This is a genomic window from Pseudodesulfovibrio sp. 5S69 (assembly GCF_037094465.1).
Taxonomy (GTDB): Bacteria; Desulfobacterota; Desulfovibrionia; order Desulfovibrionales; family Desulfovibrionaceae; genus Pseudodesulfovibrio; species Pseudodesulfovibrio methanolicus.
In genome coordinates, this window is record NZ_CP146609.1 from 4,101,100 (window position 1) to 4,158,366 (window position 57,267).

The window sequence follows — 57,267 nt, forward strand, 5'->3', positions numbered from 1 at the left end:
AAGGCCTCCCTGGGCGGCGGCCCGAGCACCGAGATCCAGGAGGCGGCACAGTCCGATCTCATCGTCATCTGGGGCAACAACACCCTGGTCACCAACGTCCACGCCTGGCCGCACTTCACCACGGCCCGCAAAAACGGCGCACGGATCATCGTCATCGACCCCTACCGCAACCCCACGGCCCGCGAGGCGGACGTCCACCTCATGCTCCGGCCCGGCACGGACGCGGCCCTGGCCCTGGCGGTCATGCACGTGCTCATCAATGAGGATATGCTCGACCACGATTTCATCCAGGCGCAGAGCATCGGCTTCGACCAACTCAAGGAACGCGTTCAGGAATGGCCGCCCGCCCGCGCCGCTGAAATCTGCGGCCTGTCCGAGTCCGAAATCGTCGAATTCGCCCACGCCTACGGCTCGGCCCGCGCCCCGTACATCCGCACGGGTTGGGGTCCGGCCCGGCAACTGGCGGGCGGCATGGCCATGCGGACCATCTCCCTGCTCCCGGCCCTGGTCAACGCCTTTGCCAAGCCCGGCGGGGGCATCACCCGCTCGCTCGGCGGCGCGCCCGGCAAGGCCCCGTCCCTCATCCGCGACGACCTGCGCCCGGCGGGCACGCGGACCGTGAACATGGTCCACTTGGGCCATGCCCTGACCCAACTTTCCGACCCGCCGGTCAAGCTGCTCTACAACTACCTGTCCAACCCGGCGGCCGTGGCGCCCCAATCGGCCCAGGTCATGGCCGGGCTGGCCCGCGAGGACCTGTTCACCGTGGTCCAGGAGATGTACATGACCGACACCGCCCGGTTCGCGGACGTCATCCTGCCCGGCGCGAGCTTCCTGGAGGTCGGCGACCTGTACCGCTGCTACGGCCACAACTACATCCAGGTCGCCCGGCCCGTCATCGAGCCCGTGGGCGACAGCCGCTCCACCCTGGCCATCTTCCAGGGGCTGGCCAAGCGGTTGGGCTACACCGAGGAGGTCTTCTCCCTGACCGAGGAACAGTGCATCGAGCGCCTCCTGGCCGAGTCCGCCGACTCCCCGTACATGGCGGGCGTGGACCTCGACGCCCTGCGCCGGGGCGAGCCGGTCCGGCTGAACATCCCGGCCAACCCCTTTGCCGGCGGCTTCAAGACCCCGTCCGGCAAGGTGGAGTTTTTCTCGCAGGCCATGGCCGACCAGGGGCTCGATCCGCTGCCCGACGGCACCCCGGTGCGCGACCCCGAGGGCGGCGACAAGTACCCGCTCGAATATCTCACTCCGCCCCACCCGCTGCTGCTCAACTCCGCCTTCAACGAGGTCGAGTCCATCCGCGAACGGAGCGGCGGGGCCAAGGTCCTCATCCACCCCGAGACCGCCGCCGCCCGGGGCATTACCCAGGGCATGGCCGTCCGCGTGTTCAACGGGCGCGGCTCCTGCGAAGCGAGGGCCGAGGTCACCGAGGACACCCGCCCGGACCTGCTCGTGGCCGAAGGGCTGCACCGGCGCGCCGTGCCCGGCACCGGCTCCAACCAATTGACCAGCCAGCGCCTGACCGACATGGGCAACACCTGCGCCTTCCACTGCAACCGGGTTGAAGTGGAGCCTGTCGGCTAGGGGGGCGGCTTCCGATAGCGGCGCATCTGCACATTTTTTCCGGGGGGCTTTCATCCTCACGTAGGAGGACTACGCTGCGGTGAAAGCCCCCCGGAAGAAAATGCACAGCTGCACCACTCTCGAAAGCCTATTCCGAGCGCGGGGGAAGAGCCGCTGTCGGGTGCTGGCGCACCCGAATCGCTCCAGAAAGAAGGGAAAGAGGTTCCCGGTTCATTGTTGAGCCGGGAATCTTTTTGTGCGCCCGCCCGCGAAGCGATAGAAAAAGTTCAGGAGGGAGAGGGATGGGGGTCCGGGGAAGGGGAGAGGGAAGCCCTTTTCAAAGGGTTCCCTTCTCCCTTCCCCGCGCCGGAGGCGATCAGAAAGCCGCCCTATGGGCGGCTTTTTTGATTATCCGATGCTCGGGGCCTAGGCCTTTTTCAACTTGGCGGTGTCCAGGGGGAGGTCGCGGAGGCGGACGCCGACGGCGTCAAAGATGGCGTTGGCCACGGCCGGAGCCACGGTGGGGACGCTGGGTTCCCCGATGCCGCCCGCCTTGGCGCCGCTGTCGACCATGTGGACCTCCACCTTTTCCGGCACCTGGGTCATGCTCAGGAGCGGGTAGCCGCTGTAGTTGGTCGAGGACACCCCGCCGTCGGCGAAGTGCATGGCCTCGTTGAGGGTCATGGACAGGCCGATGATCGCCCCGCCCTCCATCTGGGCCGTGAGCGCGTCGGGGTAGACCGAGACGCCGGAGTCGACCACGCAGACGAGCCGATGCACGGTGACCTGGCCGCTGGCGCGGTCAACCGAGACCTCGGCCATGTGCCCGGCCACGGACTCGAAGCAGTCGGTCAGGGCCACGCCGCGCCCCCTGCCGGGCGGAACCGGGCCGCCCCAGCCGGACTTCTCCGCCAGGGCGGTGAGCAGCTTATGGGGCCGGGAGCCCGGTTCGAGCAGGGCCAGGCGGAAGGCCACCGGGTCCTTGCCCGCCTTGCGGGCCAACTCGTCCATGAAGGATTCCACGGTGAAGACGTTGTAGGAATAGGCCACGGAGCGCAGCCAGCCCACGCGCATGGGCAGGTCGACGAGCACGTACTCGATCAACCGGTTGGGCAGCTTGTAGGGCATGTCGTTGAGCCCCTGGATGGACGAGGAGTCCATGCCGTCCTTGACCGCGTCGGGCCGCACCCGCGAGAAGATCGACGGGGAGGCGATCTTGTGCCGCCAGGCAGTGATGTTGCCCTGCGCGTCCAGGCCGCCCCGGATGGTGCAGACGCTGGCCGGGCGGTAGACGTCGTCCGAGAAGTCGTCCTCCCGGGTCCACATGACCTTGACCGGACGGCCGACCGCCTTGGACAGGGCCACGGCCTCGGTGACCACGTCCGATTCGATGCGCCGTCCGAACCCGCCGCCGCAGTAGGTGGTCATGACCTCGATCTTGTCCACGGGCAGCCCGGTGACCTCGGCGGCGGCCTGAAGCGAGGCGGTCTGGCCCTGGGTCGGGGCCCAGACGCGGCAGCGGTCCGCCTCGACAAAGGCCGTGCAGTTGGTCGGCTCCAACTGGGCATGGGACACGAAGGGCACCGAATACGAAGCCTCGACGGTCGTCGCGGCCCGACCCAGGGCCTTGTCCGCGTCGCCCTGGCTGAGGATGGCGCCGGGCCCGGCCATTTTCTTGTCGAAGAGGTCGGCAATGTACTTGTCGCTCAGGCCGGGCACGTCCCCCTTGGTCCACTTGGTGGCCAGGGCCTCGCGCCCCTTGAGCGCGGCGTGGGTGGTCTCGGCGAACACGGCGACCTTGCCGTCATAGGGCAGGATCTTGTGCACGCCCTTGACCGCCAGGGCCGCCTTTTCGTCGTAGGACTCGGGCTTGGCCCCGTAGCGCGGGGGGCGGTCCAACACGGCGATGAGCATGTCCGGGACGCGGGTGTCCAGGCCGAATCGGGTGCGGCCCTGGACCTTGTCGACCATGTCGAACCGCTGCCGGTAGGTGCCCATGATGGTGTAGTCGCCCGCGCTCTTGAACGGCGGATCCTTGGGGACCTCCTGTCTGGAGGCCGCGTCGGTCAGCCGCCCGTAGCTCAGGCTGCGCCCGTCCGGACCGTAGACCTTGCCGAATTCGGTGGAGCACTTGGCCGGGTCGACGTTCCACTGCGCGGCGGCCGCGCGCAGGAGCATCAGCCGGGCCGCGCTGCCCACCGAGCGCAGGAGGTCCCAGCGGTGGCGGATGCTGGTGCTCCCGGCGGTCAGCTGGACGCCCCATTTGGGGTCCTTGAACACGTCGGCGGCCAGGGCCATTTTGACCCCCACGCGGTTCCAGTCCGCGTCCAGCTCGTCGGCGATGATCATGGCGATGCCGGTCTGGGTGCCCTGGCCCAGGTTGGTCTGGCCTACCCAGACGGTGATGGCGTCGTCCGGGGCGATCTCCAGGAAGGCGTGGGGCTTGAAGTTCGCGGCGGCCGAGGCCGGGGAAAGGCTCACCAGGGTCGCGCCGCCGGGCACGGCGGCCACGGCCAGGACCAGGCAGCCGTTCTTCAGAAATTGTCGTCGGGTCAGCGATGCGGTCATGACTTGCTCCCCTTCTTCATGGTTTCAGCGGCCTGCTTCATGGCCGGGAGGACCCTCGGATGGGTGCCGCAACGGCAGGTGAAGTCGTCCATGGCCGAGGCCAGGCCCGCCTCGGACAGGTCCTTGGAGTGGGTCAGCACATCCACGGCCTGCAACATCATGCCGGGCTGGCAGTAGCCGCACTGGGGCACCTGGTTCTCGATCCAGGCCTGTTTCACGGGATGGTCGTCGGGCAGTCCCTCGATGGTCACCACCTTGCCTTTGCCCACGCTGGAGACCGGGGTTACGCAGGACCGCTCGGCCGCGCCGTCGATGAGCACGGTGCAGACGCCGCACATGCCCTCGCCGCAGCCGTACTTGACGCTGGTGACCCCGAGATCGTCGCGCAGGACCCACAGCAGCGGGGTATCCGGGTCGACGTCGACCTGCCGGTCCTTGCCGTTCACGTTGATGACAATCATGTTCCCTCCAAAGGTTTGGCTGATTGAAGAAGAGCGCCGGGACGCCCTGGACTTCCGATTACCGCCTTCATAGCATATTGTGTCCGTTCCGGCAGCATGTATCCGGCAAATAATCATCCTCACCCCTGGCACGGCGAAATCCGATGAGAACCGTGAGTATTCTCCGATATCATTGCTTTTCCCCCGGCCTCGGGCTAGTAAGGTCGGGCAATCCCGGCCCGGCCGGTCATTTTTTACCCGCGAGATTATGCGAACGGTCCTAGCCCTCATCCTTGCCCTCCTGCTCCTGCCCGCCGCCGTCCTGGCGGCCGAGGAGGAACAGCCGTACCCCTTCACGGACCCGTACCGGGCCACGGTGCTGGGCACGCCCGCCAAGCTGCGCTACCAGTTCAAGGCCCCGGTCCGGCCGGACGTCCGGGCCATCCGCATCGAGGGGCGGCGGGTGCCCGAGGTCTTCTCCTACAGCCGGGACATGTTCTTCACCACCGCGTTGCAGGACCACCCGGCCCCGCTCATGTTCGTCATCGCGGGCACGGGCGCGGAGCACAATTCGGGCAAGATGGCCTTCCTGACCCAGGTGTTCCACGAGGCCGGGTATCACGTGGTCGCCCTGTCCTCGCCCACGCACATGAACTTCGTCATCAGCGCCTCGGAACACGGGGTGCCGGGCTACGCGCCCTATGACGTGGCCGACCTGGACCGGGTCATGGGCTGGGTCCGCGAGGAGCTGGCCAAGGAGTGCACGATCACCGGGTACAGCGTGGCCGGGTACAGCCTGGGCGGCCTGCACGCGGCCTTCCTGGCCGAGATGGACGCCGCAACCCACGAGTTCGGCTTCGAGCACGTGCTGATGATCAACCCGCCCGTGTCCCTGTACCGCTCGGTGACCCGGCTGGACTCCTGGCTGACCGAGGAGAACCTGGGGCGGACCACGGTGCACCACGAGATCGAGGGGTTCATCGACCGCTTTTCCGACTATTACCTGCACGCCGACGTGACCGACCTGGACGACGATTTCATGTACGACATGATCACGGACATCGGGCTCAAGGAGCGGGACTTCAAGACCCTGATCGGGGCCGCCTTCCGGGTCTCGTCCGCGTCCATGATCTTTTCCTCGGACGTCTGCCTGCGGGCCGAGTACCTGGTTCCGCCGGAGAACTATCCGCTCAAGACGTCCAGTACGCTGCTGCCCTATGCGCGGCAGGCCTTCGACATCCCCTTCGAGAGCTACCTGGACGAATACCTGCTGCCCTTTCTGCGCTACAACGACCCGACCATGACCCGGGCCGAGGCGATCCGGCGCTCCAGCCTGGAATCCATCCGGGACTGGCTGGCGAAGACGGACAAGGTCGTGGTGGTGGGAACCCGAGACGACGTCATCCTGGACGAACAGGACGTGCGCTTCCTGGAAACGGTCTTCGGCGACAGGGCGCACCTCTTCAAGCACGGCGGCCACTGCGGCAACATGATGACCCCGGCGTTCGTCCGGGTGATGCAGGAACTGGTGCAGCCGTGAGCGCGCGTACGGGGTTCAAACTTCTCCCGGCCTTGCTGGTCCTGATGCTCCTGGGCAGCTGCGGGCCCAAGGTGGTGGACGTGACCGACCCGCAGGCCGGGCTCGCGCCCTCCGGGTTCCGGACCACGGTGCACCACTGGCCCAAGGAGAACTCGCAGGCCCTGCGCTTCCTGGACATCTACGACCCGTGGGAGCCCATGAACCGCAACCTGTACGAGGTCAACGCCACCCTGGACAAGTACGTCATGCTCCCGGCGGCCAACGTGTACAAGCTCGTCCTGCCCGCGCCCGTCCGCTCCGGGATCAAGAACTTCTTCGCCAACCTCAACGAGCTGCCCACCGCGTTCAACAGCCTATTGCAAGGGCGCTTCCGGAAAGTGGGCATCTCGTTCTCGCGCTTTCTGATCAACTCCAGCTTCGGCCTGCTCGGCGTGCGCGACCTGGCCTCGCGCAACAAGAAGCTGCCCCGCCAGAACGAGGACGTGGGCCAGACCCTGGGCTACTGGGGCATCGGCCCGGGCCCGTACTTCATTATGCCGCTCATGGGCCCGTCCAACGTGCGCGACACCGTGGGCTTCGGCGGCGACATCCTGGTTCTGTACGTGGAGGTGGAGATGCTCTACCAGGCCGCGGGCATCGAGGACGGCACCCCCCTGGACATGACCGACCTGGTCCTGCGCGGCCTGAACATCCGCGCCAACACCGCTTTCAGCTACCACTCCACCGGCTCGCCCTTCGAGTACGAGATGGTCCGGTTCATCTACACCAAGAAGCGCGAGCTGGACATCCAGCGGTAGCGCCCTTCGCATCCGACGCGAAAGGGCCCGCTCCTTCCGGAGCGGGCCCTTTCTTATTGCAATGCCTGTCGAGCCCGTTGCGGCCGGCTAGGCGGAGGTCTCCACGACGGTCTTTCCGGAGAAGACGTACTTGAAGAGGAAGATGGCGAACACGACCGCCGCACCGATGAGGCCGATGATCACGGAGGTGTCGTAATCCAGGCCGAACCCGATCTTGGCGTTGGCGATGAAGGTCACGCACACCGCGGTCATGAAGGTGGCCGGCAGGGTGGCGATCCAGTGCAGCTTGCCGCGCTGGGCCAGGTAGGCAGCGGACGCCCACAGGACCAGGGCGCTCAGGCACTGGTTGGAGAAGCCGAAGTACCGCCAGATGGTCGAGAAGTTCTGGGTGGAGATGACGTAGCCGATGACGAACAGCGGCACGGAGATCAAGAGGCGCTTGGAGACGGCCTCCTGCTTCATCTTGAAGGTCTCGGCCACGATCAGGCGGGTGGACCGGAAGGCGGTGTCGCCGCTGGTGATGGGCAGGACGATGACGGCCAGGATGGCCAGCCCGCCGCCGATGGTGCCGAGCAGGGAGTGGGAGATCTCGGCCACGACCGCGGACGGGGAACCGGCGGCGATGACCGCGGACAGGGCCTGCGGGTTGTCGTAGAAGGACACGCCCAGCGCACACCAGATCAGACCGATGATGCCCTCGATGATCATGGAGCCGTAGAACACGGCGCGGCCCTGGCGCTCATTCTCGACGCAGCGGGCCATGAGCGGGGACTGGGTGGAGTGGAAGCCGGAGATCGCGCTGCACGAGATGGTGATGAAGAGCAGCGGCCAGATGGGCTTGTCGGCCGGGTGCATGTTGCTGAAGTTGAGGTTGGGCAGGACCTGGTGGCCGGAGAACATCAGGGCCACGAACAGGGCGGTGGTCATGGCCAGGAGCAGGAAGCCGAGCAACGGGTAGATGCGGCCGATGATCTTGTCGATGGGCAGGATGGTGGCCAGGAAGTAGTAGCCGAAGATGCAGGCGACCAACAAGCCGGTGTTGATGCCGGTCAGGCCGTTCAGGAGCTTGGCCGGGGAGAGCACGAAGACCACGCCGACGAGCATGAGCAGGATGAACGAGAACAGACGCATGACCTGGCGCGCGGGCATGCCGAGGTACTCGCCGACGACCTCGGGGATGGACGCGCCGTTGTTGCGCACGGAGAGCATGCCGGAAAAGTAGTCGTGCACCGCGCCGCCGAAGATGCAGCCGATGACGATCCAGATCATGGCCACGGGGCCGTAGAGTGCGCCCAGGATGGGGCCGAAGATGGGGCCGATGCCCGCGATGTCGAGCACCTGGATGAAGATGAGCTTCCACTTGGGCATGACCATGTAGTCGATGCCGTCGGCCATGGCGATGGCCGGGGTGACGCGGTTCTCATCCGAACCGAATACGCGGTCCACGAACGTGCCGTAGATGAAATATCCAGCGATGAGAAGGGCTATGCAGCCGAAGAAAAATAGCATGTTTCACAACCTCCGATGAAAATGTTACGCCGCCGAGCGGCGATTTTTCTATAGGAGGTTTCGCAAAGGCGATGCGACGGTTTCCGTCTGAACCGACCTTTTCCCTGTCTGAAAAACCGTATCGCTTGATTGAGCGGTCAGGCACGATTCGGCACATGGAGCACGATGGTCGTGCCCCGGCCGGGGGTGCTGTCCACCATGGGGGCGAACTGGCGGCCGTAGATATGCTCCATGCGGCTTAAACAGTTGCGCATGCCGATGCCGCCGGTCACGGAGTCGGCGCACTCGGTGTTCAGGACGCGGTCCAGGGTCTCCCGGTCCATGCCCACGCCGTCGTCGGCCACGCTGACTTCGAGACAGCCGTTCTCGTAGCGGGCGGTGAGCCGGACCGTGCCGCCCTGCTCGCGGCCGAGCACGCCGTGGCGGATGGCGTTCTCCACCAGGGGCTGGATGGTCAGCGGCGGGATGGGCCAGTCCTCGCACCCGGCCTCCACGTCCGAGACCACCTGGATGCGGTCGCCGAAGCGGGCCTGTTCGATGGCCAGGTAGGAGCGCACCTGCTCCAGTTCCTCGCTCAGGGGGATGAACCCCCGGCTGAGGTCCAGGTTGCGGCGCATGTACAGGGACAGGTCCATGAGCAGCTCGCGGGCGCGCTCGGAGTTGGTCCGGCAGAACGAAGTGATGGTGTTCAGGGAGTTGAACAGGAAATGCGGGTTGATCTGGGCGTGCAGGCGGCGGATCTCGGCGTGGGCCAGCATCTGCTCCTTGATCTGGATGTCTTCCAGCTCCACCTGGGTGGAGAAGAGGTTGGCCAGCCCGTTGGCCACCTCGAACAGGGTGGCGTTGAGGGGCCGCTCGCGGCTGCCGTAAAACTTGAGCGTGCCCACGATCTCGTCGTTCTTCTTGAGCGGCACGATGATGGCCGAGGTCATGGGGCAGTCGGCGTGGTTGCAGCCGATGTCGTCGGCGCTGTGCAGGAAGGTGGACTGGCCCGTGCGGACCACTTCGCGCGTGGCGTTGGTGCGGATCTCGCACCCGGCCAGGTGGTGGTCGTCGCCCGCCCCGATGTGCGCGAGCACGTCGCGGGTGTCGGTGATGGCCACGGCGGCCACGCCCACCCGGTTGTAGATGATCTCGGCCGTGGCCGCGGCGGTCTCCAGCGACAGCCCCAGGCGCAGGTAGCTGACCGCCATGTTGGCGATGTCCAGGATGATCTGGGCGTGCAGGGACTCGCGCCGCTCGCGGTCGCGGGAAAACAGGTTGATGACCTCCACGAACAGGGCCGCGCCGAAGGCGTTGACCAGGATCATGGGCGGGGCGATGAGCTTGACCAGCTCCCACGCCTCGGGCAGCGGCCGGGACATGAGCAGGAGCAGGCCCATGTGCATGACCTCGCCCACCAGGGCCAGGGCCGAGGCCATCCGCCAGTTCATGGCCCTGTCCCCGTATTTCCAGGCGATCATGCCCGCCGCGAAGCCCTCGATGGCCGTGGAGATGCCGCAGGGATAGGCGCTGAACCCGTGCAGGTCGAAGAGAATGCGGTGCACCCCGGCGATGAGCCCGGCGCCGATGCCGACCACCGGCCCGCCGAACAGGCCGCCGGAGATGACCACCATGGCGCGCAGGTTGGCCACGGAATCGAAGACCGCGTTGCCGGTGTAGGTGCCGAGGATGCCGAGCAGGCCGAACAGGATGGTCACCAGGACCGTGCGCAGCTTCGAGCTCTCGCTGGTGAAGTGCATGCGCCGCACGGGCATGATGGTCATGAACAGGAAGACCACGCCCACCATGAGGCCGAACCGCTCGGCCAGGGTCAGGATGATTTCAAAGGTGTTCACCGCGTTCTCCTACAGCGCCATGGCGTCCTTGAACGGCCGCACGCGCGCCTTGCTGACCGTGATCTCGGTCTCGGCCTCGTCGCGCATGGTCAGCACGTATTTGCCGTTGAACCACGGGGCATAGGTTCGGACCAGGGCCAAGTTGACCAGTTGGGAACGGTTGGCCCGGAAAAAGGGAAACCCCTCCAGCCGCTCTTCGAGGCGGTCCAGGGTCAGGTCGCAGGCACAGGGGTAGACGGCGCTGCGCGTTCCGGCGTGGACCCTGCGGTTCTCGTAGTTGAAGTAGACGATTTCCTGGGGGCTCAGGAGGATGTTGCGCCCTGAGTGTTCCACGCTGATGCGCGTCACGCCCGGCTTGATGCCCGCGCCCGCCAACAGCCTGCGCAGGACCTCGCTCGACTCGCGGGTCTCGCTGGCCGCCAGCCGCTTGCGCACCCGGTCCAGGCTGTCGGCCAGCCGCTTGGGGTCCACGGGCTTGAGCAGGTAGTCCACCGCGTTCTCGTCAAAGGCGCGGATGGCGTACTCGTCGAACGCGGTGACGAATACGACCAGGGGCTGGCGCTCCATGGCCATGACCTCCTGGAGCACGGAAAACCCGTCTCGGCCCGGCATCTGGATGTCCAGGAAGACCAGGTCCGGCCGCTTGGCCGCGATGGCCTTGGCCGCGTCCGCCGCGTTGCCCGCCGTGCCGACCACGTCGATGTCGGCGTGGGACGAGAGCAGATAGTTCAGTTCGTCCTGGGCGGGCGGCTCGTCGTCCACCAATATGGTCCGTATGATGTTGTTCATAATCATTCCTGCGTACGGGGCACGCAAGGACGAAGTAAGGCATGCGCGGCCGGTTGGCAAGTCCGCTTCTCCGTGGAAGGCCACACCGGGATAAATCGCCCCGCCCCCGCGCCAACTATCTCTTGACAACCCACCCCCTCTGACCCGAAGGAGGTAATGGAGGGAAGCCCCTCCTCAGTCCACCACAACTTCAGAGGTGACCCATGGCCGCCCGCTCCCGTTCCAAGACCGGTAAGGCAAAGCGTTCGTTACGGCGTCCGGCCCGACCCGGACCGGGACTTCCCCCGGCGTCCCCCGAGGCGCAGCGGGAGACTTTGGCCGACCGTCTCTCGCGGGAGCGCATGGAAGCCTTCATGACTGCCCTGCGCCCGCAGGGAGAAGCCCCCGACCATCCGGTCAAGGCGCTGCACGACGCCGTGCGCGAGGCGTATGCCGTGTGCGAGTCCATGCTCGACGAGCTCCAGCTGGACCCGCCCCTGGCCTGCAAGCGCGGCTGCATCCACTGTTGCTACAACCAGGTGGCCCTGACCGAACCCGAGGCCCTGTTCCTGGGGCTGCACCTGCTGGGGACGCGCTCCCCGGAGCGGCTGCGGGACCTGGCGAACCGGGCGCGGGCCCTGGCGGACGGGCTCAAGGGCAAGAGCTGGCGGGAGATCGGCATGATGCGCCACCGGCTGCCCTGCCTGTTCCTGGAGGACGGCGGCTGCTCGGTCTACCCGGCCCGCCCCCTGGCCTGCCGGGGCTGGAACTCGGTGGACGAGAAGATGTGCCTGCGCAGCAACCTGTCCGGGGACGCCCTGACCCCCATCGAAAACCACCCCATCGTGCGGGAAATCGCGGACGGTATCCAAAGCGGCCTGCTGCGCGGTGCAAGCGCCTTTGGACTTGAAGCTGGCTACCTGCTCATGGCCCGCGCCACGGCCCTGCTCCTGTCGGGTGACCCGGAACAAGGAATCATGGACACCACCGCCGACTGGCTGGACGGCAAGCCGTTCTTCGGACGCAAGGCCAAGTGGTGACTTCGCAGCCGGGGGCGAAGGAAAGCGAAAATCGCGCACAAAAAAGCCGCTCCGAAGAGCGGCTTTTTTCATTCCGACCGGTAACCGGCACCTAGTTCAACAACGTGCCGATTCGGTTGAATCTGATATCTGTCAGGGAGCCCCAGGACCAGTAGATGACCAGGGCCTTGCCCACGATCTTGGAACGTTTCACCGGGCCCCACCAGCGGGAGTCGTAGGAGCCCTCGCGGTTGTCGCCCATGACGAAGTACTGGCCTTCGGGGATGACCACCGGGCCGAAGTTGTCGCGCACGGGCATGGTATCGGCCTTGGTGTGCAGCACGTACGGCTCGTCCAGGGGCTGGCCGTTGATGTAGACCACCTTGTTGCGCACCTCCAGGGTCTCGCCCGGCAGGCCGATGACGCGCTTGATGAAGTCCTTGGACTCGTCCTCCGGGAACAGGAAGACGATGATGTCCCCGCGCTTGGGGTCGCCGGTCTTCATCAACACCTTGCCGTCCGTGGTGTCGAGCCAGATGTCGGACGGCAGGCGCACGTCGTAGGCGAACTTGGAGACCAGCAGATGGTCGCCGATCTGGAGCGTCTCAAGCATGGACCCGGACGGTATCTTGAAGGCCTGGACGATGAAGGCGCGGATGACGAAGGCCAGGAGCAGAGCCACCACGATGGCTTCCAGCGTATCACGAAACGATTTGAGAGAGCTTTGTGTCATGGGATTCCTTGTTGGGAGGGCCGACTAATCTTCGTCGGCTTTCAGTACGGACAGGAACGCTTCCTGAGGGATTTCCACGTTGCCCATGCGGCGCATGCGCTTCTTTCCCTCCTTCTGCTTTTCCAACAACTTGCGCTTCCGGGTGATGTCGCCGCCGTAGCACTTGGCGGTGACGTCCTTGCGGAAGGGAGCATTGCGTTCCTTGGCAACGATCTTGTTGCCGATGGCGGCCTGGATGACCACCTCGAACATCTGGCGCGGGATGCTGCGCTTGAGTTTGAGCGCGAGCGAGCGGCCGATGCGGGCGGAGTTCTCGCGGTGCACGATGCAGGAGAAGGCGTCCACGGGGTCGCCGTTGATCAGAATGTCCAGCCGGACCAGGTCCGCCTCGCGGTAGTCGATGACCTCGTAGTCGAGGGACGCATACCCCTTGGTGGAGGATTTCAGTTTGTCGAAGAAGTCGTACATGACCTCGGCGAACGGCATCTCGTAGGTGATGACCACGCGCGTGGAGGTGATGTAGGCGATGTTCTTCTGGATGCCCCGCTTTTCCTCGCACAGGGCCAGGACCGCGCCCACGTACTCGTTGGGCACGTGCACCTCCAGGCGCACGTACGGCTCGCGGATGGCCTTGATGCGGGTCGGGTCCGGCAGCTTGGACGGGTTGTCGATGATCAGGTCCTCGTCGGTCACGGTGGTAACCTTGTAGATGACCGACGGGGCCGTGGTGATCAGCCGGGCCTCGAACTCGCGCTCCAGGCGTTCCTGGATGATCTCGATGTGCAGAAGCCCCAGGAAGCCGCAGCGGAAACCGAAGCCGAGGGCCTGGGAGGTCTCGGGCTCGTAGGTGAAGGCCGCGTCGTTGAGCTGGAGCTTTTCGAGCGCCTGCTTGAGGGTCTCGTATTCGGCGGGCTCCACCGGGTACAGGCCGGAGAAGACCATGGGCTTGACCGGCTTGAAGCCGGGGTACGGCACGGCCACCGGGTTGTCGGCCAGGGTGATGGTGTCGCCCACCGGCGCGTCGCCGAGTTCCTTCATGGAGGCGCACAGGAAGCCGACCTCGCCGGGGCCCATCTCCTTGATGTCCTTGGCCTCGGGCATGAACGCGCCCAGCCGGGTGACCTCGAAGGCCTTGCCGCTCGAGAATATCCTGATCCGGTTGCCCTTTTTCAGGGTGCCGTCGATGATCCGGAAGAGGACCACCACGCCCTGGTAGGAGTCGTACCAGGAGTCGAAGATGAGCGCCTTGAGCGGCGCGTCCGGGTCGCCCGAAGGCGGCGGCAGCAGATGGATGACCGCGTCCAGGACCTCCTGCACGTTCAGCCCGGTCTTGGCCGAAACCATGATCGGGTTGGAGCAGTCCAGGCCGATGACCTCCTCGATCTCGCGGCTGATGCGCTCGGGGTCGGCGCTGGGCAGGTCGATCTTGTTCAGCACCGGGATGACCTCGAGGTCGTTGTCCAGGGCGAGGTACACGTTGGCCAGGGTCTGGGCCTCCACGCCCTGGGTGGAGTCCACCACCAGGAGCGCGCCCTCGCAGGCGGCCAGGGACCGCGAGACCTCGTAGGAGAAGTCCACGTGGCCCGGCGTGTCGATGAGGTTGAGGATGTATTTGGTCCCGTCGTGATCGGTGTACGGGATGCGCACGGTCTGCGCCTTGATGGTGATGCCGCGCTCGCGCTCCAGCTCCATCTTGTCCAGATACTGGTCCTTTTTCTCGCGGTCGCCGACCATGCCGGTGATCTCGAGAATGCGGTCGGCCAGCGTCGACTTGCCGTGGTCGATGTGGGCGATGATGCTGAAATTGCGTATTTTATCGATCTTACTCATGATTTCCATTTGTAATGGGAATTTTCCGCCGGGCAAGGGACAAGACCCCGTCCACCGGGCGCCGGAATGGTCTTGTAAGGCATTTGCCCCCGGCTGTCCAACATATATGGCCTCCGGAGGCCCGGCGCAACGCTGTGCAGAACCTTGCCGGTTTCGGCCGCCTCCCCGGCGGGCGGCCCGCGTCTGCCGGAACCGGACCGGATGAAAACCGGGAGTATTATGTCTTTTCAGGTACATTTGAGAGTAGTCGTTTTTTTCCGGCACCCCCTCTTGTTCCAGGCCTGGCAAAGTGTTACGTAGGCCCTAAACACGAAAAAACATGCCCGGAGCGCGGGAGGGAAGGCGCCGGGCCATGTGCAAGGAGTCTTCGAGATGTCTGCAAGCAGAGCGATATTGTCCGACCTCTTGGCCGAGGCGGGCGTGGCGGTGAACGGGAGCGACCCGTGGGATATCCGGGTCAAGGACGAACGGCTTTTCCACGACATCCTGCTCAGGAAGAACCTGGGCCTGGGCGAGGGGTACATGCGCGGCTGGTGGAACTGCGAGCGGGTGGACGAGTTCATCTGCCGCGTGCTCAAGACCGGCGTGGAAAACCGGGTGCGCGACTCCTGGCGGCTCATCGCCAAGGCGCTGCCCGCCCTGGTCTGCAACCTGCAAAGCCTGTCGCGGGCCAAAATCGTGGCCCAGCGCCACTACGACCTGGGCAACGACCTGTTCCAGGGGTTCCTGGACCCCCACCTGCAATATAGCTGCGCCTACTACAAGGGCATGAACGGCTGCCCCGAGACCCAGACCGACGAGGAGGTCTCCCGCGACCTGGAACGGGCGCAGGAGGCCAAGATGCGGCTCATCTGCGACAAACTGGAGCTCAAATCCGGCGACCGGGTCCTGGACATCGGCTGCGGCTGGGGCGGGCTGGCCCGGTTCATGGCCGAGGAGCGCGGCTGCTCCGTGGTGGGCGTGAACATCTCGAAAGAGCAGATCGCCTTCGGGCGCGAGTTCTGCGCAGGCCTGCCCGTGGATATCCGCGAGGCGGACTACCGGCTCCTGAACGAGACCTTCGATAAAATCGTCTCGGTCGGCATGTTCGAGCACGTGGGCCCCAAGAACTACCCGGACTTCATGCGCACCGTGGACCGCTGCCTCAAGCCGGACGGCCTGTTCCTGCTGCACACCATCGGCAGCAACACCTCGGGGCCGGGCCTGGACCCGTGGATCGCCACCTACATCTTCCCCAACGGCTGCCTGCCGTCCATCGCCGAGGTCTCCAAGGCCGCGGAAAAGCACTTCGTCCTGGAGGACCTGCACAACTTCGGCCCCTACTACGACCGCACCCTGATGAGCTGGCTGCGCAACTTCCGCCACGCCTGGCCCGACCTTCGCGACAAATACGGCGACCGCTTCAAGCGCATGTGGGAATACTATCTACAATCCTGCGCCGGGGCCTTCCGGGCCAGGGACATCCAACTGTGGCAGTTCGTGTTCTCGCCGGTCGGCAGGAAACAGCCCGAGTGCCGGTGGGGGTAGGGGCCCTCACATCCCCAGGGAGAACGGGTTCAAGAATTGCCGGTCCCAAAGCGCGGCCCTGTCCACCTCGGACAGGGCCGCTTCTTCGCAGACCGCGTCCCAGTGCTCACGAATGGATTCGATCATGACCTCGGCGATGCCATGGGCTTCCTCTTCGGCAAGCAGAAAGGACCCGGCGGCTTCATAGCAGGTCCTGAGATTGCTCAAGCGATTGTCGCCGTGGATGAGCATGGCCTGGGAGGCTTCGTTGCCGGAGCGGCCCTGGGGGCAGATGTCGTAGGCCGGGGTCAGGGAGAGGACGGCGCCGTTCCAGAAGGCCGCATGGTTGCGGGCGTGGTCGTCGGTATTGCCGCACAGGACGTTGAAGACCAGGCGCGAAAAGAGCTCCCTGAGCGTCGCCCGCGGTTCGTCGAAACGATGGCGGACGATCTCGGCCAACGTTTCGTAGCTGGCGTAACGGGCCTGCATCTCGTCCAGGCCGAACAGGGTCAGGGCCGAGACCATGGCCCTGCGCGTCCAGCCGTTCTCCCCCCGCGCGCGGTCGAACCGCCGGACGAGCAAAACGTCCCTGCCGCCCGCCGTCTCCAGCCGGACCGGGGCCGCGTCGATGCCGCACAGCGCGGCCAGGCGCATGGCCGCATACTCGGCCTTGACCACGTTGAAATAGGTGTCCGTGGCCGAGGAGAACTTGGCCACGTATTTCTCCCCCCCGTCCCCGACGAGCACTTTGGGCCTGGCCCCGCCGATGGAGCTGCCGTGGAGCAGCGCCTGGTCCAAGGCGGGCGACAGGGGGATGCCCCGCTCCACACGGTCGGCGGAGGCAAGCAACTCCTCCAGGGAGGCGCTCTGTGCCGTGCGCGGCACGTACTCGGAGGGCGACGCCTGGAAATCCAGGGCGCCGATGCGGTCCGAGCCCGATTCCAGAAGATAGGTCAGCTCGTCCAGGGCGTCGGTATCCGCCCCTCGCCCCCGGCCGCCCTGGAGCCGGTTCAGGATGACCCTGCGGCCCCAGGCGTCGGGCGCGGCGTCCCGGATGCAGCCCGGCATACGCAGACCATCCGGCAGGGGCAACACGCCCCGGCGCAACGGCAGTTCGGGCTCGTACAGGGGAATGGCCCTCGGCTCCCCGTCCATTCTCTCCAGGTAAGACCGGCCATAGTTGAATCGGCAATAGTCCCCATCGGCCTCCAGTTTACCGGCCACCACAGGTTCGGTTTCACCGGGCAGCCAGACCCAGACGAATGCCTCCCGAACCGGCGAATCAGAAGTCATCGTCCACCTCCCTGGTCTTCACGCGCACCGATCGGGGCAGCAGCCGCAACTTGTCCTCCATCTGCCGTACCTGGCGGGTCAGGGCCGACGGCTCCGCTTCGAACAGCGGTACGCCCACCAGGGCCGCGGCCTCAAACACTCCGCCGATCTGGCAGCCCGGGTCACCCTTCTCGATGCGCTGCAAGGTCCGCCGCGAAATCCCTGCGCGATCGGCCAGCTCGCCGGCCGTCCAGCCGCGCTCCTTGCGCCCCGCCCGGATCAGTTGCCCGAGCAGGATCGCCGCCTCACGACCGTACCGCGAATATGCCGTTGCCGAAAGCTTGCTCTTCATCCTGCGTCCTCACATAATGAGTCATAAAATGCCCATATAGCCATATTATGGGTAATATATAACCCATTACAATGGGCAAAGCAAGTGGGATCGCTCCGTTAACGGGGGCGGGGCTCAGCCCCCGACCACCTTCCTGAGCGCCCGCTCCAAGTCCGCCTTTTCGAACGGCTTGACCAGGTACTCGTTCATGCCCGCTTCCAGGGCGCGGTTGCGGTCCTGGCGGGCGGCGTGGGCCGAGAGGCCGATGATGGGGATGTCCGCCACGTGGGAGAATTCACGGGCGATGCGGATGGCGTGGGTGGCGTCCAGGCCGTTCAGCAGCGGCATCTGGACGTCCATGAGCACGGCGTCGAAGGAGTGGTCGCGCAGCAGGGTCAGGCAGTCGCGGCCGTTTTCGGCCTCGACCACGGTGTGGCCCATGCGCTCCAGCAGGCGGCGGGCCATGACCCGGTTGACGCGCTCGTCCTCCACCAGGAGCAGGCGCAGGGGACGGCTCGCGCCGGGTCCGGGGGCCGCGTCGGCCGCGTCGGCGGCTCCGGTGTGCTCGCCCACCACCAGGAAGAAGCGGATGGCCGTGCCCTTGCCCGGCTCGCTCTCCACCTCGCAGTTGCCGCCCATGAGCTCCACCAGCTTCCGGACGATGGGCAGCCCGAGGCCCGTGCCCTGGTAGGTCCGGGTCAGGGAGCCGTCCACCTGGGAGAACGGGGCGAAGATGCGCGAGAGGTCCCTTTCGGCGATGCCGATGCCGGTGTCGCGGACGGTGAAGAGCAGCCGCTTGCGGCCGGGCTCGGGATGCCACAGCTCGCAGGCCTCCACGGTGATGGATCCCTCGTCCGTGAACTTGACCGCGTTGCCCACCAGGTTGAAGAGAATCTGGCGGATGCGCCCGGCGTCGCCCAGGTAGTGCTTCCGGGCCGAGGGATCGATGTCCGCCCGGAGCTCCAGGTCCTTGTCGCCCGCCTGGAGCTTGAAGAAGTCGAGGCTCTCCTCCACCAGCCCGGCCAGGTCGAAGGGGGCCTCGCGGATGTCCAGCTTGCCCGCCTGGATCTTGCTGAAATCGAGCAGGTCGTTGAGCACGCGCAGGAGGTTGCGCGAAGAATGCAGGGCGGTGTCCACGAAGTCGCGCTGCTCGCCGTCCAGGTCCGAGGACTGGAGGAGCTGGAGCATGCCCATGACCCCGTTCAGCGGGGTGCGCACCTCGTGGCTGATGTTGGCGATGAATTCGTCCTTGACCCGGTTGGCCGCCTCGGCCGCCTCCTTGGCCTGGACCAGCCGCTCCTCGAACAGCTTGCGGTCGGTGATGTCCGTGTGCGTGCCGACCACGCGCAGGGGTTTTCCGTCACGGGTCCACTCGAGGGTCTTGCCCCGGGCCATCCCCCAGGTCCAGCCTCCGTCCCGGTTGCGCAGGCGGAACTCGGTGCGGAACTCCTCGCCGGACAGCGCGTGGGCGGTGACCACGTCCACGGCCGCATCCCGGTCATCGGGATGAAGCAGCTTGAGCCAGGATTCGTAGGCGGGCGGGAAGGCGCCCGGTTCATAGCCGAGCATGGTGAAGTAGCCGGGGCTGAAATAGACCTTTTCGCTGTCCACGGACCAGTCCCACAGCCCGTCGCTGGTGGCCTCCAAGGACATCTGCAGCCGCTCCTCGCTCTCCCGCAGCCCGATCCGGGCCCGGCGCAGGCGCGACACGTAGGCCAGGAGCAGAAAGACCAGGACGGCCAGGACGACGAGCGTGCCCAGCCCCAGGGAAAGCCCCAGCTGGTGTGTCCGCCACAGGGAATCCGGCCGGTTCAGGATCCGGCTGCCCTCGGGCAGCTCGTCCGGGTCGATGTGGAATCGCCTGAGCACGCGGTAGTCGAAAACGTACCGGTTGGCCTCGGTGCCCTCGACTACCGGGATGTCCCGGACCGGCGTGCCGTGGAGGATGTCCAGGGCCATGCGCGCGGCCCGGCGCCCCTGGTCGAAATGGGAAACGATCTTGCCCCCGATGGCGCCCAGGCCCAGGCCGTGCTCCCACAGGTCGTAGACCGGGACCTCCGTACTGTTCAGGATGCGCTTGAGCCCCTCCTCGAAGGTCACGGGCTCGCCCGCCGCATCGCGGTAGGCCGAGAGCAGGAGGATGGCGTCCTCCGGTCCCAGGGCGCGGGTCCGCTCGGCCAGCCCGGCCCAGGTCAGGCCGGTCAGGGACAGGACGGCCAGCTCCCGGTCCGGGAACAGGGGGCGCTTGGACAGGTAGGTCAGCAGGTCCGCTCCGCCGCTCGGGGTTCCGTCCACCACGGCGTACACGGTCCGGACCTTGGGTTGCAGCCGGAAGATGCATCGCAGGGTCCCCTCCATGGAGATCGCCTCGATGACCCCGGTGAAATTGTCGTCGTCGCCCTGGGCGTGGGCCAGAGCCTGATCATTGACCCCGAAGAACACCACCGGGGTGTCCGGGAACAGGGCCTCCCGGTTGGCCATGGCAAAACGCAGGGCGTTGTCGTCGGCGGTGAGGATGACGTCGTACCGGGGCAAGCGGGCCAGCTTGTCGGCGAGCATGCCGCGGAAGGCAAGGGTGTCTTCCGAGGTGCTGAACCGCTTGGAATCCATGTACTCCACGTCCAAATCAACACCCGCCGGGTCGAAGACGGACTCGATGCCCTCGATCTGATGGAAAAAGGTCGGGAAGCCCGGATGGTAGGAACTGATCAGCAGGGCCTGCGGATGGGCCTGAGCCGGTCCGGCCCAGAGCGGGCAGACGAGGCACAAGACGAGCAGCCACGCAAACGCGGCCCGGACGGCCGCGCCCCGGCAGGGGCAAACCCGTTCATTCCCGCGCAGCGCCATCACCCCCCCCCCTCAAGTATTACCGCCGAATGGTCCTCCCCTACCCGCGTGGGGTCATATTGAGCAATTATATCTTTCGGGCACGAGCTAGGGCAGCAGGGCCTCGATGCGTTCGGTGATGAAGGCCCGGATCTCGGCCAGGCGCGCTTCGTCGGCGGCGTGCACGGTCTTGACCCGCTCGGCGATGGCCGCCTCGTCCAGGCCGCTCATCATGCCGATGGTGAACTCGTCCACCTCCTCGTCGGCGGGCACCAGGCCGCAGCCGCCCACCGCACCCACGACCTCACCCCCGACCACCACGGGCACGCCGACGCGGACCATGCCCGCGTCGCAGTACTCGACGAACGGCTCGCCCTTCTTGAGCAACTGGGTGAACATCTGGCCGGCCGTGGCGCAGATGGCCCCGAACCCCTTCTCGTCGTTGCGGATGGCCCGGCACAGGTCGTTGCCCCAGGTGTTGCCGAGCAAACGGTGGCCTTCACCGTCCATGATGTCCGCGTTCAGCCCGAAACGGTCGTGCAGTTCCTGCTGCAACGCGGCCAGGTCCTTTTCCGAAATCAAATCCTTGAGCGTCATGTGGAGTACTTCCCGAGACTAGTGTTGTTGGGCGAAAGCCCCAATCCGTTTACCGGGAATCGCGCCCCCGCGCAAGGGACGGGGGCCGGTCGGATTTTGGTTTTCAGCCCGGCCAAAACCCGCTAGAACATTGGGCGGAGATCGACAATGACCAACACGTTCAAAGACACGCTGCGCGGCATGACCTTCGGGGTGCCGTGGAACCTCGCCCTGCTCACCCTAGGTTCCTTTCTCATCGCCTTCTCGGTCAAGGCCATCGCCGTGCCCCACGGCCTGCTCACCGGCGGCATGTCCGGCATCGCGCTGCTGTGCTACTATGCCTTCGGCGGGCTGAGCACGGGCCAGTGGTACTTCGCCCTGAACCTGCCCGTGTTCATCCTCGGCTGGGTCTTCGTCAGCAAGCGGTTCTTTTTCTATTCCCTCTATGGCATGGTCGTCTCGTCCGTGTTCATCGACGCCATCCCCTACGCCCTGCACATGAAGGACATCTGGCTGGCGGTCATCACCGGCGGCGGGATCATGGGCGCGGGCGTGGGCATCGCCCTGCGCTCGCTCGGCTCCACGGGCGGGTCCGACATCCTGGCCGTGATCTGCAAGGAAAAGTTCAACATGTCCATGGGCTCCTTCGAGTTCTGGTTCAACATGCTCGGCTTCGTGGCCGGGTTCATTTACCTGGACATGAACATCGTCTTCTACTCCATCGCCATGACCTTCGTCATCGCCTTCGGCATCGAGTATGTGCTCGGCATGTTCTCCGAGCGCAAGATGGTCATGATCGTCTCGGACCACTCCGCCGCCATCAACGCGGCCATCCTGACCGACCTGGACCGGGGCGTGACCATCCTGGAGGGCACGGGCGGATACACCGGCGAGCCGCGCAAGGTGGTCATGACCATGATCTCGTCCATGCAGCTCAAGGAGCTGGAGGAGGTGGTCTACACCATCGACCCGGACGCGTTCTTCATCATGGGCTCGGGCTTCCACGTCCAGGGCCAGGGCTTCTCGTCGAGGAAGGTGTACTAGATGATCCTCTCCGCCAAGAAGAAGGAGGCGCCGCCGCCCCGGACCATCGGGCTGATCACGGACTTCGGCCTGACCGACCCCTACGTGGGCCAGGTCAAGGCGGTCCTGGCCCGCAAGGCCCCCAACTGCCCGGTGGTGGACATCTCCCACCACGTGGCCCCGTTCAACGTAGCCCAGGCCGGGTTCTTCCTGGCCGCCAGCTACGAGCATTTCCCGGGCGACGCGGTCATCCTGGCCGTGGTCGACCCCGGCGTGGGCACGGACCGGGGCATCGCCTGCCTGGAGATCGGCCACCGGCTGCTGGTGGCCCCGGACAACGGGCTGCTCACCCTGGCCCTGAACCGCGCCTGGTCCGAGGTGCACGCCTACGACCTGTCCAAGGCCATGGACGCGCCCAAAAAGATCTCGCACACCTTCCACGGCCGGGACGTGTTCGCCCCGCTCGCCGCCTGGCTGGCGCTGGGCGGCAGGCCCGAAGGCGTGGGCCACGAGATCGACCCGTCGGCCCTGGTCACGCAGACTTGGTCCCGGCCGGAGATCGACGGCGGGCGGGCCCTGGCCCACGTGGTCCACATCGACCGCTTCGGCAACTGCGTGCTCAACCTGGAGGCGGGCGGCCTGGGCACGCCGTGCGGCCTGCGCATGGAGTCCCCGGCGGGCGGTCCCCTGGCCTACGCGGTCAAGTACGCGGACATGCCCGAGGGCGAACCCGGCCTGCTCGAAGGCAGCCAGGGGTTCCTGGAACTGGCGGTGAACCAGCGGTCCGCCGCAAAACGATTCGGCCTGTCCATGGGCGACGCCGTGGAACTGGCCTGGGAGGCCTGACGTGCTGCGCGATTTCTTCGATACCCTCGGCTTTCTGACCCGGCTGGCCCCTGCGAGGGTCATCCCGGAATCGGCCATGAACCGGTGCATGCGCTGGATGCCCCCGGCCGGGCTGGTCCTCGGCCTGCTCATCGTCCTGCCGCTCCGGCTCGGCCTGTTCGCCGACTCCCCGTGGGTCCAGGCATGGCTCATGGTCGCGGCCTCCATCTACCTGACGCGCGGCCTGCACATGGACGGTCTGGCCGACGTGTGCGACGCGGTGACCACCCACACCGACCCCGTGCGCTTCTGGGCGGTGGTCAAGGACAGCCGCACCGGCGCCTTCGGGGTCATGGGCCTGGTCATGGCCCTGGCCGGACAGGTCGTCCTGTTCCACGCCATGCTCGCCCGCGGCGAATACTGGGCTGCGGCCTGGGCCTTTGTCCTGGGCCGGGCGGCCGCGGTCTGGCTCGGCTACCACGTACGCCATCTGGTCCGCCCGGGCCTGGGCAAGCTGTACATCGACGGGGCCACCCTGGGCGTGGCCCTCACGGCCACCCTGTTCACCTTCGCGGCCGGATGGATCATGGCCGGGTTGCCCGCCACCCTGGCGTCCACGGTCATCGTCACCCTGGTCCTGCTCGGCCTGTTCCGGCTGGCGGAAAAGGTGGGCGGGGCCAACGGCGACTTCCTGGGCTGCGCCGTGATCCTGGGCGAACTGGCCGCCGGGCTGGGCTTCGCCCTGGTCATGTAGCCCCGCGCGACGAGCCGCCGGCCCCGGACGAAACGGCCGCGTCCTTCGTGGAGGAGAACGACGGGAGCGACTTCCCCGGCCTGGCGGGAACGCCGCCGGAAAGGGCCTGCCCGACGGCATCTTCCTCAAGGAGAAGAGCGAGGTGCCTGTCAAGACCGATCTCCCCTTGGCAAGAATCCCCGGCCCCGGTAGGATGCTCCCATAAACCGACATCCCGGAGGATTTCATGCCGACCCGATTCTCTTCCGCAGCCCCGCTGCTGCTCGCCCTGTTCCTGCTGTTGCCGGGGTGCGCCCCCAAGATCAAGATATTCGCCTCCCCGGCCACCGAGCCCCTCAAGGAGTACGTGGTCGACGGCGAGGCCGCCGGCAAGATCGCGCTCATTCATCTGCACGGCTTCCTGTCCACCGAACCGGCCCAGGGCATGCTCCGCTCCCAGCCCAGCCCGGTGCAGGAGATGGTCAACGACCTCAAGCTGGCCGAGGCCGACGACGACGTCGGGGCCGTGGTCGTGGCCATCGACTCTCCCGGCGGGACCACCACCGCCTCGGACGTGCTCTACCACGAGCTGACCGACTTCAAGAAGCGGACCGGCAAGCCCGTGGTGGTGGCCATGTTCGACGTGGCCGCCTCGGGCGGATACTACGCGGCCCTGCCCGCCGACTGGATCGTGGCCCACCCGACGACCATCACCGGGTCCGTGGGCGTGATCTTCATGCGGCCCAAGCTGAACGGCTTGATGGACAAGGTCGGCGTGGGCGTGGAGGTCTCCAAGTCCGGCCGCGACAAGGACATGGGCTCGCCGTTCCGGCCCACTACCGACGAGGAAAAAGCCTTGTTCCAAGGCATTATAGATGACATGGCCGCGCGCTTCTACTCCCTGGTCCAGGCCCACCGCCACCTCACCCCGGCCCACCTCGAAACGGTCAAGTCGGCGCGGGTGTTCACCGCGACCCAGGCCCTGTCCATCGGCCTCATCGACCAGATCGGCTACATCCAGGACGCCTTTGCCAAGGCCCGCTCCCTGGCCGGCTTGGACCCGAACTGCAAGGTCGTCACCTACCGCCGCGACCTCTATCCCGACGACAACCCGTACAACACCCTGGACGCCGCACAGCCGTTCAAGCCGAGCCTGCTCGGCGTGGACGCGAGCTTCATCATGCCGCCCCGGGCGGGCTTCTGCTACGTCTGGGAAGGCGGGGTGACGCGCTAGGCCGCACCCTTTTGCCACGCTGACCCGAAAAGGCCCCGGCTCCCATTGGGAACCGGGGCCTTGCCGTTGCGTTATCGGCAGTCCTCGCGAAGGGTCAGTAGATGCGGTTGCGGAACATGACCACGGCCAGAGCCATGCAGGCCAGCCCGATCAGGGCCAGGGGCCAGATCTGCATGAGCAGCACGTAGGTCGGCGAGTTCTCGATGAACACGCCCCGGATCAGGACCAGGACGTAGCGCAGGGGGTTGATCAGGGTGATCCACTGGACCACCCGGCTCATGTTGGCGATGGGCGTGGCGAACCCGGACAGGAGCACGGACGGCATCAGGAACAGGAAGGACCCGAGCAGGGCCTGCTGCATGGTCACGCTCAAGGAGGATATCATCAGCCCCACGCCCACGGCCGCGAAGATGAAGAAGAACAGGCCGAGGTAGAGCATCCCGACGTTGCCCCGCAGCGGCACCTCGAACCAGTAGACCGCGGCCAGCATGATCAGCGAGGACTCCAGCAGGCCGATGACCAGACCCGGAGTGGCCTTGCCGATGAGGATGCCGATGGGCGACAACGGCGTGACCAGCACCTGGTCGAAGGTCCCGTGCTCCCGCTCGCGGGCCACGGACAGGGCGGTCACCAGCAGGGTCACCACCATGGCGATGACCCCGACGATGCCGGGCACGAAGAAGTCCCGGCTCAGGGCGTTTTCGTTGTAGTAGATGCGGGAGACCAGGACGGACGGGCTGGCCCGGCCCACCCCGGCCAGGCGCGCGGCGTTGTATTGGGCGACCACGTTGCTCAGGTAGTTGCCGATGATCCCCGCGGTATTGGAGTTGCGCCCGTCCAGCAGGGCCTGGACCGGGGCGTTGCGGCCCGCCTTGAGGTCCCGGGCGAAGGTCTGCCCGATGCGCAGGACGAAGCGCACCTTGCGGCTGTCGATCATCTCCCGGATGACGGACTCGCCGCGGACCTCGCCCACCAGATGGAAATACGGGGACCCGGACACCCCGGACAGGAACTCCCGCGACTCCGCGGACCGGCTCAGGTCCTCGAAGGCGAAGGGGATGTCGGTCAGGTCGAAGGTGGCCGCGTAGCCGAACAGGATCAGCTGGATGATCGGCGGGCCGATGACCACGATGCGGCTCTTCGGGTCCTTGAGCAGGGCCAGGAACTCCTTGATGACCAGGGCGATGATGCGGCGGACGCTCTCCATGGGCTCACTCCAGGCTCTTGCGTGTCTTGCGGAAGGCCAGGGTCATGAACACCAGGGCCAGGACGACCATGCCCGCGAGGTTGGGCAACAGGACCGAGGCGACGTCGCCCGCCAGGAACAACGTCTGGACGATGTTGACGAAATACTTGGCCGGGACGACGAAGGAGAGCACCTGGATGAAGATCGGGGTGCTGGTAAGTTCGAAGATGAACCCGGACAGGAAGAACGACGGCAGGAAGGCGGCCAGCAGGGCTATCTGCCCGGCCACGAACTGGTTCTTGGCCGTGGAGGAGATGAACAGCCCGAGCCCGAGGGTTCCGATCATGAACACGCCGCCCAGCAGCAGGAGCAGGCTCAGAGAACCGCGGAACGGAACGTTGAACAGGAACACGGCCATGACGATGCACAGGACCAGGCCGCCCATGCCGAGCAGGAAATAGGGGATCAGCTTGCCCAGGACGATCTCCAGCCGCCTGACCGGGGTGACCAGCAAGGCCTCCATGGTCCCCCGCTCCCACTCCCTGGCCATGACCATGGCGGTCAGCAGCGTGCCGATCAGGGTCATGATGATGGCCATGAGGCCGGGCACCAGGAAGTTCTCGCTGCGGATGGCCTCGTTGAACCAGATGCGCTGCTTCAAGTCCACCAGCCCGACCCGCGCCAGGTTCTCCGCCCCCGGCAGGGTCTCGGAAAACTCGACCAGCCAGCGGTTCCAGGTCATGGTCACGTAGCCGAGGATCTGCAGGGCCCGGTTGGAGTCCACGCCGTTGACGACCAACTGCACCGGGGCCTGGCCACCGGTCCTCAGGCGGCGGGTGAAGTCCGACTGCAAGCGGATGACCGCGTCCACCTGTCGGTCCAGCAGCATCTGCTCCGCCTCGCCCCAGGAGGTCGTGGGCACCATGCCGAAATACTCGGAGTGGCGGAAGCGGGCCAGCAGGGTCGAGGCCGTGGGGTCGGGCTTGTCCATGACAAAGGCCACGGGCAGCTTCTTGGGGTCCAGGCTGATGCCGTAGCCGAAGAGCAGGAGCATGATGATCGGGATGACGAAGGCCAGGGCGATGCTCGATGGGTCGCGGATGATCTGCAGCCACTCCTTGGCGAGCAGGGCGCGCAGGCGGGTGAAGTCGAGACGGCTGCGCACGGTCATCCCTCCTTTTGCCGCGCCCGGTGCTCTTCGACCAGGGCTATGAAGGCCTTTTCGATGGTCGCGTCGCCGTCGGTCCCGGCGTACCGCCGGATCTCGTCCGGGGTTCCCTGGGCCAGCAGCTCCCCGGCCATCATGATCAGCATGCGGTCGCAATACTCGGCCTCTTCCATGAAGTGGGTGGTGACCACCACGGTCACGCCCTGCTCGGCCAGGGAGTTGATCCGGGCCCAGAACTGCCGCCGGGCCAGGGGGTCGACCCCGGAGGTGGGCTCATCCAGAAAGAGGATGTCGGGCTCGTGCATCAGGGCGCAGGCCAGGGACAGGCGCTGGCGGAAGCCGAAGGGCAGCTCCCCGGACGTGGTCTCGGCCTGGTCGGCCAGGTCCAGTTCGTTCAGGGCCCACTGCACCCGCTCTTCGCGATGCGACCCGGACAACCCATAGACCTTGCTGAAGAAATTCAGGTTTTCAAGCACCGAGAGCTGGCCGTACAAGGAGAACTTCTGGGCCATGTAGCCGAGGTTCTTGCGCGCCTTGGCCGCGGCCCGGCGCAGGTTCAGGCCGCCGACCTTCAGGGTCCCGCCCGTGGCGGGCAGCAGGCCGCAGAGCATGCGGAAGGTGGTCGACTTGCCCGCCCCGTTGGGGCCGAGCAGGCCGAAGATTTCTCCGCGCTTGACCGAGAAAGTCAGCCCCTTGACCGCGTAGAAATCGCCGAAACGCCGCTCCAGCCCGGTGACGCTGATGGCCGCGCCGTCGCCGCTTCCGTGCACCCTGGCCACCTTCAGGGCCGGGGCGTCCGCCTGCGTGTCCCGGTTGAGCAGGAGCATGAAGCCGTCCTCGAAGATGGGCTCGACGGCCTGCGGGTCCTCGGCCCCGGCCTCGCGGAACAGGGATTCCGGCATGTCCTCGTCCCTGGTGACCACGCGGACCCACCCCGATTCCAAGGTGGCATCGGCGATTCCATGCTTCCCGAAGAGGCGGCTCTGGACCACGCGCGGGGTGGTCTCGGGCGTGACCCGCCAGGCCCGCCCCCGCGCCTTGTCGACGAAGGTGTCCGGCGCGCCCTGCCCGATCAGTTCGCCGTCCTGGAGAATGAAGACCCGGTCGCAACGGGCCGCCTCGTCCAGGTAGGCGGTGCTGACCAGCACGGTGATATCGTCCTTGCGCACCAGGGCGTCCACGATGGACCACAGTTCGCGCCTTGAGAGAGGGTCCACGCCCACGGTGGGTTCGTCCAGGAGCAGAAAGCGCGGCGTCTTGAGCAGGGAGCAGGCCAGCCCGAGCTTCTGCTTCATGCCGCCGGAGAGCCGTCCGGCCAGCCGCTTGGTGAACGGAGCCAGGTTGGTCATCTCCATCAGGGATTCGTAGCGCTCGCCGCGCTCCTGCCGTCCCACCCCCTGCAAATCCGCGTAGAGGTTGAGGTTCTCCTGCACGGTCAGGTCCTCGTACAGGCCGAACCGCTGCGGCATGTAGCCGATGGCCGACTGGATGTCCTGGGCTCGGCCGATGGAATCCATGCCGAGCACGGTCACGCTGCCTTCGTCCGGGGCCATGATCCCCGTGGCCAGGCGGATGAGCGTGGTCTTGCCCGCGCCGTCCGGACCGAGCAGGGCATTGACGCTGCCGTGCTCAAGGGCGAACGAGACGCCCCGCAGGGCCTCCACCCGGCCCTTCCCCCGTTTGAAAGTCTTGCGCAAGCCCTTGATCTCCAGGGGCAGGGAACCGCTTGTCTCCGGCATGGCCCCGCCTAGTTTCCGTCGGCGGTCTGCGCGGCGGGAGCGGCCTCGGAATCGAAACGGACCGTCACCGGCATACCCAGCCTGAGTACGTTTTCGGGATCGTGGACGTTCAGGCGGACCTCGTAGACCAGGGAGGTGCGCAACTCCGGGGTCTCCACGGACCGGGGTGTGAACTCGGCGGTGGAGGAGATGAACCCCACCCAGCCCTCGAACCGCTTGTCCGGCCAGGAGTCGGCCACCGCGTAGCCGCGCATGCCCGGCTTGATCAGCCCGAGCTTGTTCTCGGGCACATAGGTCCGGACCCACTTGGGGTCCATGATGCCCAGGGTAAAGACCGGGCTCTGGGGCGAGGCCATGTCGCCCGGCTCCAGGTTGCGGCTGCGGACCACCGCCTTGGTGGGCGCATAGAGCGCGCTCTCGGCCAACTGCACCTTGAGCACGTCCAGGTCGGCTTCGAGCTTGTTCAGAGAGGCCTTGGCCGAGGCGATCTCCTCCCACCGGGCCCCCTTCTCCATGAGGATGCGGTTCTGCACCGCCACCTGGTACTTGGCCTTGGCCACGTCGTACTGGGCCAGGGCGTCGTCCCGGTCCTGCGGTGAGTTGGCCCCGCTCTTGAGCAGCCGCGACTGCCGATCAAAGGTCCGCTTGGTCAAATTCCGCTCGGCCAACGCCTGGCGTTCCTCGGCAAGGGCCTGCTGGATCTCTTCGGGCCGGGAACCGTTCTCCAACTGGATGACCACATACTTCTGGGCTTCCACCCCGGCCTGGAGTGCCTTGATCTGGGACTCCAGCCGCTGGGTCTTCAGCTGGGCCAGTTTCTGGCCGCCTTCGACCTCGTCGCCCTCCTCCACCAGGACGTCCCGAATCCGCTCGCTGTCCTTGAAGGCAAGATTGACCTGTCGGATGTCCACGTTCCCGTAGAGCACCAGCGGGCCCGTGTCCGCGCATTCGGGGCAAAACACCCTGTACGCCCAGTAACCGCCTCCGCCGAGGAGAACCACAGCCAAGATAATTATGACAACCTTACGCATACCGTAACGACTTCCTCTTTTTATGGTGCGAGGCTTCAAAGCCTCCTTCCATTATCGCATCAAGCGCCGCCGAGGGGAAACAATTTTTCAATCAACCTCCTGAACTCGCCTTTTTCCTCGTCGTCCAGGGGCGAAAGCGTCCGCTCCATGAGCCCGAGACATTCGGGCAGGGCCCGCTCCACCAGGGCGGCGCCCTCCGGCGTCAGGACGACCAGGGTCTGCCGCCTGTCGCGCTCGTCCGGCTGCCGGGCAACCAGCCCCTGCTCCTCCAGGCCCCGGATCAGCCCGGACATGGTCGCCCTGGAGATGCCCTGCTCGTCGGCCAGTTCCGAGGGCAGTGCCCGCCAGACCTCCCGGCGCCGCAGGAGCATGAGCACGATCCAGCGGCCGTGGCTCAACCCGTGCTCGCCGAGCACCCGGTCCAGCCGCGACAGGCATTCGCTGCCCAGCGCGAGGAGCCGGATGAATATCTGCACGCCGGCCGCGTCGACGTTCGGGAGGATGGCCTTGAACCGGGCGATCATCGCTTCGTCGGGAAAATCCTTCAGGTAAAACATGACGCCACAATAGTTAGGTGGCTAATCATTGTCAAGAGGGCTGCGGACGACGACCGGCGGGGAAGCGTGCCGGGGCGTGCGCGGCCCATCGTGAACCGGCCTGGCGCGGGGCGGGGCCCGCCCGTCGCTTGCGGCCATCGCGTATTGCAAGTGGCGGTTGGTTGTCGTAGGGTCGGGGCTTCACCCGAATTCCAAGGAGTTTTCCCATGCAGCTTATTTCCAGCCAGATAGCGGGATACATGGAGCGGTCCTCCTGGATCCGCAAGATGTTCGAAGAGGGCATCGCCCTGAAGAAACAGTTCGGTGAGGACGCGGTCTGCGACTTCAGCCTGGGCAACCCGGACCTGCCGCCGCCGCCCGCCATCAAGGAAGGGCTCCTGGAGCTGGCCGAACAGGCCGACAAGCCGTTCTTCATGGGCTACATGCCCAACTTCGGCTACCCCGACGTGCGCGAAAAGCTGGCCGCCGAGGTCTCGAAGGAACAGGGCACGCCCGTGACCGCCGACTGCCTGGTCATCACCTGCGGCGCGGCGGGCGCGCTCAACTCGTTTTTCCGGGCCGTGCTCGAACCCGGCGACGAGGTCATCAGCCCGGCCCCGTTCTTCGTGGAGTACACCTTCTACTGCGAAAATCACGGCGCGAAACTGATCACGGTCCCGGCCAAGCCCCTGACCTTCCAGCTCGATCTGGAGGCCATGGACAAGGCCATCACCGACAAGACCCGCGTGGTCATGCTCAACTCGCCCAACAACCCGTCGGGCGCGGTCTACGACAAGGCGTCCCTCGAAGGACTGGCCGCCATCCTCGAAAAACATAACGCGGGACGCGAACGGCCCATCTACATCCTGGCCGACGAACCCTACCGGTTCCTGGCCTTCGACGGCGTGGACGTGCCCAGCCTGCTGCCCATCTACCCCTTCACCGTGGTATGCTCGTCCTTCTCCAAGAACCTGTCCATGGCCGGCGAGCGCATCGGCTACGCCCTGGTCAACCCGGCCATGGAGGGCATGGCCGCCCTGGTCGGGGCCATCACCCTGACCAACCGCATCCTCGGCTTCGTCAACGCCCCGGCCCTGGCCCAAAAGCTCATGGCCCGCGCGCTCGGCTCGGGCGTGGACATCTCCATCTACGACCGCCGCCGCAAGGCCATGGCCGAAGTCCTCGACTACGCGGGCTACGAATACACCATGCCCAAGGGCGCGTTCTACTTCTTCCCCAAGGCCCCCGGCGGCGACGACGTCAAATTCTGCGCCGCGCTCCAGGAAGAAAAAGTCCTGGCCGTGCCCGGCTCCGGCTTCGGCTACCCCGGCTTCTTCCGCCTGTCCTTCTCCGTGGAAGACAAGATCATCCCCCGCTCCAAACAAGGCTTCGCCGCCGCCCTGGCCAAGTTCAAATAATTGGCCGCCTGATACAATCAAAAGAGGGACCGCTCACGCGGCCCCTCTTTTTTTTGCCTCCCCCTTCCCCCGGACCCCCATCCCCCTTTCCCTCCTAAACCTTTTGTGCCGCTTCGCGGATGACGGGGGCGCGAAGAGCCGGGCCTCTTACTACCACAGTTCAAGACGCCGCCCTCTCATAGTTCCTTGCCCCTCCTCCCAGGCGGCGTGGGCAACCGTCCCGAAGGGGGCGCGCCCAGCCAACCTCCCTGCGAAAAACATCATCCTTCCCGCCCCTCTCCTTCGCCGCAGGCGACACAAAAGGTTTGGGAGGGTCCAGGGAACCCTTTTCCCAAAGGGTTCCATGGCGGGGTCTGGGGCAGCGCCCCAGCCGCCGGAGGCATCTTCCACTCGCAACGAAAAGGCGCGCCCCGTTGCCGGGGCGCGCCTGATACGCATAAGTCCATCGGGATCAGAACCGTTCGAAGTCGCCTCCGCCGGGCTCGTCGTCGCCGGTCAGTACCGGGGCCGGGGTGCGGGTGACCACCGGGCGCTTGGGAGTCCGGACGGGTCCGGCGCTTCGGCGCAACTTGAAGTAGCTGACGGTCTGTTGCAGTTGGACGGCCTGGCCGGAGAGTTCCTCGGAGGTGGAGGAGGTTTCTTCGGAGGCCGCGGCGTTCTGCTGGATGACGCGGTCGAGTTCCGTGGTGGCGGTGTTGATGTCGTTCGCGCCGGAGTTCTGTTCCTGGGTGGAAGCGGTGATCTCCTGGATGAGTTCCGAGGTCTTCTGGATGTCCGGGACGAGCCGTTCGAGCATCTTTCCGGCGCGGTTGGCCACGGTCATGCTCGAGGCGGACAGTTCGCTGATCTCGTTGGCGGCGACCCCGGACCGTTCGGCGAGCTTGCGGACCTCGGCGGCGACCACGGCGAAGCCCTTGCCGTGTTCACCGGCGCGGGCGGCCTCGATGGCGGCGTTGAGGGCCAGGAGGTTGGTCTGGCGGGCGATCTCCTCGATGATGGATATCTTCTCGGCGATATCGCTCATGGCGCTGACCGCTTCGGCCACGGCCTCGCCGCCCTCCTGGGCGTCCTTGGCGGCCTGGGCGGCCAGGGACTCGGTCTCCTTGGCGTTGGACGCGGTGTTGTTGATGCTGGCGCTGATCTGCTCAATGGCGCTGGACAGCCGTTCCACGCCTCCGGCCTGGGCCGTGGCGCCCTGGGCCAGGGCCTCGGCCGTGGCGGACAGCTCCTCGGCCCCGGAGGCCACGTTTTCGCTGCCGGACTGGATGTCCTCGACCACCTTGCCGAGGCTGTCGACCATGGCCTCGAAGGAGTCACGCAGCCGGGCAAGTTCGCCGCTGAACCGACCGGAGAAGTCCACGGACAGGTCGCCGCGGCTGACCAGCTCCGCCTTTTCGGCGATCACGGCGAGCGGCTTGGAGACCAGCCTGCGGATGACCACGAAGACCAGGGCGAGGATGACGATCAGGGCCACGCCGCCGCCGACGACCAGGCGGAACTGGAGCTGGTTGGCCTCATGGAGGAAGTCGGAGCGTTCGGCGGTCAGGGCCACGATCCAGCCGGTGCGCTTGACCTGGCCAAAGGCCATGTACTTGACCGCGCCATCCCATTCGTACTCGATGAAGCCGTTCTTTTGGCGCAGCCCCTCCTGGATGAAGCTCGACCCGCTCAGGTCCTTGAAGATCAGGGAACTGTCCGGGTGGGCCAGGACCTTGCCCCTGTCGTCGTACATGTAGCAGTAGCCGTTCTCACCGACCTTGATCGGCGCGAGGAAGTCGGAAAACGCCTCCCCCTGGACGGACATGCCGACGTAACCGATGGTCTTGCCGTCGCGCTTGACGGCGCGGACAAAGGCAATCCTCGGCTTGTTGGTGGCCGGGGACAGGGTCACTTCGGAGATGTACTCGTCCTGGCCATCGGTCATGATGGCCTTGTAGTAGGGCCTGGAGGTGTAATCCTTGCCCCGGCCGCCCTCGTTGGTGGTGACCACGCTGATCCCCTTGGCATCGTGCACGAACAGGGATTCCAGCATGGGGTCCTGGGCCTTGGCCCGTTGCAGCCAGGCCTCGGCCCGGTGCCAGTCGCCGTCCGCGGCGGCCTCGACGACCTCTTCCGATGTGGCGGCCAGGCCGAGGAAGTGCATGCGGTCCTGGATCCAGCTGTCCAGGGTGGCGGTGACGCTGCGTGTGTTCTGGCTCAGGGTCTTGTTGACGATGGAAAGGGTAAGATTCTTGGTCCCGTAGGATACGGAGACCAGGAAAAAGACAACCAGGGCGAGCATCAGCAGCGCCAACATGGCGACCAGCCGTTGCCCGATTCCTATATTCGAAAGCTTCATTTTCTCCCCCTGTTTTTTGATAGTTCACACAAACACCGTACACACAATTGTCACCGCGTTGCCAGATTTTAGTTACGCATGAACAATCTTTATAAGAACCGGTATCATTCCGATATAGACGGGCCGAACAACCTCTTTCTCCTTCCGAACCCGGAGGGTACAAAAAATGGGCCTCCTCGCGCTCCAGTACCGGGAAAGTCCAAATTATTGTACCACACATCCAGACGGAGGCGCCCGGACGCGTTGCGGATGCATACAGTTAACGTATTGCTATATTTGGAATAAAAAATATTATTTTCGAATGCGGAATCCTTGGCATGGCCAATGCAATAAGAAAAGCATCTTCCTTCTTTTGCACCGAGAAAGTCACAGGCCTCCGCAAGGAGGCCTTTCTCGTTTCCGGGGGGTATTTTCCCCGGACGAATTTTACTGATGCGGAAAACCGACTTTCCTGCTATCAGGCCTCCATGAACTGGTTGTCACGCTTTTCCCCGGCCGTTTTTCTTCTCTTTTTCCTCTGGCCACTTACGAATTCCGCCCGCGCGGCCGCATCGGCCGACCTCCGAGTGCTTGCCGAGCCCAACGGTCGGGCGGTCCAGCCCCAAAACGGCGGACTGGGCGGCTGGGCCGTGGACCTCGTCCGCGAACTCATGGACCGGACACACTGCACGGCGGCCATCGAGCCCATGCCGTGGGCACGGGCCTACGACATCGCCCTGAACAAGCCCGGGGTGGTCCTGTTTCCCACCACCCGGACCGAGGAGCGCGACCCGCGCTTCTACTGGGTGGGGCCGATCTTCCGGGTGCGCTGGTGCTTTCTGGCCCGCAAGGGGTCCGGGGTCACCATCCGTTGCCTGGACGACGCCCGCAGGGTCGGGTCCATCGGCACCTACTTCGGCGATGCGCGCGACCGCTATCTCGCCGGGCTGGGGTTCACCAACCTGCAACGGGCCGCGAGCGACGCGACCAACTACCGCAAATTGGAGTACGGGCGGCTGGACCTGATCGTGGGCAGCGACACCGGGCTGGAGTCCATGGCCGACGCCGCCGGAATCGACCCGAACAACTTCGAGCCGGTGTTCGTGCTCAAGGAGGTGGACCTGTACGTGGCCCTGTCGCACGGCACCGCGCCCGAGACCGTGGACGCCTGGCAGCGGGCGTTCCGGACCATGCGCGACGACGGGACCCTGGCCGGCATCCTGAACAGGTGGTATCCCGGCCTGAAGCCGCCCCTGGACGAGCGGCTTCCCTGGCGCGACAAGAATGACTGAGCACGAAAAAAGCCGGTTCGGGCAACCCCGAACCGGCTTTTTCATTGCGTGACGCGCCCGGCTATTTCTCGTAGACCGCGCCGCGCGCGGCCGAGGTGACCAGCTTGGCGTAGCGCCGCAGGAACGGGGAGGAGACCTCCTTGACCACGGGTTTGTGGGTCTTCTTGCGTTCCTCCAGCTCGGCCTCGTCCACCAGCAGGTTGATCGTGCGGGCCGGGATGTCGATCTCGATACGATCGCCCTCGCGGATCAGGCCCACCGGCCCACCGGCCGCGGCCTCGGGCGAGATGTGGCCCACGGCCGCGCCGCGCGTGCCGCCGGAGAACCGGCCGTCGGTGATGAGCGCCACGGACCCGCCGAGCCCCATGCCGGAAATGGCCGAGGTGGGGGTGAGCATCTCGCGCATGCCGGGGCCGCCCTTGGGGCCTTCGTAGAGGATGACGACCACGTCGCCGGGCTTGATCTCGTTGCCCAGGATGGCGGCCACGCCCTCCTCCTCGCTGTTGAAGACCCGGGCCGTGCCGGTGTTCCGCATCATCTCCGGAGCCACGGCGGACTGCTTCACGCAGCAGCCGTCGGGCGCGATGTTGCCGTACAGGATGGCGATGCCGCCCTCGTTGGAATAGGGGTTGTCGATGGGCCGGACGATCTCGTGGTTGGTGACCTGGGCGTTCAGGTCCTTGAGGTTCTCGCCGAGCGTCTTGCCGGTGACGGTCATGACGTCGAGGTTGAGCAGGTCCTTCTTGACCAGCTCGCTCATGACGCCGGGGATGCCGCCGGACTCGTCCAGGTCCTGCATGTAGTGCGGCCCGGCCGGGGCCAGCTTGCACAGGTTGGGCGTCTTCATGCTGATTTCATTGAACATCTGAAGCGAAAGATCAAGGTTCGCCTCGGCGAACAGGGCGGGCAGGTGCAGGGTGGTGTTGGTCGAACAGCCCAACGCCATGTCCATGGTCACCGCGTTGTGCACGGATTTCTCGGTGACGATGTCGCGCGGCCGGATGTCGCGCTCATACATCTCCATGACCTGCATGCCCGCCTTCTTGGCCAGCCGGACGCGGGCGGACATGACCGCCGGGATGGTGCCGTTGCCGGGCAGGGCCAGGCCAATGGACTCGGCCATGCAGTTCATGGAGTTGGCCGTGAACATGCCCGCGCACGAGCCGCAGGTGGGGCACGCGCCCGCCGTGTATTCCTCCAGCTCCTCCTCGGTCATCTGGCCCGAGCGGACCTTGCCCACGCCCTCGAACACGGTAATCAGGTCCGAGGTCTTCTTGTGCCCGGCCAGCATGGGGCCGCCGGACACGAGCACGGCCGGGATGTTCAGCCGGAGCATGGCCATGAGCATGCCGGGCACGATCTTGTCGCAGTTGGGGATGCAGACGATGGCGTCGAACGGGTGTGCCGTGGCCATGATTTCCACCGAATCGGCGATGATCTCGCGGCTGGGCAGTGACATCTTCATGCCCTCGTGGTTCATGGCCAGGCCGTCGCACACGCCGATGGCCGGGAATTCGAGCGGCGTGCCGCCCGCCATGCGGATGCCCGCCTTGACGGCTTCGGCGATGGTATCCAGGTGCACATGACCGGGGATAATTTCATTCTGGGCGTTGCATACGCCGATCAGGGGCCTGTCCATCTCTTCCTTGGACAGCCCGCTCGCATACAACAGCGAACGGTGCGGGGCCTTCTCCAATCCACCAGTCATCTTTTTACTACGCATCGGAATACCTCTCGGGTTACGGAAATTCGGGCAGTCAGTTCACTACCGATGAGGGCGGCCTGTCAACTTTTTTCACTTCCCGCCATTTTTTTCGTGCACTTCCGCGGCCCCGTGCGTCTATAGTAAGGAAAAGGCTGCCGCTGCTTCCCCAAGGAGAACACGCGATGAAACGAATCTACAGGCCCACCGGGTCCCCCGAAGACTGGCGCGGGTTCCTGGCATCCCCCGAAAAACAGTGGAAAAACGGCTGCTCGGCCAAGGAGTTGGCCTACGCCTGGGAGTCCGCCGACGGCTGGCCGCCCGAGGTCGCCGCCCTGCTCAAAAGCGCCCCGGACTTCGCCGACCTGGAGATGATCCTGGCCATCCCCGAACACAAAGTCCCCCTGCCGGGCCCCGGCAATCCATCACAGAACGACCTCTTCGTCCTGGCCGGGAACGGCTCCGGGCCGGTCACGGTCATGGTCGAGGGCAAAGCGGCCGAGCCCTTCGGCCAGCCGCTGGGCCAGTGGCGGCAGGGTGCCTCGGACGGCAAGCGGCGACGGCTCGCCCATCTTCAGGATATCCTCGGCCTGCCGGACAAGCTGCCGGACTCGGTGCGCTACCAGCTCCTGCACCGAACGGCCTCGGCCCTAATCGAGGCCCGCCGCTTCCGCGCGAAGGCCGCGGTCATGCTGGTCCACTCCTTCAGCCCCACCCACCAGTGGTTCAACGACTTCGCGGCCTTCCTGGACCTCTTCGCCGTCAACGCCAAGCCCGGCCAGCTCCACCGCGTCTCCACGGACACCCGCGTTCCCCTGTACGCGGGCTGGGCCACGGGCAGGCCCGCCGCCCCCTGACGGCCGAAGACGGAAAAGCCCCGCCGGTCGCCCGGCGGGGCCTTGACCTGAAGAAGGGGTGGCAAGGGAAGTGCTCGTTTTCTTCAGGAGATGATGGTGGTCACGGAATATTCCGTTCTGTTCCGCCTCGGGGCGATGGTTACGGTTTCCGGTCGGCGCGGGGCGCCGCCGGGCGGGGGCTACTCCCCCATGTCCACGTGGAAGGGCCAGGCCATGATGCCGCCCTCCATGACTTTGATGTTGGTCCAGCCTTCCGCTTCGAGCACACGCTGGGCCTCGTAGCCGCGCATGGATATCTTGCAGAAGGTGATGATCTCCGCGTCCCTGTCCTGCGGCAGCTTGTCCAGGGAGTTGCGCAGCGCGCCCAGCGGGATGAGGGTCTCTCCCACGTTCAGGCGCATGGCCGCGAACTCGCCGGGGGCGCGCACGTCCAGGATGAACGGCCTGTCGCCGCTGTCCAGCCGGGCCTTGACCTCGGCATTGCCGATGCCGGTCATCCGGCCGCACATCTTGTTGTCCAGGATGTGGGCCGTGGTGATGAAGTGGTCGATGGCCAGGGAGAACGGCGGCGCGTAGGGCAGGTCTGCGGTGTTGATGTCCAGGACCGTGTTGCCGTTCATGACGGCCATGGCCGCCTCGGCGAGCTGGCGGTTGACCGCGCCGGGCCCCACGCACTGGAACCCCAGGATGCGCCCGGTCTTGGCGTCGGCCACCATCTTGGAGACCAGCAGGCGCGCGCCCATGAAGCCGGGCCGGTCCAGGCTGGCGTTGGTCGCGGTGACCACGTCGAAGCCCTCTTGCCGGGCCCGCTTTTCGGACAGGCCGGTGGCTCCGGCGGACAGGTCGAAGACCTTGCAGATGCCGCTGTTCACCGTGCCGGGGAAGGTCCTCCTGTCGCCCAGGACCATGTTGTCCGCGGCCACGCGCGCCTCCAGGTTGGCCAGGTCGCCGTACGGGGCAAAGACCTTCTTGCCGGTGATCCGGTGGGTGATCTCCACGCAGTCGCCCGCCGCATAGATGTGCGGGTCGGACGTGCGCATGAACTCGTCCACGGCGATGCCGCCGAACGCGCCGATGTCCAGGCCCGCCTCGCGCGCCAGGTCCGCGTTGGGGACCACGCCGATGGAGACCACGGCCAGTTCGCAGGGAACCACCGTGCCGTCCTTGAGCCGGACCCCGGTCAGCTTGCCGTCTTTGCCAAGGAACTCGGCCACGCCGTTGTCGGTGTGCACGGTCACGCCCTTGGAGGCCACGTGCTTCTCGACCAGCTTGGCGATCTCCCAGTCCAGGAACATGAGCAGTTGGGAGAGCATCTCCACCACGCTCACGTGCATGCCGGATTCGGTCAGGGCCTCGCAGAGTTCGATGCCGATCAGCCCGCCGCCCACGATGACGGCGTTTTTGACCGCACCGGAGTCAGCCAGGCCGCGCAGCCGGTCCGCGTCGCGCATCTCGGACAGCGAACACACGCCGTCCAGGTCGATGCCCGGAATGGGCGGACGCCGGGGCGTCGCGCCGGTGCAGAGGATGAGTTTGTCGTACTCGACGGCCGACGGCTCTCCGCTGCCTAGGTCGAGGCAGGACACGGTCCTGTTTTCGCGGTTGATGGCGGTCACTTCCGTATTCACCTTGGCGTTCACGCCTTTCGCCGCCGCAAAGAACGCGGGGTCGCGCACCACGCCCGTGGGCGTGGCCAGCAGCGAGTTTCTTTCATCGAAGTTGCCTCCGATGTAGTAGGGATAGCCGCACGAGGCCATGGACAGTTCCGGGGCCTTCTGCAGCAGGGTCACCTCCGCCTTCGCGTCCAGCCGCCTGGCTCGCGCCGCGGCTTTGGGTCCGGCGGCGGAACCGCCTATGACAACGATCTTTTGTGCACTCATGCCATTTCTCCTCTTCGCCTCCCTCCGCGGCTCCGGCCGGGGGGGGAAATCCGGTGGCAATGTTTTGTGCCCAAAAGCGGATCGTAACGGGGTCGGACCGACCCCATCTCCTTGAAGCCGCCACCGTACGCCGCTCCAAGACGCGGACCATTGATCGAGATCAATGCAATCCGTTTTTTTAAGAATAAAGGGACGGTCGGCAAGAGGGCCGGACAGAAAAAAGGCCCCGCCGGGCGAAACGGCGGGGCCTTGGTTTTTAGGAGAAGAAGGTTGAGGGTGTCGGCCCGGACCAGAGCCTACCGGCCCGAGGCAAAGGTGCTTCGGGGGAAGATCGAGGTGGGCTTGGTCACGGCAGACGAATCTTCCGGCATGACCATCTCGGCGTTGATGTCGCCGATGTGCTCACGGTAGGCGATGATGTCCTGGACCGTGCACATGGCCATCTGGTGCTTGATGGCAAAGGCCACGATCTCATGCAGCTTGGCCATGGTCCCGTCGGGGTTGGTCAGCTCGGCGAGCACGCCGCAGGGTTCGAGTCCGGCCAACCGGTTGAGGTCCACGGTGGCCTCGGTGTGGCCGCCGCGTTCGAGCACGCCGCCGTGTTTGGCGCAGAGCGGGAACACGTGGCCGGGGCTGGCCAGGCTGGCGGGCGTGGCGTCCGGGGCGATGGCCGCCTTGACGGTGGTCACCCGGTCCGCCGCGGACACGCCGGTGGTCACGCCCTGGGCCGCCTCGATGGAGATGGTGAAGGCGGTGTTGTAGGCGCTGGTGTTGTTCTCGACCATCATGGGCAGGCCGAGGGAGTTGATCTTGTCTTCGGTCATGCACAGGCAGACGATGCCGCTGCATTCCCGGATGAGCATGGCCATCTGCTCATTGGTCAGGGTCTTGGCCGCGAAGATGAGGTCGCCCTCGTTTTCGCGGTCCGCATTGTCCGTGACCAGCACGCCGTTGCCCTTTCGCAAGGACTTGAGCGCTTTCTCGACCCTGGAAATGGGGCCGCCGAACTGTTTGAGGATTGGCTGATCCATCATGAAGCTCCTTCGATAAAGAGTATGAATGAATCAGGGCGCATAGACAGGCGAACGAGCGAGAGCGCCCGCCGCGGCGACCGCCGACCCCGGCGGGGAACCCGCCCGGCAACGGCCGCTGGACTGCCTCATTCTCTTCATTCCGGACTCTTACCGTCGGCCCCGGATTCGCACCGGGTCTGCTGGACCCCCTCCACCCGGAGGGGCGCTCGCGGGCTCGCCGGCAAAGCCGGATCACCGCCGGTGGGGACTTCCACCCCGCCCTGAGAACAAGTTGGCTATAGCCATAAGACCGAACTGACTCCCGAGTCAACCAATACCGGCACATTTCGTAGGGTTTTTTCGTTCCCGGCCGCGCGACGGTCTATCCCCCGCCGGATCAACGACATTTTTTCCGGCGACCACGGCGCCCGCCCGCCCGACGTCCTTGCCCACATCCGTTTTTCGGTGTACTGCTCACAGCCATGCATGAAATGTCGATTGTCGAATCCATCCTCGGCATCCTGCGCGAAGAGATGGTCAAGTATGACGGCCAGAAGCTCAAGAAAGTGACCCTCAAGAACGGCCGACTGGCCGGGGTGGTCACCGAGTCCCTGCAATTCGCCTGGGAGGCGCTCATCCCCGGCGGCGAATTCGACGGGGCCGAACTCGAAATCATCGAGGTGCCGGTGAAGGTGGCCTGCGGCGAATGCGGAGAGGTATTCAGCCCGGAGCACACCCGGTGCATGCCCTGCCCCAAGTGCGAAGCCCTGCTGGGCCACAAGGTGCTGGAGGGCAAGGAACTGCTCATCGACTCCATCGAAGTGGACGACCAGCAATAAAGAAGGAGTGACCATGTCCAAGGAAGTGACCATAGTCCGCAACGTGCTCGAAGCCAACGACCGCCTGGCCGACGAGCTCCAGAACAATTTCCGGGTCAAGAAGATCCTGTGCCTGAACCTGATGAGTTCCCCCGGCGCGGGCAAGACCACCCTGCTCGAACGAACCCTGACCGACCTGCGCGACGAGTTCAAGATGGCCGTCATCGAGGGCGACCTGCAGACCGACAACGACGCCCAGCGCGTGGCCGCCACCGGGGCCCAGGCCGTGCAGATCAACACCGAGGGCGGCTGCCACCTGGATTCCGGCATGGTCATGGACGCGCTCAAGGCCATCGACACCGACGGGCTGGACATCCTCTTCGTCGAAAACGTGGGCAACCTGGTCTGCCCGGCCGAGTTCAACGTGGGCGAGGACTACAAGGTCACCCTGCTGTCCGTGGCCGAGGGCGACGACAAGCCCGAGAAGTACCCGTTCATGTTCCACATCTCCGCAGTCATGCTCCTGAACAAGGTGGACCTGCTGCCCTACGTGGACTTCGACCTGCAAAAGGCCGAGAACCATGCCAAGAAACTGAACAAGGACATAGAGGTCATGCCCATCTCCGCGCGCACCGGCGAGAACCTGGAGCAGTGGTACGACTGGCTCCGGAAGAAGCGCGCCGAGAAACTGTAGGCGACTCCGCGACGCCGATTTCCAAGGGCCTCCCGAAAGGGCGGCCCTTTTTCTTTGCGGTTGCCCGGTCCGTACACCGCGGGCTATGCTCCGGGGAAACCGCCCCAGGAGAACCCCATGAAAAGACCGGCGCTCTTCACGTTTATTTTCTGCCTGCTCTGGGCCGCCCCCGCCCTGGCCGGGGTGGGCATGACCGAGGCCGTGTTCACGGACGCGCAGCGCGGACGGACGCTGAAGACCCATATCTGGTATCCGAGCGACGACAAGCCCGCCGAGCGGTTCGCGGAAAACGCGGTCTTCGAGGGGATCGACGCGGTCAGGAACGGGGCCATCCGGCCCGGCAAGTATCCCCTGTACGTCCTGCTCCACGGAACCACGGGCAACTGGCGCAACCTCTCCTGGCTGGCGGCGCGCCTGGCCGAGAACGGGGCCGTGGTCTGCGCGGCCGACCATCCGGGCTACACCTCGGGCGACGCCGACCCGGCCTCGGTCCTGCGCGCCTGGGACCAGCCCCTGGACGCGAGCTTCCTGGCGGGCGAGATGCTGCGCTCCCGGTTCAAGGGCGTCATCAATCCGTCCAGGGTCTTTGCCGTGGGCTACTCGCTCGGCGGCTACAGCGCCCTGGCCCTGGCCGGGGCCCGGCTCGACCTGCGCCGCTACCCCGCTTTCTGCGCCGCGAACCGGGACCGCTCGTGCGGCTACTTCCGCACCGCCCTGCCCGGCCTGGCGGAGCGGGACTTCGTCGCGGCCGCCCGGGACCTTAAGGACGCGCGGTTCACGGCGGTCGTGGCCATCGCGCCGGGATTCGTGGAAGTGTGCACGCCCGCGTCCCTGCGGTCCATCTCCATCCCGACCCTGATCATCGGCGGGGGCAAGGACCGGAACATCCCGCCCTCCACCCACTTCTATCCCCGCTTCGAGGACTTCCCGCCGAACCTGGCCTACCGCGAGATCCCCGACGCCTCGCACTTCAGCTTCATGCAGATATGCAAGCCGGGGGCGCGGGAAATCCTGGCCGAAGAGGACGCGGCGTTCGTTTGCGAGGACCACGGCGCCGACCGGCGGGCCATCCACGACAGGCTCTACCGCTACGTCGCGGACTTCCTCCAGCCCGCGGCCGACTGAGCCGTCCCGGACCGTTCCGCGGATGCAAGGCGAATTTTTCGCCCGGTTTTTGTTGGCAACCCCGTGTCCGGGTTGTACGGTGGTCCCATGCCGTTTCCGAAAAACCTTCCGCTCGAAGCCGTGTTCGCCTCCATCGCCGACGGACTGTTCACCGTGGACGCGGACTGGAACGTGACCTACTTCAACGAGGCCGCGCAACGCATCACCGGCATCTCCGAAGCCGATGCATTGGGGCGCAAATGCTGGGCCGTATTCCGCTCGTCCCTGTGCGACGGCCAGTGCGCGCTCAGGGCGTGCATCGACCAGGGCGGGCGCATCGTCAACAAGTCCATCTTCATCGTCCGCTCGGACGGCACCACCCTGCCCGTTTCCATATCGGCCTCGCCGCTCAAGGACCGCGACGGCATCGTGGTCGGCGGGGTGGAGACCTTCCGCGACCTGACCGACATCCACGTTTCCCGGCAGCAGGCCAAGGACATCTACCGCTTCGAGAACATCGTCGGCCGTTCCCAGGCCCTGGAAAAGATCTTCCGCATCCTGCCACAGATCAGCCGGTCCGAGGCGACCACCCTGCTCCTGGGCAAGAGCGGCACGGGCAAGGAGCTGTTCGCCCAGGCCATCCATTCCCTGAGCCCGCGCAAGGACGGGCCGTTCGTGGCCGTGAACTGCGGAGCCCTGCCCGACACCCTGCTCGAATCCGAGCTGTTCGGCTACAAGGCGGGCGCGTTCACCGACGCGAGATCGGACAAGCCGGGCCGGTTCGAACTGGCCGACGGCGGCACGGTCTTCCTGGACGAGATCGGCGACATGCCCCAGAACCTCCAGGTCAAGCTTTTGCGCTTCCTCCAGGAAAAGACCTTCGAGCCGCTGGGCGGCGTGACCCCGGTCCACGCCGACGTGCGCGTGGTGGCCGCCACCAACCGCGACCTCGAAGAGGCCGTGGCCGAAGGGACCTTCCGCCAGGATCTCTTCTACCGCCTCAACGTGGTCACCCTGACCCTGCCGCCCCTGACCGAGCGCCAGGAGGACCTGCCCCTGCTCATCGACCACTTCCTCGCGGAGTTCAACAGCTCGCGTGGCAAGGCCATCCGCGGGGTCAGCGAGGACGCCCTGCACGTGCTCATGCACCACGACTTCCCCGGGAACGTGCGCGAACTGGAAAACATCCTCGAATACGCCTTCATCCTCTGCCCGGACGGGTTCATCCAGGTGGAACACCTCCCGGAATACCTGCACCCCGCGGGAAAGCGCCTTGACGCGCCCGACGGGCTGTCCGGCAGCATGGACGCCATCAAGCGCCGCGCCGCCCGCCAGGCCGTGCGCCGCAACAACGGCAAGCGCATGGCCGCCTGCCGCGAACTGGGGATCACCAAGGACACCCTTCGCCGCTTGCTGGCCGCCCCGGAAGCGGGCGAATAATTCGCCTTTAATCTTCCAATGCGGGCGAAAAAATCGCCATACCTCTACTCTGCCGCATAGACAACATGCCGTTTTAACAGACTATTATATTTGGCACGGTCTGTGCTCTATGAGACATAACCGGTGCGGGTCCTGCCGGACTATTTTTGGAGAGAGATGATGCAATCGGATTCCGCCAAGCTGATCTGCCTGGCGTGCTACCAGGACCGACTGGCCTCCGTGTGCGAGAACGCGGACGGATACAAGTTATTTGAAATACGCGATCAAAAATCTTACCCCGCAGGCCTCCTATCCCTTCCCTCAAAGGACCCTATGGACAGGACATCCGCCATATTGGCCTGCGGGGTAACCATTTTTCTGTGCGGCGCCATCCGCAACCGCACACGCCTGACTCTGGAGCGGGCCGGAATCACGGTCATCCCCTGGCTGACCGGCACCGATCGCCAGGTGCTGGAAGGGTTCCTGTGCGGGGGGCTGGCCGAACTGGCCATGCCGGGGGTCGCGGTTTGACATTTCTCCCACTATGGTTATCTCTCTGTAACCTGGCCGCGGCCGTTCGCCGGCCGGGTTCCACATGTACTTCTAGGGCGGCTTCGGGTCGCCGTTTTTCAGGAGAAAGCGTATGAGTGGTTGTGAAGGATGTGCGTCCGCCTCGCCTGACGGAACCTGCACCAGCGCCACGGGCTGCGACAAGCCCGAAGACCAGAAACTGCAAAAGACCCTGAGCCGCATCAAACACAAGATCGTGGTCATGTCCGGCAAGGGCGGCGTGGGCAAGTCCACCGTGGCCGCCAACATGGCCGTGGCCCTGTCCCTGGCCGGCAAGAAGGTCGGCCTGCTCGACGTGGACGTGCACGGCCCGAGCGTGCCCCGGCTCCTCTCCCTCAAGGGACAGCAGCCCCATATCGGCGACCAGGTCATGGAACCGGTCCCGTGGAGCAAGAATCTCTCGGTCATGTCCCTGGGCTTCCTGCTCCAGGACGACCGCCAGGCCGTGATCTGGCGCGGCCCGGTCAAGATCGGTCTGATCAAACAATTCGTCGAGGACGTCATGTGGGGCGACCTCGACTACCTCATCGTGGACTGCCCTCCGGGCACCGGCGACGAGCCCCTGTCCACCCTGCAGACCCTCGGACCCTCGGCCATGGCCGTCATCGTCACCACCCCCCAGGGCGTGGCCATCGACGACGTGCGCCGGTCCGTGTCCTTTGTCGGCGAGGTCGGCAACCGCGTGCTCGGCATCGTCGAGAACATGTCCGGCTTCGCCTGCCCCGACTGCGGCGCGGTCCACCAGATATTCAAGTCCGGCGGCGGCGAGGAACTGGCCAAGGAATCCGGCGTCCAGTTCCTGGGCCGCATCCCCCTGGACCCGGCCGTGGCCGACTCCGGCGACGAAGGCTACCCCTTCATGAAGGTCCACCGCGACACCGCCACCGGCAAGGCCATGGAACAGGTCATCGCTCCCATACTCGCCCTCCCCGACCCGCCCAAGGCATAAGGTCGAGAAGTTGAGATACGAAAGGGCCGGGCACGGAACGCGTGCCCGGCCCTTTTGCCGTCCACGGCCCGATGCCTCCGGCCCGGCCATGCCTCCCGGGCCGCCCGCGGGCGCACCCCCGCAATGGCCCTGTTGCCCTGTCCGGCACGCCGTCGTGGTCGAATGCCCCGCCGACCTTTCCCCATATTTTTCTCTTCCCTTCACATTTCCGCCACAACTTACTATTATTGGGATTGGAATCTGATATCAGGCCCGGGCGTTGCCCGCCGGGGCGAAACGAGGCGCCCGATATCGCGGATGCCCCGCGCGGCCGGGCCTCAGTTTCGATGCACGTTCTTCTGCTTCGCATGGAGAACGGAAAATATTCCGTCCCGACGGGCCTGTCGTTGCACGCGGCAGGCCGGAGGGAAAAGGAGCATATCCATGAATATTACGCTTGAAGGGAAAAAGGCCCTGGTCACCGCTTCTTCCGGCGGGATCGGATACGCCATTGCCAAGGGACTGGCCGGGAGCGGCGCAACGGTATTCATCAACGGCCGGAGTGAACACAGCGTGCTCGCGGCAAAGGACAGGCTGCTGGCCGAACTGCCCGAGGCGTCGCTACGCACCGCCGCTGCCGACCTTTCCGGCGCGGCGGGCTGCGAAAACCTGATCCGCGCCGTGCCCGAGGTGGACATCCTGGTGAACAACGCCGGGATTTACGGGGCCGGCGATTTTTTCGAAACCGGCGACGAGGTCTGGGACGCCTACTGGCAGATGAACGTCATGTCCGGCGTCCGTCTCTCCCGCGCCTACCTCCCGGCCATGCGGGACAACGGCTGGGGGCGGATCGTGTTCATCTCCTCGGAGTCCGCCCGCAACATCCCCGCGGACATGATCCACTACGGCGTCTCCAAGACGGCCCTGCTCGCCCTCTCGCGGGGCATCGCCAAGCGGGTTGCCGGGAGCGGCGTCACCGTGAACGCGGTGCTGCCCGGCCCGACACTCTCCGACGGGTTCGAGGCCATGGTGGCCGACGAGATGGCCCGCACCGGCAAGAGCCTGGAGCAGGTCGGGCGTGATTTCGTGCGGGCGCACCGCCCGAGTTCGGTCCTCGACCGCGCCTCGAGCGTGGAGGAAGTGGCCAACATGGTCGTCTACGCCTGCTCGGAACAGGCCTCCGCAACCAGCGGGGCCGCCCTGCGCGTCGACGGCGGCGTCGTGGACGATATCGTCTAAGAGGGCGACCCCAGGCACTTGCCGCCCTAGTCCCCCGGTACCGGGACCTGCGCCGGGAAGCTCGCACAGGCCGCGGACCGGCCCCATCCCCTGCGAGCAGCGGGCGGCCCCGGCAGCGGAAGAACGGCTGCCGGGGCCATGCGAGACGGGTTCATGGCTAGGCGGCCCTGCCTTCGGTCAGGGCGGTCAGGGAATTGAGGTTGCGCATGATGACCCGGTGCAGGACGTTGCCTTGACCGCCGCCATCCACGGCACGTCCGGCCGCGATGCGAAAGCAAATGCGGGCCTCCTCGTATTTGCCGGACATCTGGTAGACCAGGGCCATGTTGTTGCGCACCTTGGCCTCGTGCAGGGGCGCGTTCAGAGACCGGGCCAGGCTGTCGGCCTGGGTCAGCTGGAACAAGGCGTCGCCGGAGCGGCCCTCATTGCAGGCGCGCATGCCTTCGCGGTTGAGGATGCCGAGTTTTTTGAGATTGCTCATCGGTTTCTCCTTCGGTTGGATGTTTTCCGGCCGCGCCGGAAGGCGGACCGGCCGGTACATCGGCCCGAATTCGGGTCACGGCCCGCGTCCTCGCGTGCGAACCTCATGTGCAGTGCGGTTGACATGGAGCGACTTTATTGAAATCAATTCTCATTATCAAGTGTTTTCTTCACCTTGTCCCGCAGACCGGAAACCGGCCCGGCGGGCTGGCGAAGCGAGCCGAAAGTGCGTAGCATGCCGGAAACATGGAGTCGCCATGCACCGTACACGCCTGTCCGCCGTCCCGGCCCTGTGGGCCGCCGTCCTGATCCTGGCCGCCCTGGGCGGCTGCACCGCCGCCTCGACCGGGCAGGGCGCCGCATCCGCCAGCCCGTCGGACGGGAAGGCCGCGCTCAAAGTCTCGGTCTCCTATAGCGAGCGCATGCTCCTGCCGCCGGGCTGCGCCCTGTTCCTGGAACTGGTCAACATCTCGCAGCTCAACCGGAAGGACAACGACGTGGCCAACGCCTTTTTGCCGGTCAAGGCCGCCCCGCCCTTCAAGGCGGTCATCAAGTACGACCCCGACAGGATCCTCGCGCAACTGCACTACGCGGTCACGGCGCGCATCGAGCTCAACGGGCAGGTGCTCTTTTCCGGCAGTGCGCGGATCGACCCCCTGTCCTGGCCCGAGGGCAAGCCCGTGGAGGTCTCGGTGACCATGCCCCGGCGCTAGCCGCGGCAACGGTCCTCGGGCGGGGAATGCAAAAAGGCCCGGCGCATGGCGCCGGGCCTTTTTGCATTCGCGGAACGGCGCGGGCGACGCGCCGGAGCGGACTATCGGGCGATCATGGAACGCAGCAACTCGGCGCAGTTCTCGGTGTTGTGCCCCATGTTGTCGAGGCAGTCCACAAAGTGGAGGAGCTGGTAGATGTCCTTGAAGTCGATGTCCTTGTCGTAAATTTTCGTCTGCAGGTCGTTCTTGCGGCGGCGGACCTCGTCGCGCTCGCGACGGACCTTGCGGAAGCACTCCTTGGTGCCTTCGCGGTCCAGGGATTCGCCGTTGAGCAGCCCGATGGTGGACTTGAGCGCCGGGCCGAGGAGCACGGTGCACTTGGCCACGGAATCCAGGAGGTAGATCATCTCCTTCTGGATGTCCTCGGGGATGGCCACCGGGCGCATGGCCAGCCAGTGCAGGGCGTCCTGGGCCGCGTCGAGCACGTTGTCCTGGCTCTTGGTGTAGGACAGGAACAGGTGCTTCTCCACGGCCATGAACAAGCCCTTGGGCAGGTGGTTGCGGATGTTGCGCTTGATGGAGTCGGCGTGGTTCTCGATCTCGTCCACGGCCTTGGTCAACTCCTTGAACTCGCGGCACACTCCGCCGGACACGTAGCACTCAAGGGATTCGTCGATGGCGGCGATGCACTCGGCGATCTTGTCGTAATGCTCGACCAGCCCGTCCATGGGGGAGCGGCTGCCGAGCAGGCCGAAGAAGGGAATTCTCAATGTCATATGGTGACCTCTACTAAAAAGGGTTGTTGCGATTATTGTTGTAACCTAGCCGTAACACAACCATTTGAGCAGCACAAAGATTACTATGCTGGTCAGGGCCGCGATGGGGACGGTTGCCACCCAGTAGGCCACGATGCGCAGCAGGACCCGGAAGTCCACGGCGGAAAAGCCGCGCGCCAGGCCCACGCCGACCACGCCGCCCACCGCCGCATGCGTGGTGGACACCGGCAGGCCGAGATTGGAGGCGATCAATACGGTGGAGGCCGCCCCGAAGTCAACGGCAAAACCGCGCGTATTGGTCAACGTGGTGATCTTCTCGCCCACGGTGGACATGACCTTGTGGCCGAGCACGGCGATGCCCACGGCGATGCCCAGGCCGCCCAGGACGAGCATGGGCCACGGGACCTCGGCCTTGGCCAGGAGCATGTGCTCCTTGGCGATGAGATAGATGGCGGCCACCGGGCCGATGGCGTTGGCCACGTCGTTGGCGCCCTGGGACAGGGCCACGTAGCAGGACGTGCCGACCTGCATCTTGCGGAAGATCCGCTCCACGCCCTCGGCGCCCTCCTCCTCGTCCAGCACGAACTTGGACACGAAGTGACGGGCCGCGGCCCAGGCCGCGAAGGACAACGCCGCGGCGATGCCCAGCGAGGTCAGCCAGTGCAGGCCGAGCGCCTTGCCCACCGGGGTCTTGTACAGAAAGGACAGGGAGATCATGGACAGGGTGATGGCCACCCAGATGGGCGCCCATTTCTTGGCCTGTTGGATGAAGTGGCGCTTGAACAGGATGTAGCGCCGGATGTGGGTGAAGATGAAATAGGCGATGGCCGCTGCAAAGAACGGGGAGATGATCCAGGACAGGACGATGCCGCCCATCTTGAGCCAGTTGACCACGTCCGGTCCGCCCGCCACCAGTCCGAACCCGGTGATGGCCCCGACGATGGAGTGGGTGGACGAGACCGGCAGCGAGGTCAGCGTGGCCACCAGGACCCACAGCCCGGCGGCCAGGAGCGAGGCGAACATGCCGATCATGATCAGCTTGGGGTCGGCGATGACCTCGGGGTTGATGATCCCCTTGCTGATGGTCGCGGTCACGTGCGAGCCGAGGAAGACCGCGCCCACGAAGTTCAGGATGCCCGCGATGAACACGGCCTGCTTGACCGTGATGGCCCTGGCCCCCACGGCCGAGGCCATGGAGTTGGCCACGTCGTTGGCCCCCAGGTTGAACGCCATGAGGAACCCGGCCCCCACGGACATGTATAGAAACAGATCGTAAATATCCATCGTATCGACCCTCTTTCGAGGGAATTGGTTAGAGGTTGCGGTTGCCTACAAAGCCGTTTCCCCCGGCTTGTTCAGGCGGAAGCAGAAACGTGCGCCCCGCACGTCCTCGCCGTAGCCGTCGTGCCAGATGTCGCCGCCCAGGTTCTTGACGATGCGGCGGCAGATGGCCAGGCCCAGCCCGGCGCTGCCCGACCCGTCGATGGTGTTCTCGTCCACGCGATAGAACCGCTCGAACACCTTGGTGGAGTGTTCCCTGGAGATGCCCGGCCCCTGGTCCTCCACGCAGAAGACGATGGACTCGCCGTCGTCCTCGGCGCTGACCGTGATCTTTCCCCCCTCGGGGCTGTACTTGACCGCGTTGTTGAGCAGGTTGTGGAAGACGTGCAGCAGCCCGTCGGTCTCGCCCATGACCATCATCTCGTCCTCCGGGGTGCGGGTGCGGAAGGTGATCCCCCGCTCCCCGGCCCACACGGCCAGATCGTCGATGGCCCGCGAGAGGTGCTCGCGGCCGGACAGGGGCGCCAGTTTGATCCTTTTTCCCGCCTGTTCGGACTTGGCCAGGGCGAGCATGCTGGAGATGACCTTGTCCATGTGGTCCGCGTTCTTGAGCACCGTCTCCAGGAATTTGTGGGCCGCCTCGGGGTCGTCGGGCGGCATGTCCAGCAGGGTCTCGGTGTACCCCTTGATGGACGTCAGCGGCGTGCGCAACTGGTGGGAGGCGTTGGCCACGAAGTCCTTCAAGCCCTCCTCGCTGCGCTTCATTTCGGTAATGTCGTAGAAGACCAGGATGACCTTGCGCACCCCGTTCTGGTCCAGAAAACGCTCGGCCGTGACCTCGATGGCGCGCGTGTCCATGATGTCGATCTGGATGGATCGGGCCCCGGCCTCGGGATCGGCTATGACCTGGTCCACCAAGTCCTGGATCTCGAAACGGCGGATGACCTCGATGGGCGAGCGCCCCACCGTGCTGGAGGGCAGGTTGAACATCTCGTCCAGGGCGGCGTTGAAGGACTCGATGCGCCCGTGGGCGTCCAGGGTCAGCACGCCCTCGCGCATGCCGCCGAACACGGCCTGCAATTGGCCCTTCTGGTCCTGGATGAGCTCGATGTTGCGCTCGATGGACTGGGCCATGGCGTTGACCGACTGGGCCAGGGGCTTGAACTCGCCGCCGGGCAGGACGCGCAGCCTCTTCGAGTAGTCGCCCTCGCCGATGGACCGGGCCAGCTCGGAAAAGGCCCGGATGTCGCGGCCCATGTTGTGGGACATGATCGCGCTCAGGAGCACGGCAACGGCCAGAGTGCCCAGGAAGAGCCAGATCAGGTTGGTGCGCAGCAGGTCGAGCCGCGCGCTGACGTGGGAGAACGGCACGGCCATGCGCAGGATGCCCGCGTTCACCGCGGGCACACCCGGAAACTTCCGGGCCACGTAGAGCATGTCCTTGTCCAGCGTATCGGAGTGGCGCACGTTGACGCCCCAGCCGTCCTTGAGCGCGGCCATGACCTCGGGCCGGTGGCTGTGGTCGTCCATGGAACCGAGCTCGGCAAAGGGCACCTCGGAGTCGGCCACGACCTTGCCGTTGATGATGTAGGTGATCCGGGAATTGAGCTTGAATGCCAGCGCGTCCAGCCACTCCGCGAAATCCTGTTCGGATTCGAACAGCGAGTGGTCCTGGATGAGCCACTCGATGGCGTCGATCTGGTGCCGAGTACGGATCTCCGCTTCGGTGACCAGTTCGTCGCCCACGATGCTCGTGGAGTAGAAGAAGACCACGGCCATGGCCATGAGGAGCAGTCCCCAGGTCCACAGCAGTATCCGCATCTGAAAAGAGCGCAGTTTCATTGCCTCGTCCTTGATGGCGCGTTCAGCGGTTACACTGTTGATCGACGAGATCAAGTACCTTTTTCGCCGAACGCGTGCGCTGTGTAACACAATCGTAACCGAATTGTAATGTTTCCAATTGTTACAGTTATGTGACAAAGGGGCGCAAAAACGACAAGAAAAATCGCGGGAAGGCGGGCCGTCCAGACGGGTGTTTGCGCCCGCCCGTTGTGCTTTTAATACACTGAATTTATTTTATTAATCATATAAGAACCAGACACGGCCCGGCCTCGGCTGCGGAGTTTTGGACCGTGTGCGCGGCATGGTCGCCAGACCGCACGGCAGGGCGAGGCCGGCGCTGCGGACCGGGACAAAGTCCCGGGCATTGCCGCCGCCGACAAAATGGTAGCCCGCCCGCCCCCGTACGCCAAGGGCCCGGTCCGGGGTGCGGCCTTTCCGCACTCCGGGCCGGGCCCGAAACTCGCTCGGTGCGCACGGGCTAGAAGCCGCGCATGCACTCCATGAGGTAGGTGGAGACCTCCACGCGGCAGACCCCGTTTTCCACGATGAGGCGCACGTTGTTCTCCGGAATGAGGGCCATGTCCTCGGCCACGTTCAGCCACTTGCCCTCGACCCAGTCCGGGGTCACGCCGTTGGCTTCCATCTCCCTGACGGGATAGCTCTCGGCCACGACCCATTCATCGTCTTGCACAGCAGGCATATCGTTGCTCCCCGGCCGCCCCGCTCGCGCATGCGCGCCCGGCGGCCTCTCGTTGTTCGTTAGCGGTCAAAAAATCTACACGTACTCGCGCCGGTTCTGTCCGAGCAGGCAGAAGGCCTCGTAGGTGATGGTGTTGCCCCATTCGGCCAGGTCCTCGGGGGTCACGGGGCGCTCGCCCGGCCCGCCCAGCAGCCAGGCTTCGTCGCCCGGCAGGACCTCTATCCCTTCACCCATAAGCCCGGTCACGTCAACCGCGGTCATCTGCATGCACACCCGGCCCCGGATGGGCACGCGCCTGCCGTGCAGGACCATCTCGCCCCGATTGGAGAGTGCGCGGCTGTAGTTGTCGGCGTAGCCCACGCCCACGATGGCCACCACGGAATCGCGCTCGGCGGTGAAGGTCCAGCCGTAGCTGATGGACTCGCCGCGCTTCAACGGATGGACCTGCATGACCGGGGCCGTGACCTCCATGGCGGGCAACAGCTTGGCGGACAGCCGTCCCTGGCCCGCCCCCTCCAGGGGGTCGCAGCCGTACAGGCTGATGCCCAGGCGCATGGAGTCCAGACGGCAGTTGTCGTGGACCAGGCCGCCCGCCGAGTTGGCCAGATTGGCCTCGACCTGGAATCCGGCGCGGGCCAGGCCGTCCAGGGCCGCCTGGAACCGCCGGGCCTGGAGAGCCACGTCCTTTTCCCGGCCGGGCTCGTCGGCACGGGCCAGGTGCGAGGTGGCCATGACCGGGGTGACCGGGCCGCCCTTGAGCAGGGCCGCGACCTCGTCCGTCTCTTCCGGCAAAAACCCCAGGCGGCGCATGCCGGTGTCGAATTTGAGCCCGATCTCGAGCGGGCCGTTCGTTTCGGCCGCAGCCAGGACGCGCTTCAACTGGGCGAAATGGGAGACGGGGGTAATGATCCGGTGGTCCCACAACGACTGGATATCCTCGTCCGAAATGGGCCCGAGCAGGGCCATGATGCGCTTGTCGCAGCCGGACTCTCGCAGCTTGGCCGCCTCGTGGACGAAGCCGACGGCAAAGGTCTGCGCCCCGTCCTTTTCCAGGGCGCGGGCCACCTCGACCAGACCGTGGCCGTAGGCGTCGGACTTGATGACCGGGATGACGTTGTCGTGGAGTTCGGTGAACAGGCGGTAGTTGTGGCGCAGATTTTCCAGACGGATGCGTACGCGGAGCTTGTTGTAGTCTATCATCACTTTCTCTTGAACAGTTTTTCGAGATCGGCAGGCGTCCAGCGCAGGACCACGGGCCTGCCGTGGGGGCAGAACTCGCGTTCGGGCGTCTTGAGCCAGGTTTCCAGCAGGGCAAGGGCCTCGTCCACGGCCAGCGGCTGATTGGCCTTGATGGCGGTCTTGCAGGCCATCATGGTCCACAGGTCATCCAGCCCCCTGGCCTTTTCCGCCAGGGCGTCCTTGAGATACTCCCGCGCCTCGCCGGTTTCAAGTGTCGGAGGGATGCCCCGGACCAACGCCTTGGCCGGGCCGTCCATCTCGATGACGAAGCCCATGGCGCGCAGGTCCTCGCGCAAGTCGGCCAGGACCTCGGCCTCGCTGGGGTGCAGGGGCAGCTCCAGGGCCAGGGCCAGGGGCTGGGAGTCGCCCCTTTTGCGCTGCGCGCGCATGGCCGCCAGCAGGACCCGCTCGTGGGCCGCGTGCTGGTCCACCAGCTCCAGGTCCGCGCCCCGGCGCAGAACCAGGTAGGTATCCGCGATCTGGCCGAGATAGGTGTAGCCGCTGCCCGCCAGCGTGGCGGGCCGCAAGGCGTCGGGCCCCGGCTCGCGGGCCAGGGACGGCGCGGGTTCGGCCGGGCGGCCGGAAGCGCCGCTTCCGTCTTCGGCCGGGGGCGTCACGGGCAGGTCCAGGGCGCGCGCCCGGTCCTCGGTGAACGCCCGGTAGGTGGAAAATTTGGCGTCCTGGAACGCGGCGGGCCGGTGCGCGGACCGGGACGGCCCGGACGAACCGCCCGAAGCGGGCTCCCGGTAGGCAGAGGAACCGGAAAAAGCGGTCGGCGGCAGGCCTCGGCCGGGATCGGGAGCCTCGCAGCCCGTCCGGATCTCCCCGCCCGGATCGGACAGGGCCTGGAGCACGCCGGAGCGGATGGCCGAGAACACGCGGCGCTCGTCGATGAAGCGGACCTCAAGCTTGGCCGGGTGCACGTTCACGTCCACCTCGTCGCGGGGCAGGTCCAGGAACAGGACCATCTGCGGATATTCGCGGGAGATGAGCATGCCCTTGTACGCTTGGCGCACGGCCGAGAGCATCAGCTTGTCCTGGACCGGGCGGCCGTTGACGTAGAGCAGGATGCGGTCGCCGCGGCCCTGGGCGGTGTTCGGCGAACCGGCCGCGCCGTGCGCGCGGTAGCCGTCGCGTTCGCAATCGAAGGGCTTGAGCCCCTGGCACACGGCCGGGGGCCAGAACGCGGCCAGCCGGTCGGCCAGGGTCTGGTCCGGGGGCAGGCGGAAGAGCTCGCGGCCGCCCACGGTCAGGGAGAATCCGGTTTCGAGGTGGGCCAGGGCCACGCGCATGAGCACGTCCTGACAGCGGCGGTTCTCGGTGGACTCGGTCTTGAGGAACTTGAGCCGGGCCGGGGTGGCCGCGAACAGATCGCGGACCTCCACCCGGGTGCCCGAGGCGAGGGCCGCGGGCCCCTTGGACTCGACCTCGCCCGCGCGGACCTCGATGAAGGCGGCCTCGTCCGCGCCCCGGGCGCGGGAGGTCATGGTCAGGCGCGAGACCGAGGCGATGGACGGCAGGGCCTCGCCCCGGAAGCCGAAGGAGCCGAGGGAGGACAGGTCGTGAAAATCGCGGATCTTGCTGGTGGCGTGCCGGGTCACGGCCAGCTCCAGTTGGTCCGCCGGGATGCCCGCGCCGTTGTCCTGGACCACCAGCAACCCGCGGCCGCCCTGCTCCACGGTCACGTCGATCCGGGTGGCCCCGGCGTCCAGGCCGTTTTCCACCAGCTCCTTGACCACGCTGGCCGGACGCTCGACCACCTCGCCCGCGGCGATCTGGTTCTTGAGCCCCGGCGGCAGTACTCGGATTTCAGGCAATGCGCTCATGTCGTCTCCGGTCATATCATCCAAAAGTAAGCATCGGGCCGGGCGGGGCAACCCCCGGTCCTTCCGGAACACGCCGGTCCGCGCCTAGAAGTCGAGCAGGTCGAAGCCGACCACGAAACGGTTGTCGCCGGGCTTCTGGGAATAGAGGAAATGCAGGGTGTAGCACTCGGCGGCCCAGTCGAGATAGACGGTCCGCTCCAGGTCCTGCTCGTCCACGAAGTCGTGGCGGAATTTGACCCCCACGGTGTAGCTGTCGTTGATCTGCCATTTGGCCCCGAACTTGATGATGGACAGGTCGTTGTCGCGGCTGCGCTGGTACTCGTCCAGGCTCTGCAGGAAGTCGTACCCCACGGAGTTCTCGCCCAGGCCGTCCTTGTAGAAACGGATGGTGTTCTCGCTCTGGGTCATGTCGCCCTTGTACGGGGAGAACCAGTTGCGGGTCAGGATGTCCACGAAGTTGGCGGGCTTGATCTTCAGTTCGGTCATGATGTCAGAAAACGGCTTGCGCTCGTAGCGGTCGCGCTCGTCGGTGCGCTGGGATTCGCGGACGTCATAGGACTGC

Annotated in this window: 48 protein-coding genes and 1 riboswitch (2 of these 49 cut by a window edge); of the genes, 20 read left to right on the forward strand and 28 right to left on the reverse strand. The window is 65.8% G+C overall.

Going from position 1 to position 57,267, the window contains the following annotated elements; translation table 11 throughout:
* Positions 1–1,590, forward strand: the 3' portion of a protein-coding gene (locus V8V93_RS19215; RefSeq protein ID WP_338668243.1) for a molybdopterin-containing oxidoreductase family protein. Its footprint begins 432 nt before the window's first position; 1,590 of the gene's 2,022 nt are visible here — the last part of the coding sequence; its start codon lies off the left edge, out of view; it ends in the stop codon at positions 1,588–1,590.
* A 405-nt stretch (positions 1,591–1,995) separates the two neighbouring features.
* Here V8V93_RS19215 and V8V93_RS19220 read toward each other — a convergent pair whose 3' ends face one another.
* The gene (locus V8V93_RS19220; RefSeq protein WP_338668244.1) at positions 1,996–4,137 is read right to left on the reverse strand and encodes a xanthine dehydrogenase family protein molybdopterin-binding subunit; all 2,142 of its coding nucleotides are present in this window, start codon (positions 4,135–4,137) and stop codon (positions 1,996–1,998) included.
* Positions 4,134–4,598, reverse strand: coding sequence for a (2Fe-2S)-binding protein (locus tag V8V93_RS19225; RefSeq protein WP_338668246.1), 465 nt, complete (start codon positions 4,596–4,598; stop codon positions 4,134–4,136). The genes V8V93_RS19220 and V8V93_RS19225 overlap by 4 nt, the downstream gene beginning before the upstream one ends.
* Positions 4,599–4,845: 247 nt before the next feature.
* On the opposite strand from V8V93_RS19225, the gene V8V93_RS19230 reads away from it, so the two are divergent.
* Positions 4,846–6,117, forward strand: coding sequence for an alpha/beta hydrolase (locus V8V93_RS19230; protein WP_338668247.1), 1,272 nt, complete (start codon positions 4,846–4,848; stop codon positions 6,115–6,117).
* Positions 6,114–6,914 (forward strand): MlaA family lipoprotein, encoded by an 801-nt coding sequence (locus V8V93_RS19235; protein WP_338668249.1) that lies wholly within the window; start codon positions 6,114–6,116, stop codon positions 6,912–6,914. The genes V8V93_RS19230 and V8V93_RS19235 overlap by 4 nt, the downstream gene beginning before the upstream one ends.
* Before the next feature lie 87 nt (positions 6,915–7,001).
* Here the strand turns inward: V8V93_RS19235 and V8V93_RS19240 are convergent, their stop codons facing one another.
* From V8V93_RS19240 to V8V93_RS19250, 3 genes are all read right to left on the reverse strand, one after another.
* Positions 7,002–8,423, reverse strand: a complete 1,422-nt coding sequence (locus tag V8V93_RS19240) for a carbon starvation CstA family protein (RefSeq protein ID WP_338668250.1) — start codon at positions 8,421–8,423, stop codon at positions 7,002–7,004.
* Positions 8,424–8,560: 137 nt separating this feature from the next.
* Positions 8,561–10,261 (reverse strand): LytS/YhcK type 5TM receptor domain-containing protein, encoded by a 1,701-nt coding sequence (locus V8V93_RS19245; protein ID WP_338668251.1) that lies wholly within the window; start codon positions 10,259–10,261, stop codon positions 8,561–8,563.
* Between the two features lie 9 nt (positions 10,262–10,270).
* On the reverse strand, positions 10,271–11,050 hold the full coding sequence (locus V8V93_RS19250; RefSeq protein WP_338668252.1) for a LytR/AlgR family response regulator transcription factor: 780 nt from the start codon (positions 11,048–11,050) through the stop codon (positions 10,271–10,273).
* Between the two features lie 353 nt (positions 11,051–11,403).
* Between V8V93_RS19250 and V8V93_RS19255 the strand changes: the two genes are divergently transcribed.
* Positions 11,404–12,069, forward strand: a complete 666-nt coding sequence (locus V8V93_RS19255; protein WP_338668253.1) for a YkgJ family cysteine cluster protein — start codon at positions 11,404–11,406, stop codon at positions 12,067–12,069.
* Between the two features lie 91 nt (positions 12,070–12,160).
* Here V8V93_RS19255 and lepB read toward each other — a convergent pair whose 3' ends face one another.
* A complete protein-coding gene (lepB, locus tag V8V93_RS19260; protein ID WP_338668254.1) occupies positions 12,161–12,781 on the reverse strand; it encodes a signal peptidase I in 621 nt (206 codons plus the stop codon).
* 24 nt (positions 12,782–12,805) lie between these two features.
* Positions 12,806–14,611 carry a translation elongation factor 4 gene (gene lepA, locus V8V93_RS19265; protein ID WP_338668256.1) on the reverse strand — a complete coding sequence of 602 codons (1,806 nt, stop codon included), beginning with the start codon at positions 14,609–14,611 and terminating at the stop codon, positions 12,806–12,808.
* Between the two features lie 372 nt (positions 14,612–14,983).
* Between lepA and cfa the strand changes: the two genes are divergently transcribed.
* Complete coding sequence (gene cfa / locus V8V93_RS19270) at positions 14,984–16,138, forward strand: cyclopropane fatty acyl phospholipid synthase (RefSeq protein WP_338668257.1); 1,155 nt, start codon at positions 14,984–14,986, stop codon at positions 16,136–16,138.
* A gap of 6 nt (positions 16,139–16,144) precedes the next feature.
* Here cfa and V8V93_RS19275 read toward each other — a convergent pair whose 3' ends face one another.
* From V8V93_RS19275 to V8V93_RS19290, 4 genes are all read right to left on the reverse strand, one after another.
* Complete coding sequence (locus V8V93_RS19275) at positions 16,145–17,410, reverse strand: type II toxin-antitoxin system HipA family toxin (RefSeq protein WP_338668258.1); 1,266 nt, start codon at positions 17,408–17,410, stop codon at positions 16,145–16,147.
* Positions 17,400–17,741 carry a helix-turn-helix transcriptional regulator gene (locus V8V93_RS19280; RefSeq protein ID WP_338668259.1) on the reverse strand — a complete coding sequence of 114 codons (342 nt, stop codon included), beginning with the start codon at positions 17,739–17,741 and terminating at the stop codon, positions 17,400–17,402. The genes V8V93_RS19275 and V8V93_RS19280 overlap by 11 nt, the downstream gene beginning before the upstream one ends.
* Positions 17,742–17,855: 114 nt before the next feature.
* Positions 17,856–20,567: an ATP-binding protein gene (locus V8V93_RS19285; protein WP_338668260.1), complete on the reverse strand. Its 2,712-nt coding sequence runs from the start codon at positions 20,565–20,567 to the stop codon at positions 17,856–17,858.
* A gap of 87 nt (positions 20,568–20,654) precedes the next feature.
* Positions 20,655–21,143, reverse strand: a complete 489-nt coding sequence (locus tag V8V93_RS19290) for a PocR ligand-binding domain-containing protein (protein ID WP_338668261.1) — start codon at positions 21,141–21,143, stop codon at positions 20,655–20,657.
* Between the two features lie 147 nt (positions 21,144–21,290).
* Here V8V93_RS19290 and V8V93_RS19295 point away from each other — a divergent pair, with 147 nt between their 5' ends.
* From V8V93_RS19295 to sppA, 4 genes are all read left to right on the forward strand, one after another.
* Positions 21,291–22,166 carry a YitT family protein gene (locus V8V93_RS19295; RefSeq protein WP_338668262.1) on the forward strand — a complete coding sequence of 292 codons (876 nt, stop codon included), beginning with the start codon at positions 21,291–21,293 and terminating at the stop codon, positions 22,164–22,166.
* Positions 22,167–22,991 (forward strand): SAM hydrolase/SAM-dependent halogenase family protein, encoded by an 825-nt coding sequence (locus tag V8V93_RS19300; protein ID WP_338668263.1) that lies wholly within the window; start codon positions 22,167–22,169, stop codon positions 22,989–22,991.
* A 1-nt stretch (position 22,992) separates the two neighbouring features.
* Positions 22,993–23,724 (forward strand): adenosylcobinamide-GDP ribazoletransferase, encoded by a 732-nt coding sequence (locus V8V93_RS19305; RefSeq protein ID WP_338668264.1) that lies wholly within the window; start codon positions 22,993–22,995, stop codon positions 23,722–23,724.
* A 226-nt stretch (positions 23,725–23,950) separates the two neighbouring features.
* A complete protein-coding gene (gene sppA / locus V8V93_RS19310) occupies positions 23,951–24,937 on the forward strand; it encodes a signal peptide peptidase SppA (RefSeq protein WP_338668265.1) in 987 nt (328 codons plus the stop codon).
* A gap of 94 nt (positions 24,938–25,031) precedes the next feature.
* Here sppA and V8V93_RS19315 read toward each other — a convergent pair whose 3' ends face one another.
* From V8V93_RS19315 to V8V93_RS19335, 5 genes are read right to left on the reverse strand one after another with little or no spacing between them, the layout of a single operon-like run.
* Positions 25,032–26,144: an ABC transporter permease gene (locus tag V8V93_RS19315; protein WP_338668267.1), complete on the reverse strand. Its 1,113-nt coding sequence runs from the start codon at positions 26,142–26,144 to the stop codon at positions 25,032–25,034.
* Positions 26,145–26,148: 4 nt separating this feature from the next.
* The gene (locus tag V8V93_RS19320; RefSeq protein ID WP_338668268.1) at positions 26,149–27,288 is read right to left on the reverse strand and encodes an ABC transporter permease; all 1,140 of its coding nucleotides are present in this window, start codon (positions 27,286–27,288) and stop codon (positions 26,149–26,151) included.
* Between the two features lie 2 nt (positions 27,289–27,290).
* Positions 27,291–29,030, reverse strand: a complete 1,740-nt coding sequence (locus tag V8V93_RS19325; protein WP_338668269.1) for an ATP-binding cassette domain-containing protein — start codon at positions 29,028–29,030, stop codon at positions 27,291–27,293.
* An 8-nt stretch (positions 29,031–29,038) separates the two neighbouring features.
* The gene (locus tag V8V93_RS19330; protein ID WP_338668270.1) at positions 29,039–30,061 is read right to left on the reverse strand and encodes an efflux RND transporter periplasmic adaptor subunit; all 1,023 of its coding nucleotides are present in this window, start codon (positions 30,059–30,061) and stop codon (positions 29,039–29,041) included.
* 59 nt (positions 30,062–30,120) lie between these two features.
* Positions 30,121–30,618: a MarR family winged helix-turn-helix transcriptional regulator gene (locus V8V93_RS19335; protein ID WP_338668271.1), complete on the reverse strand. Its 498-nt coding sequence runs from the start codon at positions 30,616–30,618 to the stop codon at positions 30,121–30,123.
* Positions 30,619–30,824: 206 nt separating this feature from the next.
* Between V8V93_RS19335 and V8V93_RS19340 the strand changes: the two genes are divergently transcribed.
* A complete protein-coding gene (locus V8V93_RS19340; RefSeq protein ID WP_338668272.1) occupies positions 30,825–32,015 on the forward strand; it encodes a pyridoxal phosphate-dependent aminotransferase in 1,191 nt (396 codons plus the stop codon).
* A 451-nt stretch (positions 32,016–32,466) separates the two neighbouring features.
* On the opposite strand, the gene V8V93_RS19345 is transcribed toward V8V93_RS19340, so the two are convergent.
* On the reverse strand, positions 32,467–34,353 hold the full coding sequence (locus tag V8V93_RS19345; RefSeq protein ID WP_338668273.1) for a methyl-accepting chemotaxis protein: 1,887 nt from the start codon (positions 34,351–34,353) through the stop codon (positions 32,467–32,469).
* A 467-nt stretch (positions 34,354–34,820) separates the two neighbouring features.
* On the opposite strand from V8V93_RS19345, the gene V8V93_RS19350 reads away from it, so the two are divergent.
* On the forward strand, positions 34,821–35,624 hold the full coding sequence (locus tag V8V93_RS19350) for a substrate-binding periplasmic protein (protein WP_338668274.1): 804 nt from the start codon (positions 34,821–34,823) through the stop codon (positions 35,622–35,624).
* A gap of 61 nt (positions 35,625–35,685) precedes the next feature.
* On the opposite strand, the gene ilvD is transcribed toward V8V93_RS19350, so the two are convergent.
* On the reverse strand, positions 35,686–37,347 hold the full coding sequence (ilvD, locus tag V8V93_RS19355; protein ID WP_338668275.1) for a dihydroxy-acid dehydratase: 1,662 nt from the start codon (positions 37,345–37,347) through the stop codon (positions 35,686–35,688).
* 164 nt (positions 37,348–37,511) lie between these two features.
* Between ilvD and V8V93_RS19360 the strand changes: the two genes are divergently transcribed.
* Complete coding sequence (locus tag V8V93_RS19360; RefSeq protein ID WP_338668276.1) at positions 37,512–38,183, forward strand: DUF6946 family protein; 672 nt, start codon at positions 37,512–37,514, stop codon at positions 38,181–38,183.
* A gap of 179 nt (positions 38,184–38,362) precedes the next feature.
* Here V8V93_RS19360 and V8V93_RS19365 read toward each other — a convergent pair whose 3' ends face one another.
* Entirely contained in the window at positions 38,363–40,063 is a 1,701-nt protein-coding gene (locus V8V93_RS19365; protein ID WP_338668278.1) for an FAD-dependent oxidoreductase, read from the reverse strand.
* Between the two features lie 296 nt (positions 40,064–40,359).
* Entirely contained in the window at positions 40,360–41,094 is a 735-nt protein-coding gene (gene ribB / locus V8V93_RS19370) for a 3,4-dihydroxy-2-butanone-4-phosphate synthase (RefSeq protein ID WP_338670213.1), read from the reverse strand.
* Positions 41,095–41,220: 126 nt separating this feature from the next.
* Positions 41,221–41,369: riboswitch (FMN riboswitch) on the reverse strand.
* A gap of 189 nt (positions 41,370–41,558) precedes the next feature.
* Here ribB and V8V93_RS19375 point away from each other — a divergent pair.
* The 7 genes from V8V93_RS19375 to V8V93_RS19405 all read left to right on the forward strand — a co-directional run bounded on the left by V8V93_RS19375 (position 41,559) and on the right by V8V93_RS19405 (position 47,848).
* Positions 41,559–41,915: a hydrogenase maturation nickel metallochaperone HypA gene (locus V8V93_RS19375; protein ID WP_071544911.1), complete on the forward strand. Its 357-nt coding sequence runs from the start codon at positions 41,559–41,561 to the stop codon at positions 41,913–41,915.
* Positions 41,916–41,928: 13 nt separating this feature from the next.
* Positions 41,929–42,588 (forward strand): hydrogenase nickel incorporation protein HypB, encoded by a 660-nt coding sequence (gene hypB, locus V8V93_RS19380; protein WP_338668279.1) that lies wholly within the window; start codon positions 41,929–41,931, stop codon positions 42,586–42,588.
* A 117-nt stretch (positions 42,589–42,705) separates the two neighbouring features.
* Complete coding sequence (locus V8V93_RS19385; protein ID WP_338668280.1) at positions 42,706–43,713, forward strand: alpha/beta hydrolase family protein; 1,008 nt, start codon at positions 42,706–42,708, stop codon at positions 43,711–43,713.
* Between the two features lie 87 nt (positions 43,714–43,800).
* Positions 43,801–45,132 carry a sigma-54 interaction domain-containing protein gene (locus V8V93_RS19390; protein WP_338668281.1) on the forward strand — a complete coding sequence of 444 codons (1,332 nt, stop codon included), beginning with the start codon at positions 43,801–43,803 and terminating at the stop codon, positions 45,130–45,132.
* A 312-nt stretch (positions 45,133–45,444) separates the two neighbouring features.
* On the forward strand, positions 45,445–45,642 hold the full coding sequence (locus V8V93_RS19395) for a hypothetical protein (RefSeq protein ID WP_338668282.1): 198 nt from the start codon (positions 45,445–45,447) through the stop codon (positions 45,640–45,642).
* 112 nt (positions 45,643–45,754) lie between these two features.
* Positions 45,755–46,630 (forward strand): Mrp/NBP35 family ATP-binding protein, encoded by an 876-nt coding sequence (locus V8V93_RS19400; protein WP_338668283.1) that lies wholly within the window; start codon positions 45,755–45,757, stop codon positions 46,628–46,630.
* 423 nt (positions 46,631–47,053) lie between these two features.
* A complete protein-coding gene (locus V8V93_RS19405) occupies positions 47,054–47,848 on the forward strand; it encodes an SDR family NAD(P)-dependent oxidoreductase (protein WP_338668284.1) in 795 nt (264 codons plus the stop codon).
* 157 nt (positions 47,849–48,005) lie between these two features.
* On the opposite strand, the gene V8V93_RS19410 is transcribed toward V8V93_RS19405, so the two are convergent.
* On the reverse strand, positions 48,006–48,329 hold the full coding sequence (locus V8V93_RS19410) for a tetratricopeptide repeat protein (protein WP_338668285.1): 324 nt from the start codon (positions 48,327–48,329) through the stop codon (positions 48,006–48,008).
* 256 nt (positions 48,330–48,585) lie between these two features.
* On the opposite strand from V8V93_RS19410, the gene V8V93_RS19415 reads away from it, so the two are divergent.
* Positions 48,586–49,041 carry a YbaY family lipoprotein gene (locus tag V8V93_RS19415; RefSeq protein ID WP_338668286.1) on the forward strand — a complete coding sequence of 152 codons (456 nt, stop codon included), beginning with the start codon at positions 48,586–48,588 and terminating at the stop codon, positions 49,039–49,041.
* A gap of 101 nt (positions 49,042–49,142) precedes the next feature.
* Here the strand turns inward: V8V93_RS19415 and V8V93_RS19420 are convergent, their stop codons facing one another.
* From V8V93_RS19420 to V8V93_RS19450, 7 genes are all read right to left on the reverse strand, one after another.
* Positions 49,143–49,817, reverse strand: coding sequence for a DUF47 domain-containing protein (locus tag V8V93_RS19420; RefSeq protein WP_338668287.1), 675 nt, complete (start codon positions 49,815–49,817; stop codon positions 49,143–49,145).
* A 45-nt stretch (positions 49,818–49,862) separates the two neighbouring features.
* Entirely contained in the window at positions 49,863–51,101 is a 1,239-nt protein-coding gene (locus V8V93_RS19425; RefSeq protein ID WP_338668288.1) for an inorganic phosphate transporter, read from the reverse strand.
* A gap of 45 nt (positions 51,102–51,146) precedes the next feature.
* A complete protein-coding gene (locus V8V93_RS19430; protein ID WP_338668289.1) occupies positions 51,147–52,940 on the reverse strand; it encodes a HAMP domain-containing sensor histidine kinase in 1,794 nt (597 codons plus the stop codon).
* Positions 52,941–53,418: 478 nt separating this feature from the next.
* A complete protein-coding gene (locus V8V93_RS19435) occupies positions 53,419–53,640 on the reverse strand; it encodes a hypothetical protein (RefSeq protein WP_338668290.1) in 222 nt (73 codons plus the stop codon).
* Between the two features lie 75 nt (positions 53,641–53,715).
* Entirely contained in the window at positions 53,716–54,840 is a 1,125-nt protein-coding gene (gene alr, locus V8V93_RS19440; protein ID WP_338668291.1) for an alanine racemase, read from the reverse strand.
* Positions 54,840–56,705, reverse strand: a complete 1,866-nt coding sequence (mutL, locus tag V8V93_RS19445) for a DNA mismatch repair endonuclease MutL (protein WP_338668292.1) — start codon at positions 56,703–56,705, stop codon at positions 54,840–54,842. Before mutL ends, alr begins: the two co-directional genes overlap by 1 nt.
* Positions 56,706–56,789: 84 nt before the next feature.
* Positions 56,790–57,267: the end of an LPS-assembly protein LptD gene (locus V8V93_RS19450; protein WP_338668293.1), read on the reverse strand. Its footprint extends 1,910 nt past the window's final position; only the last 478 of its 2,388 coding nucleotides appear in the window; the start codon falls outside the window, past its right edge; its stop codon occupies positions 56,790–56,792.

Excerpts from the sequence above, each read along its gene's own strand:
- alr (WP_338668291.1), bottom strand. The coding sequence starts at position 54,840 with ATGATAGACTACAACAAGCTCCGCGTACGCATCCGTCTGGAAAATCTG.
- V8V93_RS19405 (WP_338668284.1), top strand. The coding sequence starts at position 47,054 with ATGAATATTACGCTTGAAGGGAAAAAGGCCCTGGTCACCGCTTCTTCC.
- V8V93_RS19410 (WP_338668285.1), bottom strand. The coding sequence starts at position 48,329 with ATGAGCAATCTCAAAAAACTCGGCATCCTCAACCGCGAAGGCATGCGC.
- sppA (WP_338668265.1), top strand. The coding sequence starts at position 23,951 with ATGCCGACCCGATTCTCTTCCGCAGCCCCGCTGCTGCTCGCCCTGTTC.
- V8V93_RS19385 (WP_338668280.1), top strand. The coding sequence starts at position 42,706 with ATGAAAAGACCGGCGCTCTTCACGTTTATTTTCTGCCTGCTCTGGGCC.
- V8V93_RS19240 (WP_338668250.1), bottom strand. The coding sequence starts at position 8,423 with ATGCTATTTTTCTTCGGCTGCATAGCCCTTCTCATCGCTGGATATTTC.
- V8V93_RS19365 (WP_338668278.1), bottom strand. The coding sequence starts at position 40,063 with ATGAGTGCACAAAAGATCGTTGTCATAGGCGGTTCCGCCGCCGGACCC.
- lepA (WP_338668256.1), bottom strand. The coding sequence starts at position 14,611 with ATGAGTAAGATCGATAAAATACGCAATTTCAGCATCATCGCCCACATC.
- V8V93_RS19395 (WP_338668282.1), top strand. The coding sequence starts at position 45,445 with ATGGACAGGACATCCGCCATATTGGCCTGCGGGGTAACCATTTTTCTG.
- V8V93_RS19300 (WP_338668263.1), top strand. The coding sequence starts at position 22,167 with ATGATCCTCTCCGCCAAGAAGAAGGAGGCGCCGCCGCCCCGGACCATC.
- V8V93_RS19225 (WP_338668246.1), bottom strand. The coding sequence starts at position 4,598 with ATGATTGTCATCAACGTGAACGGCAAGGACCGGCAGGTCGACGTCGAC.
- V8V93_RS19330 (WP_338668270.1), bottom strand. The coding sequence starts at position 30,061 with ATGCGTAAGGTTGTCATAATTATCTTGGCTGTGGTTCTCCTCGGCGGA.
- ilvD (WP_338668275.1), bottom strand. The coding sequence starts at position 37,347 with ATGCGTAGTAAAAAGATGACTGGTGGATTGGAGAAGGCCCCGCACCGT.
- V8V93_RS19290 (WP_338668261.1), bottom strand. The coding sequence starts at position 21,143 with ATGACGCTCAAGGATTTGATTTCGGAAAAGGACCTGGCCGCGTTGCAG.
- lepB (WP_338668254.1), bottom strand. The coding sequence starts at position 12,781 with ATGACACAAAGCTCTCTCAAATCGTTTCGTGATACGCTGGAAGCCATC.
- V8V93_RS19415 (WP_338668286.1), top strand. The coding sequence starts at position 48,586 with ATGCACCGTACACGCCTGTCCGCCGTCCCGGCCCTGTGGGCCGCCGTC.
- V8V93_RS19420 (WP_338668287.1), bottom strand. The coding sequence starts at position 49,817 with ATGACATTGAGAATTCCCTTCTTCGGCCTGCTCGGCAGCCGCTCCCCC.
- ribB (WP_338670213.1), bottom strand. The coding sequence starts at position 41,094 with ATGGATCAGCCAATCCTCAAACAGTTCGGCGGCCCCATTTCCAGGGTC.
- V8V93_RS19220 (WP_338668244.1), bottom strand. The coding sequence starts at position 4,137 with ATGACCGCATCGCTGACCCGACGACAATTTCTGAAGAACGGCTGCCTG.
- V8V93_RS19350 (WP_338668274.1), top strand. The coding sequence starts at position 34,821 with ATGAACTGGTTGTCACGCTTTTCCCCGGCCGTTTTTCTTCTCTTTTTC.
- V8V93_RS19285 (WP_338668260.1), bottom strand. The coding sequence starts at position 20,567 with ATGGCGCTGCGCGGGAATGAACGGGTTTGCCCCTGCCGGGGCGCGGCC.
- V8V93_RS19255 (WP_338668253.1), top strand. The coding sequence starts at position 11,404 with ATGACTGCCCTGCGCCCGCAGGGAGAAGCCCCCGACCATCCGGTCAAG.
- V8V93_RS19340 (WP_338668272.1), top strand. The coding sequence starts at position 30,825 with ATGCAGCTTATTTCCAGCCAGATAGCGGGATACATGGAGCGGTCCTCC.
- V8V93_RS19435 (WP_338668290.1), bottom strand. The coding sequence starts at position 53,640 with ATGCCTGCTGTGCAAGACGATGAATGGGTCGTGGCCGAGAGCTATCCC.
- V8V93_RS19250 (WP_338668252.1), bottom strand. The coding sequence starts at position 11,050 with ATGAACAACATCATACGGACCATATTGGTGGACGACGAGCCGCCCGCC.
- V8V93_RS19315 (WP_338668267.1), bottom strand. The coding sequence starts at position 26,144 with ATGGAGAGCGTCCGCCGCATCATCGCCCTGGTCATCAAGGAGTTCCTG.
- V8V93_RS19360 (WP_338668276.1), top strand. The coding sequence starts at position 37,512 with ATGAAACGAATCTACAGGCCCACCGGGTCCCCCGAAGACTGGCGCGGG.
- V8V93_RS19400 (WP_338668283.1), top strand. The coding sequence starts at position 45,755 with ATGAGTGGTTGTGAAGGATGTGCGTCCGCCTCGCCTGACGGAACCTGC.
- cfa (WP_338668257.1), top strand. The coding sequence starts at position 14,984 with ATGTCTGCAAGCAGAGCGATATTGTCCGACCTCTTGGCCGAGGCGGGC.
- mutL (WP_338668292.1), bottom strand. The coding sequence starts at position 56,705 with ATGAGCGCATTGCCTGAAATCCGAGTACTGCCGCCGGGGCTCAAGAAC.
- hypB (WP_338668279.1), top strand. The coding sequence starts at position 41,929 with ATGTCCAAGGAAGTGACCATAGTCCGCAACGTGCTCGAAGCCAACGAC.
- V8V93_RS19295 (WP_338668262.1), top strand. The coding sequence starts at position 21,291 with ATGACCAACACGTTCAAAGACACGCTGCGCGGCATGACCTTCGGGGTG.
- V8V93_RS19275 (WP_338668258.1), bottom strand. The coding sequence starts at position 17,410 with ATGACTTCTGATTCGCCGGTTCGGGAGGCATTCGTCTGGGTCTGGCTG.
- V8V93_RS19425 (WP_338668288.1), bottom strand. The coding sequence starts at position 51,101 with ATGGATATTTACGATCTGTTTCTATACATGTCCGTGGGGGCCGGGTTC.
- V8V93_RS19230 (WP_338668247.1), top strand. The coding sequence starts at position 4,846 with ATGCGAACGGTCCTAGCCCTCATCCTTGCCCTCCTGCTCCTGCCCGCC.
- V8V93_RS19345 (WP_338668273.1), bottom strand. The coding sequence starts at position 34,353 with ATGAAGCTTTCGAATATAGGAATCGGGCAACGGCTGGTCGCCATGTTG.
- V8V93_RS19430 (WP_338668289.1), bottom strand. The coding sequence starts at position 52,940 with ATGAAACTGCGCTCTTTTCAGATGCGGATACTGCTGTGGACCTGGGGA.
- V8V93_RS19325 (WP_338668269.1), bottom strand. The coding sequence starts at position 29,030 with ATGCCGGAGACAAGCGGTTCCCTGCCCCTGGAGATCAAGGGCTTGCGC.
- V8V93_RS19280 (WP_338668259.1), bottom strand. The coding sequence starts at position 17,741 with ATGAAGAGCAAGCTTTCGGCAACGGCATATTCGCGGTACGGTCGTGAG.
- V8V93_RS19390 (WP_338668281.1), top strand. The coding sequence starts at position 43,801 with ATGCCGTTTCCGAAAAACCTTCCGCTCGAAGCCGTGTTCGCCTCCATC.
- V8V93_RS19335 (WP_338668271.1), bottom strand. The coding sequence starts at position 30,618 with ATGTTTTACCTGAAGGATTTTCCCGACGAAGCGATGATCGCCCGGTTC.
- V8V93_RS19375 (WP_071544911.1), top strand. The coding sequence starts at position 41,559 with ATGCATGAAATGTCGATTGTCGAATCCATCCTCGGCATCCTGCGCGAA.